The organism is Sphingobacterium sp. WM (assembly GCF_029542465.1).
Classification (GTDB): Bacteria; Bacteroidota; Bacteroidia; order Sphingobacteriales; family Sphingobacteriaceae; genus Sphingobacterium; species Sphingobacterium cellulitidis.
This window is the reverse complement of the sequence record NZ_CP120709.1, coordinates 1-57,671: the sequence shown is the minus strand read 5'-3', so window position 1 is coordinate 57,671 and position 57,671 is coordinate 1. Positions and strand designations below refer to the sequence as shown.

59 protein-coding genes (1 of these 59 running past the window's edge) are annotated in these 57,671 nt (G+C 36.9%); 22 read left to right on the top strand and 37 right to left on the bottom strand.

Annotated features, from left to right (window positions below; translation table 11 throughout):
- The 7 genes from PZ892_RS00295 to PZ892_RS00265 form a co-directional block, all read left to right on the top strand.
- Positions 1-300, top strand: the 3' portion of a protein-coding gene (locus PZ892_RS00295; RefSeq protein ID WP_277711884.1) for a TonB-dependent receptor plug domain-containing protein. It extends 2,373 nt beyond the left edge of the window; the window shows 300 of its 2,673 coding nt (coding positions 2,374-2,673); its start codon lies beyond the left edge, outside the window; its stop codon occupies positions 298-300.
- Between the two features lie 168 nt (positions 301-468).
- Positions 469-1,236 (top strand): enoyl-CoA hydratase/isomerase family protein, encoded by a 768-nt coding sequence (locus PZ892_RS00290; RefSeq protein ID WP_094281239.1) that lies wholly within the window; start codon positions 469-471, stop codon positions 1,234-1,236.
- 2 nt (positions 1,237-1,238) lie between these two features.
- A complete protein-coding gene (locus tag PZ892_RS00285; RefSeq protein WP_277711883.1) occupies positions 1,239-2,111 on the top strand; it encodes an SDR family oxidoreductase in 873 nt (290 codons plus the stop codon).
- 2 nt (positions 2,112-2,113) lie between these two features.
- Positions 2,114-2,764: a hypothetical protein gene (locus tag PZ892_RS00280; protein ID WP_277711881.1), complete on the top strand. Its 651-nt coding sequence runs from the start codon at positions 2,114-2,116 to the stop codon at positions 2,762-2,764.
- Between the two features lie 35 nt (positions 2,765-2,799).
- Positions 2,800-4,539, top strand: a complete 1,740-nt coding sequence (locus PZ892_RS00275) for a phospho-sugar mutase (RefSeq protein WP_277711879.1) — start codon at positions 2,800-2,802, stop codon at positions 4,537-4,539.
- Complete coding sequence (locus PZ892_RS00270) at positions 4,539-5,081, top strand: NUDIX hydrolase (protein WP_277711878.1); 543 nt, start codon at positions 4,539-4,541, stop codon at positions 5,079-5,081. The genes PZ892_RS00275 and PZ892_RS00270 overlap by 1 nt, the downstream gene beginning before the upstream one ends.
- A gap of 71 nt (positions 5,082-5,152) precedes the next feature.
- Complete coding sequence (locus PZ892_RS00265) at positions 5,153-6,466, top strand: nicotinamide mononucleotide adenylyltransferase (protein ID WP_277711877.1); 1,314 nt, start codon at positions 5,153-5,155, stop codon at positions 6,464-6,466.
- Between the two features lie 51 nt (positions 6,467-6,517).
- Here the strand turns inward: PZ892_RS00265 and PZ892_RS00260 are convergent, their stop codons facing one another.
- From PZ892_RS00260 to PZ892_RS00230, 7 genes are read right to left on the bottom strand one after another with little or no spacing between them, the layout of a single operon-like run.
- On the bottom strand, positions 6,518-7,342 hold the full coding sequence (locus PZ892_RS00260; protein ID WP_347176396.1) for an N-acetylmuramoyl-L-alanine amidase: 825 nt from the start codon (positions 7,340-7,342) through the stop codon (positions 6,518-6,520).
- Positions 7,343-7,365: 23 nt separating this feature from the next.
- Positions 7,366-8,118: a DUF1080 domain-containing protein gene (locus PZ892_RS00255; RefSeq protein WP_277711876.1), complete on the bottom strand. Its 753-nt coding sequence runs from the start codon at positions 8,116-8,118 to the stop codon at positions 7,366-7,368.
- A gap of 46 nt (positions 8,119-8,164) precedes the next feature.
- Complete coding sequence (locus tag PZ892_RS00250; RefSeq protein ID WP_277711874.1) at positions 8,165-9,088, bottom strand: endonuclease/exonuclease/phosphatase family protein; 924 nt, start codon at positions 9,086-9,088, stop codon at positions 8,165-8,167.
- Between the two features lie 6 nt (positions 9,089-9,094).
- A complete protein-coding gene (locus PZ892_RS00245) occupies positions 9,095-10,606 on the bottom strand; it encodes an endonuclease/exonuclease/phosphatase family protein (protein WP_277711873.1) in 1,512 nt (503 codons plus the stop codon).
- Between the two features lie 11 nt (positions 10,607-10,617).
- Positions 10,618-11,466 (bottom strand): metallophosphoesterase, encoded by an 849-nt coding sequence (locus PZ892_RS00240; protein WP_277711871.1) that lies wholly within the window; start codon positions 11,464-11,466, stop codon positions 10,618-10,620.
- A gap of 10 nt (positions 11,467-11,476) precedes the next feature.
- Positions 11,477-13,276 carry a RagB/SusD family nutrient uptake outer membrane protein gene (locus tag PZ892_RS00235; protein ID WP_277711870.1) on the bottom strand — a complete coding sequence of 600 codons (1,800 nt, stop codon included), beginning with the start codon at positions 13,274-13,276 and terminating at the stop codon, positions 11,477-11,479.
- Positions 13,277-13,303: 27 nt separating this feature from the next.
- Positions 13,304-16,552 (bottom strand): TonB-dependent receptor, encoded by a 3,249-nt coding sequence (locus PZ892_RS00230; protein ID WP_277711869.1) that lies wholly within the window; start codon positions 16,550-16,552, stop codon positions 13,304-13,306.
- Between the two features lie 142 nt (positions 16,553-16,694).
- On the opposite strand from PZ892_RS00230, the gene PZ892_RS00225 reads away from it, so the two are divergent.
- On the top strand, positions 16,695-17,417 hold the full coding sequence (locus PZ892_RS00225; RefSeq protein ID WP_277711868.1) for a TetR family transcriptional regulator: 723 nt from the start codon (positions 16,695-16,697) through the stop codon (positions 17,415-17,417).
- Here PZ892_RS00225 and PZ892_RS00220 read toward each other — a convergent pair.
- The gene (locus PZ892_RS00220; RefSeq protein ID WP_277711867.1) at positions 17,412-17,684 is read right to left on the bottom strand and encodes a hypothetical protein; all 273 of its coding nucleotides are present in this window, start codon (positions 17,682-17,684) and stop codon (positions 17,412-17,414) included. The genes PZ892_RS00225 and PZ892_RS00220 overlap by 6 nt on opposite strands.
- A 92-nt stretch (positions 17,685-17,776) precedes the next feature.
- Positions 17,777-20,650, bottom strand: a complete 2,874-nt coding sequence (gcvP, locus tag PZ892_RS00215) for an aminomethyl-transferring glycine dehydrogenase (protein ID WP_277711866.1) — start codon at positions 20,648-20,650, stop codon at positions 17,777-17,779.
- 478 nt (positions 20,651-21,128) lie between these two features.
- Between gcvP and PZ892_RS00210 the strand changes: the two genes are divergently transcribed.
- Positions 21,129-22,043: an arginine deiminase family protein gene (locus tag PZ892_RS00210; RefSeq protein WP_277711864.1), complete on the top strand. Its 915-nt coding sequence runs from the start codon at positions 21,129-21,131 to the stop codon at positions 22,041-22,043.
- Between the two features lies 1 nt (position 22,044).
- Positions 22,045-22,956 (top strand): arginine deiminase-related protein, encoded by a 912-nt coding sequence (locus PZ892_RS00205; RefSeq protein WP_277711863.1) that lies wholly within the window; start codon positions 22,045-22,047, stop codon positions 22,954-22,956.
- A gap of 16 nt (positions 22,957-22,972) precedes the next feature.
- On the opposite strand, the gene PZ892_RS00200 is transcribed toward PZ892_RS00205, so the two are convergent.
- The 7 genes from PZ892_RS00200 to rpmB form a co-directional block, all read right to left on the bottom strand.
- Complete coding sequence (locus PZ892_RS00200; RefSeq protein WP_218823976.1) at positions 22,973-23,575, bottom strand: Crp/Fnr family transcriptional regulator; 603 nt, start codon at positions 23,573-23,575, stop codon at positions 22,973-22,975.
- Between the two features lies 1 nt (position 23,576).
- Positions 23,577-25,166, bottom strand: coding sequence for a bacillithiol biosynthesis cysteine-adding enzyme BshC (bshC, locus tag PZ892_RS00195; protein WP_277711862.1), 1,590 nt, complete (start codon positions 25,164-25,166; stop codon positions 23,577-23,579).
- A gap of 94 nt (positions 25,167-25,260) precedes the next feature.
- Positions 25,261-26,595, bottom strand: coding sequence for a 30S ribosomal protein S12 methylthiotransferase RimO (rimO, locus tag PZ892_RS00190; protein WP_277711861.1), 1,335 nt, complete (start codon positions 26,593-26,595; stop codon positions 25,261-25,263).
- A gap of 13 nt (positions 26,596-26,608) precedes the next feature.
- A complete protein-coding gene (gene ftsY, locus PZ892_RS00185; RefSeq protein ID WP_094258635.1) occupies positions 26,609-27,571 on the bottom strand; it encodes a signal recognition particle-docking protein FtsY in 963 nt (320 codons plus the stop codon).
- Between the two features lie 143 nt (positions 27,572-27,714).
- On the bottom strand, positions 27,715-27,876 hold the full coding sequence (locus PZ892_RS00180) for a DUF4295 domain-containing protein (RefSeq protein WP_094258636.1): 162 nt from the start codon (positions 27,874-27,876) through the stop codon (positions 27,715-27,717).
- A gap of 42 nt (positions 27,877-27,918) precedes the next feature.
- Positions 27,919-28,101, bottom strand: a complete 183-nt coding sequence (rpmG, locus tag PZ892_RS00175) for a 50S ribosomal protein L33 (protein WP_002998409.1) — start codon at positions 28,099-28,101, stop codon at positions 27,919-27,921.
- A gap of 72 nt (positions 28,102-28,173) precedes the next feature.
- Positions 28,174-28,407 carry a 50S ribosomal protein L28 gene (gene rpmB / locus PZ892_RS00170; RefSeq protein WP_094258637.1) on the bottom strand — a complete coding sequence of 78 codons (234 nt, stop codon included), beginning with the start codon at positions 28,405-28,407 and terminating at the stop codon, positions 28,174-28,176.
- Positions 28,408-28,847: 440 nt separating this feature from the next.
- Between rpmB and recO the strand changes: the two genes are divergently transcribed.
- Positions 28,848-29,567 (top strand): DNA repair protein RecO, encoded by a 720-nt coding sequence (recO, locus tag PZ892_RS00165; protein WP_182497789.1) that lies wholly within the window; start codon positions 28,848-28,850, stop codon positions 29,565-29,567.
- A 137-nt stretch (positions 29,568-29,704) separates the two neighbouring features.
- On the opposite strand, the gene PZ892_RS00160 is transcribed toward recO, so the two are convergent.
- The gene (locus PZ892_RS00160; RefSeq protein ID WP_093100014.1) at positions 29,705-29,896 is read right to left on the bottom strand and encodes a cold shock domain-containing protein; all 192 of its coding nucleotides are present in this window, start codon (positions 29,894-29,896) and stop codon (positions 29,705-29,707) included.
- Positions 29,897-30,054: 158 nt separating this feature from the next.
- Here PZ892_RS00160 and PZ892_RS00155 point away from each other — a divergent pair, with 158 nt between their 5' ends.
- The 5 genes from PZ892_RS00155 (at position 30,055) to gcvT (ending at position 33,564) form a co-directional block, all read left to right on the top strand.
- The gene (locus PZ892_RS00155) at positions 30,055-30,774 is read left to right on the top strand and encodes an SIMPL domain-containing protein (RefSeq protein WP_182497788.1); all 720 of its coding nucleotides are present in this window, start codon (positions 30,055-30,057) and stop codon (positions 30,772-30,774) included.
- 2 nt (positions 30,775-30,776) lie between these two features.
- On the top strand, positions 30,777-31,256 hold the full coding sequence (locus PZ892_RS00150) for a DUF4112 domain-containing protein (RefSeq protein ID WP_182497787.1): 480 nt from the start codon (positions 30,777-30,779) through the stop codon (positions 31,254-31,256).
- A 34-nt stretch (positions 31,257-31,290) separates the two neighbouring features.
- Positions 31,291-31,656 (top strand): hypothetical protein, encoded by a 366-nt coding sequence (locus PZ892_RS00145; RefSeq protein WP_182497786.1) that lies wholly within the window; start codon positions 31,291-31,293, stop codon positions 31,654-31,656.
- A gap of 3 nt (positions 31,657-31,659) precedes the next feature.
- Complete coding sequence (locus PZ892_RS00140) at positions 31,660-32,346, top strand: pseudouridine synthase (RefSeq protein ID WP_094258643.1); 687 nt, start codon at positions 31,660-31,662, stop codon at positions 32,344-32,346.
- 138 nt (positions 32,347-32,484) lie between these two features.
- Complete coding sequence (gene gcvT, locus PZ892_RS00135; protein ID WP_182497784.1) at positions 32,485-33,564, top strand: glycine cleavage system aminomethyltransferase GcvT; 1,080 nt, start codon at positions 32,485-32,487, stop codon at positions 33,562-33,564.
- Between the two features lie 40 nt (positions 33,565-33,604).
- On the opposite strand, the gene PZ892_RS00130 is transcribed toward gcvT, so the two are convergent.
- The 3 genes from PZ892_RS00130 to PZ892_RS00120 all read right to left on the bottom strand — a co-directional run bounded on the left by PZ892_RS00130 (position 33,605) and on the right by PZ892_RS00120 (position 36,126).
- Positions 33,605-33,853 (bottom strand): DUF6358 family protein, encoded by a 249-nt coding sequence (locus PZ892_RS00130; protein ID WP_094258645.1) that lies wholly within the window; start codon positions 33,851-33,853, stop codon positions 33,605-33,607.
- A gap of 335 nt (positions 33,854-34,188) precedes the next feature.
- On the bottom strand, positions 34,189-35,613 hold the full coding sequence (locus tag PZ892_RS00125) for a Glu/Leu/Phe/Val dehydrogenase (protein WP_182497783.1): 1,425 nt from the start codon (positions 35,611-35,613) through the stop codon (positions 34,189-34,191).
- A 198-nt stretch (positions 35,614-35,811) separates the two neighbouring features.
- Complete coding sequence (locus PZ892_RS00120) at positions 35,812-36,126, bottom strand: rhodanese-like domain-containing protein (RefSeq protein WP_182497782.1); 315 nt, start codon at positions 36,124-36,126, stop codon at positions 35,812-35,814.
- A 92-nt stretch (positions 36,127-36,218) separates the two neighbouring features.
- On the opposite strand from PZ892_RS00120, the gene PZ892_RS00115 reads away from it, so the two are divergent.
- On the top strand, positions 36,219-37,526 hold the full coding sequence (locus PZ892_RS00115; protein ID WP_094258649.1) for a M20/M25/M40 family metallo-hydrolase: 1,308 nt from the start codon (positions 36,219-36,221) through the stop codon (positions 37,524-37,526).
- 27 nt (positions 37,527-37,553) lie between these two features.
- Here the strand turns inward: PZ892_RS00115 and PZ892_RS00110 are convergent, their stop codons facing one another.
- From PZ892_RS00110 to dnaN, 16 genes are all read right to left on the bottom strand, one after another.
- Complete coding sequence (locus tag PZ892_RS00110) at positions 37,554-38,036, bottom strand: GNAT family N-acetyltransferase (protein ID WP_277711859.1); 483 nt, start codon at positions 38,034-38,036, stop codon at positions 37,554-37,556.
- Entirely contained in the window at positions 38,033-38,605 is a 573-nt protein-coding gene (locus PZ892_RS00105; RefSeq protein ID WP_277711858.1) for a hypothetical protein, read from the bottom strand. The genes PZ892_RS00110 and PZ892_RS00105 overlap by 4 nt, the downstream gene beginning before the upstream one ends.
- 2 nt (positions 38,606-38,607) lie before the next feature.
- Positions 38,608-39,798 carry a M20 family metallopeptidase gene (locus PZ892_RS00100; RefSeq protein ID WP_277711857.1) on the bottom strand — a complete coding sequence of 397 codons (1,191 nt, stop codon included), beginning with the start codon at positions 39,796-39,798 and terminating at the stop codon, positions 38,608-38,610.
- A 12-nt stretch (positions 39,799-39,810) separates the two neighbouring features.
- Positions 39,811-40,266, bottom strand: a complete 456-nt coding sequence (locus tag PZ892_RS00095) for an SPOR domain-containing protein (RefSeq protein ID WP_094258653.1) — start codon at positions 40,264-40,266, stop codon at positions 39,811-39,813.
- A 7-nt stretch (positions 40,267-40,273) separates the two neighbouring features.
- Positions 40,274-43,573 (bottom strand): preprotein translocase subunit SecA, encoded by a 3,300-nt coding sequence (secA, locus tag PZ892_RS00090; RefSeq protein ID WP_277711856.1) that lies wholly within the window; start codon positions 43,571-43,573, stop codon positions 40,274-40,276.
- A gap of 129 nt (positions 43,574-43,702) precedes the next feature.
- Positions 43,703-44,572: a 1,4-dihydroxy-6-naphthoate synthase gene (locus tag PZ892_RS00085; RefSeq protein WP_277711855.1), complete on the bottom strand. Its 870-nt coding sequence runs from the start codon at positions 44,570-44,572 to the stop codon at positions 43,703-43,705.
- A gap of 10 nt (positions 44,573-44,582) precedes the next feature.
- Positions 44,583-44,846, bottom strand: a complete 264-nt coding sequence (locus PZ892_RS00080; protein WP_277711854.1) for a hypothetical protein — start codon at positions 44,844-44,846, stop codon at positions 44,583-44,585.
- A 2-nt stretch (positions 44,847-44,848) separates the two neighbouring features.
- The gene (gene surE / locus PZ892_RS00075) at positions 44,849-45,625 is read right to left on the bottom strand and encodes a 5'/3'-nucleotidase SurE (RefSeq protein ID WP_094258657.1); all 777 of its coding nucleotides are present in this window, start codon (positions 45,623-45,625) and stop codon (positions 44,849-44,851) included.
- A 73-nt stretch (positions 45,626-45,698) separates the two neighbouring features.
- Positions 45,699-45,887, bottom strand: coding sequence for a CsbD family protein (locus tag PZ892_RS00070; RefSeq protein WP_094258658.1), 189 nt, complete (start codon positions 45,885-45,887; stop codon positions 45,699-45,701).
- A 108-nt stretch (positions 45,888-45,995) separates the two neighbouring features.
- Positions 45,996-46,583: a nicotinate (nicotinamide) nucleotide adenylyltransferase gene (gene nadD, locus PZ892_RS00065; protein WP_094258659.1), complete on the bottom strand. Its 588-nt coding sequence runs from the start codon at positions 46,581-46,583 to the stop codon at positions 45,996-45,998.
- 2 nt (positions 46,584-46,585) lie between these two features.
- Positions 46,586-47,155 (bottom strand): guanylate kinase, encoded by a 570-nt coding sequence (gene gmk / locus PZ892_RS00060; RefSeq protein WP_094281192.1) that lies wholly within the window; start codon positions 47,153-47,155, stop codon positions 46,586-46,588.
- 1 nt (position 47,156) lies between these two features.
- Entirely contained in the window at positions 47,157-48,029 is an 873-nt protein-coding gene (locus PZ892_RS00055; protein ID WP_094258661.1) for a YicC/YloC family endoribonuclease, read from the bottom strand.
- A gap of 38 nt (positions 48,030-48,067) precedes the next feature.
- On the bottom strand, positions 48,068-48,637 hold the full coding sequence (locus PZ892_RS00050) for a CAP domain-containing protein (protein ID WP_094281190.1): 570 nt from the start codon (positions 48,635-48,637) through the stop codon (positions 48,068-48,070).
- A 58-nt stretch (positions 48,638-48,695) separates the two neighbouring features.
- On the bottom strand, positions 48,696-49,346 hold the full coding sequence (locus PZ892_RS00045) for a DedA family protein (RefSeq protein ID WP_094258663.1): 651 nt from the start codon (positions 49,344-49,346) through the stop codon (positions 48,696-48,698).
- 101 nt (positions 49,347-49,447) lie between these two features.
- Positions 49,448-50,104, bottom strand: a complete 657-nt coding sequence (locus PZ892_RS00040) for a DedA family protein (protein ID WP_094258664.1) — start codon at positions 50,102-50,104, stop codon at positions 49,448-49,450.
- A gap of 12 nt (positions 50,105-50,116) precedes the next feature.
- Positions 50,117-51,238 carry a DNA polymerase III subunit beta gene (gene dnaN, locus PZ892_RS00035; protein ID WP_094258665.1) on the bottom strand — a complete coding sequence of 374 codons (1,122 nt, stop codon included), beginning with the start codon at positions 51,236-51,238 and terminating at the stop codon, positions 50,117-50,119.
- A 130-nt stretch (positions 51,239-51,368) separates the two neighbouring features.
- Between dnaN and PZ892_RS00030 the strand changes: the two genes are divergently transcribed.
- The 5 genes from PZ892_RS00030 (at position 51,369) to PZ892_RS00010 (ending at position 56,081) form a co-directional block, all read left to right on the top strand.
- Positions 51,369-52,511: a hypothetical protein gene (locus PZ892_RS00030; RefSeq protein WP_277711850.1), complete on the top strand. Its 1,143-nt coding sequence runs from the start codon at positions 51,369-51,371 to the stop codon at positions 52,509-52,511.
- 100 nt (positions 52,512-52,611) lie between these two features.
- The gene (gene ricT, locus PZ892_RS00025) at positions 52,612-53,895 is read left to right on the top strand and encodes a regulatory iron-sulfur-containing complex subunit RicT (RefSeq protein ID WP_094281182.1); all 1,284 of its coding nucleotides are present in this window, start codon (positions 52,612-52,614) and stop codon (positions 53,893-53,895) included.
- Positions 53,896-53,906: 11 nt separating this feature from the next.
- On the top strand, positions 53,907-54,365 hold the full coding sequence (locus PZ892_RS00020; RefSeq protein WP_094258668.1) for a gliding motility lipoprotein GldH: 459 nt from the start codon (positions 53,907-53,909) through the stop codon (positions 54,363-54,365).
- Positions 54,365-55,393 (top strand): tetraacyldisaccharide 4'-kinase, encoded by a 1,029-nt coding sequence (lpxK, locus tag PZ892_RS00015; protein WP_277711848.1) that lies wholly within the window; start codon positions 54,365-54,367, stop codon positions 55,391-55,393. The genes PZ892_RS00020 and lpxK overlap by 1 nt, the downstream gene beginning before the upstream one ends.
- Positions 55,394-55,709: 316 nt before the next feature.
- A complete protein-coding gene (locus PZ892_RS00010; protein WP_094258670.1) occupies positions 55,710-56,081 on the top strand; it encodes a hypothetical protein in 372 nt (123 codons plus the stop codon).
- A 162-nt stretch (positions 56,082-56,243) separates the two neighbouring features.
- On the opposite strand, the gene dnaA is transcribed toward PZ892_RS00010, so the two are convergent.
- Entirely contained in the window at positions 56,244-57,671 is a 1,428-nt protein-coding gene (gene dnaA / locus PZ892_RS00005) for a chromosomal replication initiator protein DnaA (protein WP_094258671.1), read from the bottom strand.

The window sequence follows — 57,671 nt, the reverse complement described above, 5'->3', positions numbered from 1 at the left end:
AGGAATGCACGATCTTCGGCATATCAACCAACGGGGATTTTATCCATAACTCCAAAAGGCATTTCGTTGACGAAGGAGTTTTATAAGCCGATTTATGAAGTTAATTCAGAGACGCAATTTCAATCGGATTTAAGGACAACCATACATTGGGAACCGGGCATAGTTACTAATGAAAACGGACATGCAAAGTTTGATTTTTACACTTCAGATGAAGGAGGTACCTATAGAATGATCATTGAAGGTTTAGATTTCAACGGTCGAATCCTTCGGAAAATCTTACAATTTGAGGTCAAGGAATAAACATAGATAAAACAGCAGTATGCCAGTCGAACCTAATCGTCTGGCATACTTATTATATGAGCATTTTGCCAATCAGCTAGTTCACAAATTCCACGATTTAATAGCTAAAAATTTATCGTTAAGCGTATTTTTTTATGTAAATTTCGATACTTAACAAATGGAAATCATATGGGTTCATTTATAAATACTCAAGTAACAGAAAACATCTGCTACATTCAATTAGATCGGGGAAAATCAAATGCGATGCATTTGGAAATGATAGAAGAAATCACTGACACCTTTAGAACCCTAAAGGAAGACCCTTCTGTATTTGCCGTTATTCTTCAAGGTAAGGAAGGATTTTTCACATCGGGTTTAGATTTGATTACCTTATTTCAATATGATGAGGAGCAGATGAAAACCTTTTGGACGAAGTTCATTGACTTGATTGAGGAATTAGCTTCCTTTCCGAAGCCATTTATTACGGCTATAACAGGTCATAGTCCGGCTGGTGGTTGTGTTTTAGCCTTATGTTCAGATTATCGGGTAATGGCTGCTGGAGAGTATATTATTGGTCTAAATGAGGTGCCTGTTGGTATTGTGGTACCTACGAGTATTTTTGAGTTATACAGTTTTTGGATTGGCTCGGGCAATGCAGCACGATTTTTAATGGAGGGGAAATTATTAACTCCGCAGGAAGCATTGAATATAGGCCTTGTAGATGAAGTTGTTAATTTTGACCGGATCCAAACCACGGCGGCACGTAAGGCGAAACATTATTTACAATTTGAGCCAAATGCGTGGAGAGCCACGAAATTAAATATTCGTCAGAACTTATTAAAAGAGGTTCAAGCGACCAAAGGAGTGGCTATAGAACAGGTATTAGAGCGTTGGTGGGCACCGTCGACGCGAGCAATCCTACAAGCAATCATTGATAATCTTACTAAAAAATCATAATTATGGCAGTACAAGGTGCTCTACAAGAAAATGCATTGAAAGGCAAGACCATTGTTGTTACGGGAGGTGGTACAGGTCTTGGCAAAGCTATGTCGACCTATTTCTCAGAGTTAGGGGCGAATGTGGTTATTAGTAGCCGTAAGTTGGATGTATTGGAGGAATCAGCGAAGGAGATTCAAGCAAAAACAGGTAATCCAGTTTTACCAGTGGCCTGCGATATCCGTCATCCTGAAGAGATTGCCCTATTAAAGGATAAAGCTATTGAGATTTTTGGACAGGTAGATGTATTGGTAAATAATGCTGCGGGGAATTTTATTTCGCCAACAGAACGCTTATCAGCAAATGCATTTTCAACAATTATAGATATAGTATTAAAGGGAACAGTAAATTGTACCTTGGAATTTGGGAAACATTGGATTGAAAAGAAACAAGCCGGAAATGTTTTAAATATTGTAACAACCTATGCCTTCACGGGTTCAGGTTATGTTGTTCCATCAGCGGTGGCAAAAGGCGGGGTTGTGACTTTGACGAAATCACTTGCTGTAGAATGGGGGAAATATGGCATTCGACATAATGCGATTGCTCCGGGGCCATTTCCTACGAAAGGCGCTTGGGATCGGTTACTTCCGGGGGAATTAGCCCAGAAGTTTGATTTTAAAAACCGCGTTCCTTTAAAACGCGTTGGAGAACATCAAGAATTAGCAAATTTGGCAGCGTTCTTGGTGTCAGATTTTGCAGGTTATATCAATGGGGAAATAATTAGCATTGATGGCGGAGAATGGTTGCAAGGTGCGGGGCAAATGAATGGGATGGAAGCCATTCCTGCAGAAATGTGGGATACTATAGAACAGACTATCCGGAAAAACAATAAATAATCATGATTAAAAATTACAGTTTAGGTCTACTGGCGTTTATTCTGCTTTTAGGATCTTGTAATAACTCTTCAAAAACCGCATCGGCGGAACAGGACACAGTAACGCGAGCAAGTTTGAATAAACCCGAAGAGATCCAACAGATTTCTGAGGTGATTACTCGATTTGCAAGAGCATATTTAAGTCAAGACAATGAAAAGGTCAATGCGTTGATTCATCCAGAACACGGCTTAGCGGTGATCTATCGTCCTGGAGTAATGGACGACTTCAAATTGGTTGATAGTTTTGACATTCGGAATCCTGTTCCGGCGCATTATCCGTATACCACTTTTGAAAATGATAAGACCCTAACCTTTGAGTCCTTACCAGAGTTCCAATGTGATACGGACAAATGGACAAAATATGGCTTCATGAGTGATACAACCAAAACAAGTGTAACTCACTTATTGGATACGATCATGAAATATCAGGGAGAATATAATGAGGTAAAATACGATGAAGCTACATTAAAGAAAGTCTCTATATTAGAAGATGGAAGCTATAGGGTAATTTTAAACCCTACGGATGAACACTTCTTGATTTTTCATGTTAAACAATTTGAGGGGTCATGGTTTGTCACCCTACTTGACAGATCCTATGGCAACTGTGATGCCTAGCATTTTATTATTTTAATTTCAAAAAATCCAACCATATGGGTACTCTAGATAAAGAAACACAAGCAAGAATTAGTCAGTGGCAGTCTGAGGAATATGATCAAGATACTGTTGCGAAAGTAAAAGGATTAGTTGACAATAATGAAGAAACTGAGTTATTGGATTCTTTCTACAAGGAATTAGAATTCGGTACGGGAGGCCTTCGCGGAATCATGGGAGTTGGTTCCAATCGAATGAATAAATATACGATTGGAAAAGCTACACAAGGTTTGGCAAATTATTTAATCAAGCAATTCCCCAATCAAGAAATTAAAGTAGCGGTTTCATATGATAGCAGAAATAACTCACAAGCCTTTGGTAATCTAGTGGCGGATGTTTTCTCAGCGAATGGCATCAAAGTTTATTTGTTTGAGGAACTAAGGCCAACGCCAGTACTTTCCTTTGCTGTACGACATTTTAAATGTCAGGGTGGGGTAATGCTTACGGCATCCCATAATCCTAAGGAATATAACGGATACAAGGCTTATTGGAATGATGGTGGGCAGCTTGTTGCACCTCATGATAAAAATGTCATTACAGAGGTGAATGCCATTAAATCTGTAAAAGATATTAAGTTTGAAAGAGTAGATAAGAATATAGAGTTGGTGAAGGCAGATTTTGATCAAATCTATATTGATGCGAATTTAAAACTGAGTATTCATCCTGAGGCTGTAAAAGCGCAAAAGGATTTAAAAATAGTTTATTCACCAATCCATGGAACTGGGATTACTATAGTTCCAAAAATGTTGGAGGCATGGGGTTTCCAGAATGTTCAGGTCGTGGAAGATCAAGCGAAACCTGATGGTAATTTCCCAACGGTAGTTTATCCAAATCCGGAGGAGGAAGAAGCGATGGCCAAGGCGATGGCTAAAGGCCAGGAAATAGATGCTGATGTGGTAATGGCGACTGATCCAGATGCCGACCGCGTAGGTGTTGCAGTAAAACTTCCTTCAGGAGAGTTCCAGTTAATCAATGGAAATCAAATTGGTAGTTTGCTGACCTATTATGTATTATCCAGCAAAAAGGACCTAGGTCAGTTGAAAGCTAATCAATACATCGTCAAAACGATAGTTACCTCAAATTTATTCTCTGATATTGCGAAATCATTTGATGTAAAAAGTTATGAGACCTTAACGGGTTTTAAATTTATTGGTGAGGTGATGACAGAACTTGAGGGCAAGGAAACTTACCTAGTTGGAGGAGAAGAAAGTTATGGTTTCCTAGTTGGTGACTTGGTACGCGATAAAGATGCAGTTAATTCCTGTGCATTTATAGCGGAGATGACGGCATATTTCAAGGATCAAGGCAAGTCACTTTATGATGTCCTATTGAGCTTATACCTAGATTATGGTTATTATAAGGAGAAATTAATTTCATTAACCAAAAAAGGAAAAGCTGGTGCAGATGAGATTAAGCAGATGATGACTGATCTTCGTGCTAATCTTCCAAAAACTTTAGGTTCTATTGAAGTTGTTGAGGTTAGGGATTATGAAACTAGCGAGGCGACAGATATGGCCACAGGAAAGAAGACAAAAATTGATCTTCCGAAATCAGATGTCTTACAATTTATTACCAAGGATGGGGATGTGATTTCTGCTCGCCCGTCAGGTACTGAACCGAAGATAAAATTCTATTGTTCCGTTCGCGAAAACTTGGAATTTACTTCAGAATATGGTCAAGTATCGAATCGATTGGATGATAAAGTAAGGTTAATGATGGCTGATATTGTAAAGGATTAATGGAAAAGTGGAAAACAATTAACTCAAATTATATTATTCAACGTCCTTGGGCGACTCTGCGTGTTGATAAGCTAGAGATGCCCAATGGGAATATCAAAGAAGAATATTACGTTTTAGAGTACCCGACCTGGGTAAATATGGTGGCCTTGACGGAGGATAATGAGATAATTTTTGTCAAACAGTATCGTCATGGAGCTGGGCAAATTATGGTTGAGCTTCCTGCAGGAGTTGTCGAAGAGAATGAGGATCCTGAGATTGCTGCGAGAAGGGAGTTATTAGAAGAAACAGGTTATGCCTTTGATCAAATCACTTACGTTTGTGAGTTGTTTGCAAATCCTGCGACCTCAGGGAATATTACTTACACCTATCTGTTAACTGGTGGAAGAAAGGTACAGGAGCAAGACCTGGATCCTTCTGAAGATATTGAAGTAGTTTTAATGGAGCTGGAAGAAGCGAAACAGTTTCTTTTTGAAAATAAAATAGGTCAGGCATTACATAGCTCAGCGTTATTCTACACCTTAAAAAAGTTAGGCAAGTTATAAGCTTGCCTAACTTTATTCTTTCTACCCAGAGATCTACACAATTATTGACGCTGTTTTCGTACCTTTGCCGCATGGCAAGAGAAATTTACGAAACCAAGCGCAAAGCGCTAAAAATTAATCTTAACGCTGATATTTATGGCACATTTGCTGAGATTGGAGCCGGACAGGAAGTAGCTCGTAATTTTTTTGAAGCAGGCGCCGCATCAGGAACGATTGCAAAAACCATTTCTGCATACGACATGGCTTTCTCGGATGCTATTTATGGTATTGAAGAGTCAGGGAGATATGTTAGCCGTACGAGGTTAACCAAAATGTTAGACCATGAGTACAGCTTATTAACCGAACGTCTTCACGGAGAGAAATACAGTAAGAAAAAGTTCTTCGCCTTTGCCGATACAGTAACTACCTTAAATTTTACTAAAACGAATGAACCGCATGGCTGGATTGGAATCAGATTCCAACATGAAGTCGATGGTCCAACCAACGATATCATTATCCACGTTCGTTTATTAGATAGTGATAATAGATTACAAACAAAGGTCTTGGGAATCTTAGGGGTGAACTTGGTGTTTGCAGCTTATTATTACTCTGAGAATCCGCAAACCATGATTGAATCCCTAGTAGACAACCTTTCTATAGGTTCAGTTGAGATTGATTTGGTGAAGGTTTCAGGCCCATTATTTGCGAAGGCAAATGAGCGTCTATTGAATTTATATTTGATTGCGAAAGGCTTCTCAAAAGCTGCGATCTTTAAGCCAGATGGCAAGGCTGCTCAAATCAAGGACTATCTTTATAAAAAGAATATTATTATTCTTCGCACAAAATACCGTCAAAAGTCCAACCCGAACTTTGATCTCTTTAACCTTGCGGTAGAGGAGTTTCTAAAGAATACCAAGGCAGTTCCTGAAAACACAGTGGTGTTGATTGAGGTCTTGATGGGGAATGTTTTGGATGAAAATAGTGTCATCTCCGATGAGGATTTAATTTACTTTGCAGAACGTGCAGAATACCTATGTTCCACGGGAAATAATATCCTAGTTTCGAACTTTAGAAGAAATAATCATCTAGCGGAGTTCGTTCAGACCTTCAAACCAAAACATGTAGGCATCGCGACGAATACAGCAAACTTGAAAAACATCTTTAATTCAGATAACTATAACAAGGAAAACTATACGAACGAATTGTTGAGTTATATTTCAGGGATGTTTAGCAAGAACGTAAAATTATATGCTTATCCATATTTGGATAAGAAGAATGAGAAAATCATTACAACAAAGAATCTTCCAGTTTCCGAAGAAGCGAAACCATTATTTGATTTCTTAATCAATAACCGGTATATCATCGATATCGAAAACTACGATGAAAAGTTTGTAAAAACAGTATAAAAAACGAAAGGGGCAAAATATTTTGCCCCTTTCGTTTTTGATAAGTTTTTCTTACAAGTATTTCTTAAAGATGGAATACAAAATCTTCATATCCTGCTCAGTGAGTACTGCATTATTAGCATCCACTTGGATATAATGTTGTTTAAATCCTTTGATTGCTGCATCTAAGTTTTTCACATCATAGCCAATAATTTTCAATGCTAGTTTAGGGTCAAATCCTACTGGAGGAGTCTCTAAGAACTCATCGTACCAAAATCCGAATCCTTTATCAGCGAGAACTTTCCAAGGGAACCTTGAAGGGTCATTCTTCCGTGTTGGAGCATAATCCATGTGGCCAATAAAGTTTGCTTGTGGGATTTTATAGGTTTCTTTTAGATAAGCAAGTAATTGGACCAAGGCATTGATCTGTACATCTGGCCAAGGGTCGCTGATTCCATTATTATCCAATTCAATTCCAATTGAGGAAGAGTTCAAATCGGTATCATTTCCCCACTTTCCTAATCCAGCATGGTGTGCTCTATAAAGGTCATTTACCATTTGGACAATTTTTCCATCACGACCAATCACGTAATGTGAGCTTACGCCTACTTTTTGGTTGTGGAAGGTCCGTACAGTTTGATCCAAGTCCTTTTGTGCAGTATGGTGGATCATAACATAATTAGGTTTGCGAATACCGAAGTTGGTGGATGCAATCCATTCCTTATCGTTGGATACAATTTTTTCTAATTGCCCTTTAACTGGGGCTTCCTTATATATTGCAGAAAACTCTTTTGCTTTCTTTTTATAGACCTTTTCTGTACTGGCATACTTACCTCCGGCACATGAGCTGGCCAAGGCAGCAATTGAAAAATAAATAATATACTTCTTAATCATCATAATCTTTTATCCTCATTAGTAGATTACAGGGGGTCTACAACAAATTCTGGTCGATCCATTCCAGGTTCTAATTCAACAATCTGAAGATTTCTGAATTCCATTTTTGCACCCTCTGCCTCTAGACAAAGATAACCTTTTCGCTTGGACGCAAGACGAATGCTATTAACGAATTTTCCATTAACGGCCAATTTCACCGTTCCATCCACACAAACGACGGTATACTTATTCCATTGCCCTACACCGAGGCACCTATTTTCCAAGGATTTGCTTCGTTCTCCTCTAGGATTATCGGGAGATGCTGTCATGCCACCTGCTCCGAATAATTCGCCATGTACGTAAGCAATGGGCTGTTGTTTTCCATCGACAGCATTGATGTTTATCCAATCCAGCTCCAACATCTGCACTTCCATACCCATAGGAAGTCTAGAATTAGGATCAGCTTTGGCATCACACCAAACAAAAATTCCTGAGTTTCCACCTTTTTCCAAGTGACGCCATTCGACATGCATGATAAAGTTCTCATACATTTTTTCTGACCGAACCACTCCTATTGGGTTTCCACTATTTTGTAGGAGTTTACCTTTGGCTTTCCAAGTGGTATCCGATGTATTGACATCAATCCACTGAATTGGTTTTCCCTTTCCTTTGGAATTCAAGATAGACTCATCAAAGCTTTTCTCTACTCCAAACTGAAACAACTTCTTTTGAGCTTCAGCCAATGGGGTCCCTAAAAAGAATAGTATTAAAAGAATGAATGCTGATAGGTTGGTTTTCATAATCGATATAAGATGTATTTGAAAACCTAAAATAATAAAATCTTGCTTAAAATGTCATATTCATCAACACGGCACGATGGTCAGTAGGCCATTCAGCGATTACCAGATCTGCGGCATCAGCTTTCTCACCCACTATTTTAGCGGATTTCGCCTTCACTTTCTTATTGGCAAATATTAAATCAATACGGTCATAAACTTCGTTTTCGATAGACCCACCGGGAATGGATGTCCAGGTATAGGAAGGTCTTTTTTGGACATTCTTGTAGAGCTTACGGTAAGCATCATAGAATCCATTCTCTAAGAGTAAAGATGTGCTTGGCCATTTTACAGAAAATGTTAATCTAGGATCGTTTCTTTTTTGAATGGCTGATTTGGTCCAGTCATAATAGCTTGGCTCATTAAAATCGCCTAAAATGATAGTAGGGAAATTCTCGAAACCTTTTAAATCTCCAACAACAGATTGGATTTGTTTTCCCCTGGAATTGATTGCCGATTGAATAGCCGATTGTTCATCCTTCAGCTTAGAATCAGCGATTTCATAAGGTTCATAGGGATAGGCTGGCAAATGTACATCCGCAACCAAGAGGGTATTTCCATTGATATCAACTTTTAAAACCTGGGATTTATCGTCCTTCAATCTACTTAAAGGATACTTACTGATTACTGCCCTACTCTTGTCAATAACTATGCAATTCCAGCCAAGACTATCTGCAAGCAATTGTGCTCGCGAGTGTTCGCCGAATTTATAGCTGGTTTGTTCCTGGAAAGCGACAATATCTGCCTTAGTGGTTCGAATAACCTGCAATTGATTTGCAATGCTTTTTTCTTTAGTAAATCCTGAGCCATCACCTCCAACCCATATATTAAAGGTCAATACTTTAAAATTGGTTTTGGAGTAGGCTAAGCTGGCATTAAATATTAGGGAGATTAACAGCAGGAGGAAGCTGTATTGAAGAATCGTTCTATTCATAACAATTTAATTTAATAGTTTAAAGGTTGTAACAACCGCAGCATGGTCAGATGGATATCGAACTTTATGGGATTCAATTACCTTGGAATCCAGGGTCCGGAGCTTATTGCCTTTTACAAAAATATAATCAATACGGTCTTGATGAGTATTCGGGTTGATTGGGGTCCATGTTATTCCACGGTCCTTTTTCGGGTTTTTATAAACCTGTCGATAAGTATCTTTAAAACCCAGGTTATCTAAAAATAAACTTGTAGGGAAGGGCATAACATATCCTGCATTTAAATCCCTAACACTATTCACCCAATCCAAATGCGATCCTGAATTAAAATCACCGCCCATGATGATCGGATAATTAGCATTTTCAATAAATGGTTTCAAGCTGGAAGTAATTCCTTCCATAATTTTCTTGTTTCCTTCTTGTAGTGTCTTCCAATTTTCTAGATCGATCTTATTTCCTTTATCAATCTCTGCCCAGTAATCTAGAGGATAGTTTAACCAGACGGAAGAGATTACGATCTTTTGGTCTCCCACTTGTATCAAGGCATTCCCATTGTTAAAAGCTTTATAGCTAGGCAAGGTTTCTTCGATTGGGTATCGGCTCATTATGGAAATATTGCTACTTCTCAAGTAAAAATAATATCCTAATTCATCTGCTATTCTGGGCCCTGACCCATAAGTTTCTTGCATGGTGACCACATCGGCCTTACTCTCCTTAATGATCTCTACAATCCTTTTATAACCTATGCTTTTTCCGGTTTCATTGCCTCCATGCCAAATATTATAAGTCATAACCCGAAGGCTATCCACTTGATGAGTTGGGGTTTGATTTCTTTTATTCCGGAATTTAGAATAATAATTCTGGATATCATTCTTAGACAAAGCGTAATCAAAGATTATCAGGTCATCAATTGTACCATTAAAGGTTTCCCATTCGCCTAAATCGCCTTTCTCCTCACCGCCGACCTGCAAAATGACTGACTCTGCTCCCAATTTAGGAACTAAGCCTTCCAGGGAATAAATAGCGACTTGTAGATCATTATAATAGAGTGCTATCTCCTGTTTATCGGCATTGTAGCTGCTTGTTAATAAGTTCCAATCCTGGACAATCTGCTGTCTATTTGGTCCGGGTTTATAATCTAAAGCATAATCAGCTTTTACGACTTCCCAAGCCCAGGTATGATTTGCTTGTTTATTAATTTTCCAGTTAATGGAAGTGGAGTCTGAATATCTTACAGTTAGATTTAGGATATTGTAATTTTCAAAATCAGCATCTGCTTTTACCCAAGTGCTGATAGTAAAGGAATCTTTCCATTTTGTTTTGTCCAACTGATACTGAATAGGCTGACGATTTTTTGCATTTATGGTTAAGTCCAATGCTTTACCAGTCAAGCCATTGATCAGTCTATCTGAGGATATTTGATCAAAATCCTCCTTAAAGATAGGCTTGGTCTGTCCAACGGCCATATTGTATTGTAAAGTAAGTACAAGAACAAAACAATAAATAAAAAGATTCCTCATGTTTTTTGATCTTATTTTTTTACTACGTCCCAGCCATAATCAACATAATCCCAGCTGAAATCATTTCCATTGATATTTACTTGCAGATAACCTTCCTCCGTACCATGGAAATTTCCTCCCCACCAATTTGCACTGATTGCACCTGCAGTGATATATTGCACACCTCTAACTTTGATTTCCTCATACAGATGTTGGTGTCCCTGTAAAACCAATTTTAAATTATGCTTGTCAAATAAACCACGGATTTCTTTTTGATTAACAAAAGTATCAGCGTCAGTATAATAACCTTCTAAGACTGGGTAATACAAGGATAAAAATGGAACGTGGCTAGAAACAATAATCGGTTGATCGGAAGGGGTTTTTGTCAACTCGGATACAAGCCAGTTTTTCTGGGTATCCGAAATGCAGTATTTATTATTACAAACCTCAGTGCTGTTCAAGATGATGAATTTCCAGCCTTTGTGTTCGAAGCTATAGTAAGGCTTTCCAAAATAACTGCTAAAAAGTCCCGATCCATGTTCACCATCAGAATGCCAATAACGATCATGATTACCAATGCTGTAGAACCACTTCAAGCCCGAATTGCTTACAATATCTTTGTAGCGTTGGAATAAGCTTTTGGCAGCTTCTAGGTTTTCAGCCTTCATGGCATCCACATCAGCATTATCACCACCCGTAAGGACAAAGTCCACTTTATTCTTTTTTGCAACTGAAATGGCTTGTTCTAATCCCTTGAAAGAGTTTGAGGCTTCATCTTTATTTAAGTGTAAATCTGTAAAATATCCGAATGAGAATTTCTTTTGAGCTTGAACAAAGGTTGCGCAGATGATTAATACGGATAATAAGAATAGTTTTTTCATGAACATTGAATTATTTCCAACCAAATGGTTGTTTAAGATTAGGGTTTAATAACATTTGAACTTCCGGAATAGGTCTATAGTAATACATTGGTTCAATAAAATTACGTTTTTTGATATCAGTAACCATTGTACCACCTGCGGTTCCATTTGATAAATACACGCCCGCGGTACCATCAAATTTACCAATAGTATAATAAACCAAAGCTACTCCGAGAGAATTCTTTTCACGATCTGTAGGGATGGTTTGTCCTTCTGGGATCAACTTGATATCAGGAACACCATCACCCGTTAAATCATAGTTTCCTACAGAAGGGAAATACATGCCTTCTGGAATTTTTTCCAATAATTTACCGGCATTCCAACGCATTATATCATTGTAACGGCTGTTCTCAAAAGCGAATTCCACCCGTCTTTCTCTTCTGATTTCTAATATGACGCCAGTATTGGTTCCAGTTACCTTAGGGAAATCTGCTTTTAATTTTGGGTCCACATTTCCATTGGCTGTTGATAAGATTAAATCGGGCATTCCAACGCGCTTGCGCACTAGATTAACAGAATTATCCAGATCAGCTTGAGTCAAAGTTCCCAGTTCAGCTTTTGCCTCTGCAAACATCAATAGAACATCGGCATAACGATGAACAGGGAAATCAATGCTGTTGTATACATTTTGGTCGCCACTATTGACATAACCTTTTCTTTGATGGTATCCAGTGAAGTTTTTATTCAACCGTTGCACGTAAATGGTATTTCCCGGTTGACGAGTCCATTCAGGATAAATAAAGGTTTGGCTAAGCCTAGGGTCGCGATCCTTGAACTCTTGAACAAATTCTAATTTTGCGTAGTTTGGAATATCTGTAAACCTTTTACCATCCTTCATTAAATAGGTTTGAAGAAGGTCTCTAGAAGGCGATTGTTCGTAATCGCCAAATACTACACCATTCACATTTTGGGTAAGGTTTTTCCCTTGGTCAAAAGCTACAAAAAGAATAACCTCTTTATTGTTGGTTAAATCTAATGATTCGAACAATGCTGCATAGTCATCATTTGGCTTTCCAGTAGAATGTATACTATATTTTGCAGATTTCATTATTTCTTGAGTTGCTGTTTCAGCAATCTTTAGAAAATTATCAGCTGTATTTTTTAGGTTCAATTCATCATGATACTTACGATAAGTCCCTTCATGGAGAGCGATTTTTGCTTGCATCAGATACACTGCCCATTTGCCAGGAGTTCCTGTAGGCACATTTTCGCGGACATTCTTTACGGCAAAATCCAAATCTTCCATCACTTTGGTCATCACTTCGGTTCTAGAATTTTGGGGATTCTTTAATGCTTCGTCAGTTGGGTTTAAGGTTACATCATACCAAGGTACATCAGAATATCGATTGACCATGTTCGAGTAGAAGATTGCACGATAGTACCTTGCCAATCCAGCGTAATGATTTTTCACATCATCCGCAACCTTTGCACGGTTATAATTCTCCAAGAAATAATTTATATCTCTAAGTCTACCCCAAGACCAACCTCCAGTAATTGTCTGTGAAGAAGGATTACCAGTCATCATGTTCTTTATTTCTACGGCTGCGGTTGTTGCGGCATTATCCGTAGACTGGTCATTCAAATAAGAATTTCTATTGGGTAAACTAAGCAGCCCGTTCATATAAAGGGCCAAATCTTCTTCGGTATTGAAGAACACCTCAGGGGTAACAGAGGTCTGAGGAAACCTGTCCAAAAAGTCCTTTTTACATGCACTGGTTAGGCAGAGTAAAGTGGCTAATGGTATATAATATAGTGTTGATAAACGTTTCATAGTATCTAAAATTTAATGGTCGGTCTACTAAAAATCTAAGTTGATACCTGCGGCGATTTTTCTTTGGAAAGGATAAGCCCAAGCACTGTTATCTGTATTATTGTTGATAGCCTCAGGGTCAACATATTTCTTGACTTTAGAGAATTCAAAAATATTTTCACCAGTGACAAAGAATCTTACTCTACCGAGTTTCCATCTTTCAATAATATGATTTGGCAAGGAATATCCTAAGCTGATATTCTTTATCCTAACATAGGCTCCATTCAATAAATATTGGGTATTAGGAATTGCTAACCCTTTTCCATCATTTGCATCTGCCAACCAAGATTGCAATACTGGATAAGAAGAATCATGATTTTCATCTGCTAAACCGGCGGCAATATAAGAATCGGAGTGTTTTGCTCGCTGTTCTGGAGAATCAGAAGTTTCGCGATAGAAGTCTAAATGCCAAGGGTAAATATTGGCATACGGTTGTTGATAAGGGCCCCAGAACAAATAATGGCCAGGATAAAAATCTCTCTTCAACACTCCTTGTAAAAATACAGAGCCATCAAATCCATTCCAGTCCATACTTAGGTTGAAACCAATTCGAAGGCGATCTGAAGTATTTCCGATAACCTTACGGTCTTTCATATCCTTTTCAGTCAGGCCTAATTCAATCTTGCCGTTACCATCCAAATCTTCAAATTTAGGCCAGCCATTTACAATACTCAAGGCTCCCCAAGGAACAATTGCAGATTGATCTAGAGCATCTATTTCGGCTTGGCTCTTAAAAAACCCATTTCCAACAAGCCCATACAATGCTCCGAACTCATATCCTTCGAAATAATCGGATAAAAGCCTTTGGTCATTTTGGAATTTTGTGATATGTGCTCTAGAATCAGATAACACGACTTTTGCATCAAATCGGAAAGGTTTTGCGGCGATATTAAACTGATCTTTATAATTGACGGTTAGCTCCCAGCCTTTTGTTTTCAGATCTGCGGAATTTTGTCTAGGAACATTGGTTCCTAAAACTCCTGGCAATTCTTGTCCTCTGGTTAACATCCCGGAAGTTTCACGGATGTAATAATCAAAACTTGTAAAGAATTTATCGTTGAAAAGACCGATATCAGTACCGAAGTTCAAGGTTGAAACATTTTCCCAAGTGTAAGTATTCGGGTCAATCGTCAGCGGTGGAGCACCGTTTATTACCTGTTGTTGAGTTCCATTGATAAGATATCCGGATAAACCAGTACCCATGGTTTGGATGTAAGAGAAATCTCCAACACTTTGATTTCCTAGGCTTCCATATGATGCTCTAAACTTCAAGTTTGAAAAAGTAGGTTTGAATTCTTCGAAAAAGGCTTCATTACTTACAATCCATGCTCCTGAAATTGATGGGAAGAATCCCCAGCGACTTCCTTTAGGGAACCTTGAAGAGCCATCATAACGGCCAGTTGCCTCTAGGATGTATTTATCATCAAAAGTATAGTTTATCCGACCAAATGCACTTTGGGTCGCATAAGAACTATACGCTGCATTAATTCTTTGTTCACCATAGGTCAAGGCTAAATAAGGCAAGGTTGATGAAATTAACTTGTCTCTATAGGCAGTTGTGGTAGAATAGATATATTCTTCCTGATTTACCCCTAGAGTTCCACTTAGTGCGTGTTTTCCAATTTTCTTATTGTAATTCGCGTATAAGTTAAATACATCATTAACAACTTCCCCTCTTCTATCCTGCACATATCCGTTACCACCTTCTTCCCTGACATCATTGGGTCCATATCCAATTTTATATTTATTTGAATGTTCTGGATAACGCCAATATTCGCGTTTGAAACTTGCGTCAGCAGTAACTGTTAAATCTCCATTTAAAAATGTTCCTACCGCATTGAAGATATTCTGAAAACCAAACATGTTTTCATTTCTCTTACCCCCATCAACCATTCTCGCTGCTAATCTACCCGCAGCATTATTTCCCCAAGTTCCATCAGGATTCTTGATTACATCGGTTGGTGTCAGGTAATAGATATCTGTTAGGCTGGCGTTAGGCATATCACGGTTGGTTTGATAGATATTCATGTTATTATCTACTCTTAACCAGTTTAGAGGTACAAATGAGAATCTACTGCGGATTCCTTTTCTTTGCCAATAATCGGATGCTAATTTGTTCAATCCATTTTCTTTAGTATAATCAGCCGATAAATAATAGTTTAAGGGTTTATTATTCACTTGGGCACCACCAGAAAATGTCAATGAATGTACATGGGAGAAAGAAGAGTTATGAAGGAAAAAATCATTCCAGTTATTACCTCCCATATAGGCCCATACATTAGGGTCATCTGGGTTTACTCTTACATCTGGCAATGAAGGGTCATTAGATCGATCTTTAGCCCATTTATAATGTTCTTCACTATAATTCACATAATCCCAAGGCGTGTTGTCGGTTGAAATTTCCAACAATCTTGAGAAGATGTAAGGGTCGGTAATTGCGTCGGGCATTTCAGTAGGTCGGCCCCAAGCGGTTGTAACATTGTAGCCTACAACTTGCTTGCCTTGCTGACCGGACTTTGTGGTAATTAAAATGACTCCGTAGGTCGCTCTTGCTCCATATATTGCAGCAGAAGCAGCATCTCTCAACACTGTATAAGTTGCGATATCATTAGGGCTTAACCTGATCATATCCCAGGTGTCGGAAACGGGAATACCGTCAATAACGATTAATGGGCTACCACCGTTAATTGATGTTGTTCCCCGGATGTTAATATTAGGGATTCCGCCTGGGCTACCATTGCCGTAAGTAATATTTAGACCGGGACTTGCACCTTGCAGTCCCTGCATAATATTCGTTACCGGTCTTGATTCAAGCTGTTTACCAGATATTTGATCGACAGCCCCTGTCAAATTAATTTTCTTCCGGGTTCCGAAACCAACGACAACGACTTCATCCAGGTTACTGGCATCAGTTTCCAACTTGATATTCAGAACATCACCGGGGTTACTTACAATTTCTTGAGTTTTATAGCCCAATGATCTGAAAATAATGGTTGAATTTCTGGAGATCCCGTCAATTTTAAATTTACCATCATCTGAAGTAGATGTGGCTTTGTTTGTTCCTTTTACAATTACACTCACCCCTGATAGATTATTACCATCAATATCCGAGACATGACCAGTCAAGGAATTCTCTTGGGCCATGAGGACAAATGGAATAAACCAAACAAAAAATAAGAGCAGAATTTTGCTCAACATGCTACATGCTGATTCTTTTCGAAAATGGTTAGGTTTCATATTTAAATTAATTGAATATTCATTCAAAATACAAAGGTAATTCGGCAATGTTAATACAATGTTATTTTAAAATAAAAAGACTTTTAAGTTTATATGGGTTGCCATTTATATGGATGGCATATTGGTTAACTGATTTTCAGTAATGCTCTCTAAATTAGATGAAAAATATATTTTATCAAATATTTTTTATCAAAATTCGAAAATATCTACTGATATTAGGTCTATAACAAATAAATTGAACAGTCATTCAAAATATAATCGTAACATGGGCAGAAATAGTATTAAAGATGAGCGTCGAAAAGAGATAATTCAAAAGTATTACTTTGTTGCAAAAAAGGAAGGATTAGAGAATACCTCGATTGCAAAAATTGCTTCAGAAATGGAGATTAATCCGAGTCTTATCATTCATTATTTCAAGAATAAAGAAGAGCTCAATTATGCTTTAATCGATTATATTCTAGAAAAGTATCTGGTTATATACAAAAGACAAAAATTGTCAGGCCAAGACCTAAGAGGCTATTTAATTGACCTTATCGATAAATTATTTTCAAAAAAATGGAATGCTCTTTTTAATGATAGCATATTCTATAGCTGCTATGCCATGGGCTTTCGGGACAAAAAAATTAAGGGGAAATTCAAAAGGCTACATGATTCTTTGCGAGTGCACCTTGCTGAGGTATTAAGTAAATGTAAGGAGGCAGGTATAGTAGATATAGAATCTCCGGATGCTACAGCAGATTTAATTTATGTTTTGGTGGATGGAGCCTACTATTATTTAAGCTTAGTATCAGAGAAAGAGGAATACGAAACCAAGTTAAATATACATCGGAATTACGCTTTTAGAGCCTTAAAACTAAAATTATGATGCAATTTCACTTTTATCACCACGCTTCCAATAGGGTTTTATAAGGCCATATAAAGCAATGATGATCCACATAGAGTTTGAGGTAATATTCGGCATGTCATGAAAGTAAAGTGCGCTAATAACTAAACCTGTTCCACCCATAACATTGATTCCCTGGTAAATCCAGGAATCAAACTTGACAGTTTTTGTGTTTAATAGCAAAAAGCCTACTGTACAACAAGCGACGCCTATCCAACCTATAACGGCTACAACATTTTCCATTCCCATAATCAATTGGTAATTAGTATAAACGAATATAGCCTTTACTCAGCAAAATAGAGTAAAGGCTATATAAACTTATTTTAATTTTACTATTGTTGTTAAATTTCTGCGTAAGCTTCCATTGGTGGGCAAGAACAGATTAATGTTCTATCACCTTGAGAATCATTAACACGACCAACTGAAGGCCAGAATTTATTAACTCTTAAGTATTCAATTGGATAAGCAGCTGTTTGACGTGAATAAGGTCTATCCCACTCATCACCTGTAACAACTCTTGCGGTATGTGGCGCATTTTTTAAGACATTATCTTTTTGGTCAGCTTCAGCATTTTCAACTGCAGCGATTTCAGCACGGATGCTGATTAATGCATCACAGAATCTGTCTAATTCTGCTTTTGATTCAGACTCAGTTGGTTCAACCATTAAGGTTCCAGCAACAGGGAAAGAAACTGTTGGAGCATGGAAACCATAGTCCATTAAACGTTTTGCGATATCCGCAACTTCGATTCCTACATTCTTAAATCCACGACAATCCAAGATCATTTCGTGAGCACAACGACCATTAGCACCGGCATATAACACAGGGTAGTGTTGCTCTAAACGCGCTTTGATATAATTAGCATTTAAGATTGCTTTTTTAGTAGCATTTGTAAGTCCATCAGGTCCCATCATGGCAATATAAGCATGCGAGATCACCAATATGGACGCTGAGCCAAATGGAGCGGCAGAAACGGCAGAAATTCCTTCTTCACCAGAGATTTCTACGATTTCATGGTTAGGTAAAAATGGAACCAAGTGTTTTGCAACACCGATAGGACCCATACCAGGACCACCACCACCATGAGGAATACAGAAGGTTTTGTGTAAGTTCAAGTGACAAACATCAGCTCCAATATAACCAGGGCTAGTCAACCCTACTTGAGCATTCATATTCGCACCATCCATATACACTTGACCACCATTTTCATGGATAATATTACAGATCTCAATGATTGGTTCTTCAAATACTCCGTGAGTAGAAGGATAAGTAACCATTAAAGAGTTTAAGTTAGCTGCGTGTTCAGTAGCTTTAGCTTTCAGGTCTTCAACATCGATATTTCCACGTTCATCACATTTCACGACAACCACTTTTAATCCAGCCATTGATGCCGAAGCAGGGTTAGTACCATGTGCAGATGCAGGAATCAAACAGATATTTCTATCGAAATCACCACGGCTATGATGGTAAGCACGAATAACCATTAGACCAGCATATTCACCTTGTGCACCGGAGTTAGGTTGGAAGGACATCTTCGCAAATCCAGTGATTTCACACAACCAATCATTCAATTCATTGATCAATTGCATATAACCTGAGGTTTGATCAGCAGGAGCAAATGGATGTAAACCACCAAATCTAGCCCAAGTAACAGGCACCATTTCAGTCGTTGCATTCAATTTCATTGTACATGATCCCAAAGGAATCATAGAATGACACAATGAAAGATCTTTTGCTTCTAAAGACTTGATATATCTCAACATTTCACTCTCAGAGTGATAGCTGTTAAATACAGGATGTGTTAAAAATTCTGAAGCTCTTTCTAAATGCTCAGGAATGGAAGTTCCTAATTCATTTACCAAGGCATCCATATCCACATCACTAATTGTTTTGCCTTTAACTTTAGCAAATACCTTAACGATCGTTTGGATATCTTCGAAAGTTGTTGTCTCATCGATGGAAATACCTACAGTTCCGTCTTCGTAGTAGAAGTTTAATTCATGATTTAATGCTTCGCTTTTCAAACCACCAACTTCATTTCCTAAATCGAAACGTAGCGTATCAAAATACGATGCATTTACTTGCTTGTAACCTAGAGATTGGATTGCTTTATCCGCTAATTTTGTTAAATCATTGATGCGTTGAGCAATGTTCTTAATTCCCTTAGGTCCATGGTATACGGCATAAAAAGATGCCATAATAGCTAATAAAGCTTGGGCAGTACAAATGTTTGAGGAAGCTTTATCTCTACGGATATGTTGTTCACGCGTTTGTAGAGCCATTCGCAATGCATATTCACCGTTAGAATCAGAAGTAACTCCAATAATTCTTCCCGGGATATTACGTTTGTAAGCTTCTTTCGTAGCGAAGAATGCTGCATGCGGGCCTCCAAAACCCATTGGTACACCAAAGCGTTGCGAGTTACCTACGACTACATCAGCGCCCCATTCTCCTGGAGGAGTTAATAGAGCTAATGACATCAAGTCAGTAGCTACACAAACTGTAATTTCTTTATCATGAGCATACGCTGCAAATTCTTTATAATCATTTACAGTACCATCAGCTGCAGGATATTGAACGAAAGCAGCAAAAACATCGTCTGTTAAGTTTTCAACAGTCAGATCTGCTACACGGATTTCAACACCAAAAGGCACAGCTCTAGTTTGTAATACATCTAGTGTTTGAGGATATACATTTGGAGTAACCAAAAACACATTTGCGTCTTTGTTTTTACGCGTACTGTACAACATAAACATTCCTTCAGCTGCTGCAGTAGCCTCATCCAATAGGGAAGCATTTGCAATTTCAAGGCCTGTTAAATCTGAAACCATTGTTTGGAAATTCAACAATGCTTGCAAACGACCTTGAGCAATTTCAGCTTGGTAAGGAGTATATTGAGTATACCATCCTGGATTTTCAAATACATTACGTTGGATAACACCTGGAAGGATAACATCATTATATCCTTGACCGATATATGATTTGAAAACCTTGTTTTTTTCTGCGATTTGAGCAATTTTCTCCAAATATGCAACTTCACTTAGAGCTGCAGGAAGTTTTAAACCTTCTTTTTTACGAATTTGTGCTGGAACGGTTTGTTCGATTAATTCATCCAATGAACCAACTGAAAGTACGTTCAACATTTCCTCTACCTGCGCAGAACTTGGACCATTATGGCGATCCTCAAATTTTTCTTGGTAAAATACGTTACTCATTTTAAGAATTGATTGTAACTTTTGAGACTGATTAACTATCTGTTATCCAAAATATTTCAATAGATTTTCTATTAGAAATTTTAGATGTGCAAAGATACGCTTTTTATAGGTAATTTTTTAAGCCAGCACCTATGGGAAAACTTTTATTATCACATCAATCGATTGCATATTTTTTTGAATATCGATTAACAATACTAGAATAAATTTAGAATTGTTATAGCTTTTCAGCCCATTCATTTTAAATGAAACAATTTAAGGTTGAAGAAGCTTCTGAAAAGAATATGGTCCATATGACTTAACTATTAAAAAAACTTCAAATAAACATTGAAATCATTCCATTTTCTGCATTGAACCCCCTCTTTTTAATGTTTTTATCCCACAATTACCGTCTTAAATATTAAATATTTACAATAATTTTTTCACTTATATTTAAAATCAGAATCTTTGCTAATTTAGGCTGAATCAATTAATAAATTATATGCTTAAATTAAACGTGAGGAATGAAACCAATCGTTTGTCTGCTGTCATTCTTGGCATTGCAAATAACAATGGTCCAACTCCAACGGCCCAAGATGCTTATGACCCCAAATCTTTAGAACATATTCTTGCTGGAACCTATCCAACGGAAAGCGATATGTTGCATGAATTAGAGTCCTTTAAACAGGTTTTGTTGAAATATGGCGTGGAAATTTATCGCCCAGAAACAATCGCCGATCTAAATCAAATATTTACTCGTGACATTGGCTTTGTCATTGATGATTATTTTGTAAAATCCAATATCCTCCCCGATCGTGCACAAGAATGGGAAGCCATATTGTATATTATCGATCAAATTGATCCGGATAAGCTAATTACTGCACCAGAACACATCCATATTGAAGGTGGCGATGTAATATTATGGAAGGACTATATCTTTATTGGAACTTACACCGCAGACGATTATTCTCAAATCAATACTGCTAGGACTAATATTCAAGGAGTAGAATTTATTAAAGAGAAATTTCCGGAAAAGACGGTGATGGGCTTTGACCTAATTAAATCCATGACCGACCCCAGATCCAATGCTTTACATCTGGATTGCTGTTTTCAACCTATTGCAGAGAATAAGGCAATTATATACCCAGGTGGATTTAGAAACCCTGAGGATTTTCAACTTTTACTTGAGCTATTTGGCGAAGAAAATGTCTTTCAGATTACAGCTGATGAAATGTATCAAATGTTCTCTAATGTTTTTTCAATTTCACCGAATGTTATAGTGAGTGAAGAGCGGTTTACCAGACTAAATAATTGGCTGCGATCTCAAAATATTATAGTTGAAGAAATCCCTTATCACGAAATAGGAAAACAAGAAGGCTTATTACGCTGTTCTACATTACCATTAATAAGAAAATAAAATGCAAACTACCAATACAATCCTGATGGTCAGGCCTTTCTATTTCCGTAGAAATGAGGAAACTGCTGTAAACAATTTTTTTCAAGCTGAAAATGAAAAAACAGACCGACTATCGGATCTGGCCATTACTGAATTTGACAACTTTGTAAAATCACTTAAAAATGCTGGGATCAAAGTCTTGGTTGTTCAAGATTCAGGCAAATTAGATACTCCAGATAGCATTTTCCCAAATAATGTCATTTCATTTCATGTAAATAAATGTATTCTGTATCCCATGTTTGCTGAGAACAGAAGGAATGAACGAAAACTAAATTATATAGGAAAGTTGGATCAACTTGGGAGGCATTATGAAACCATTCAAGACTATACGCCCAACGAAGAACAAAAGAAATTCTTAGAAGGTACAGGATCAATGATCTTGGATCGGGTAAATAAAATCGCTTATTGCTCCTTGTCAGAACGAGCAAATGAGGAGTTGTTTCATATCTTCTGTAAAGACCAGGGCTATAAACCAGTGGTTTTCCATTCAACCCAAATAGTTGGGGATCTGCTATTACCAATTTATCATACAAACGTTATGATGTCCGTAGGGACTAACTTTTGTGTTATTTGTTTAGAGACAATTAGAACTGTTGAAGAAAGGGAACTTGTGATTTCTCAATTGAAAGCCACTGGAAAGGAGATCATTGAAATTACAGAAGATCAGATGAATCATTTTGCTGGAAATATTTTAGAGGTAAAGAATATTGATGGGGAACCAATCATCTGCATGAGTTCTCAGGCATTTGAGGCTTTTGAGGATGAGGAGATAGAATTACTGGAACAACATGGATCAATCGTCCATGCTCCACTGTTCAGTATAGAAAAATATGGTGGTGGTAGCGCCAGATGTATGATGGCTGAGGTTTTCTAGTTAGAAAACCTCAGTTTTAAAAACTATCTTTTGCGATTTCTCTACGAACTCGGCTGAGGCTTTCTGGTGTAATTCCCAAATAAGAAGCAATCATCCATTGCGGCACCCTAAGCAATAAATTAGGGTATAATTCCATAAATTCTAAGTAACGCTCTTTTGCCGTCATGGCTAGCAAGGAATTTATCCTTCTTTGCAGATAATAGATACTTCTCTGCAAGGAACGTTCTGTGAACATCGCAAAATCAATACGCAATTTGGCGGCTTCAGTAAAGAATTTAGGATGCAAAAACACCACTTTGCTAGGTTCAATAGCTTTGATGTAATACAATGAAGGTTCATCAAAATAGACGCTTGAGCGATCTCCCATTAACCAGTTTTCAGGAGCAAATTGAAGAATATGTTCAACTCCTTTTTCATCCAGGGACAAGAACTGCAATAATCCTTCTTCAACAAACAAAAAATGCTTACAAACCTCCCCTGCCCTTAGAATATATTGGTTATGAGATAATTCTCGGAATTCAAAAAAAGGGAGTAACTGCTCAAAATCACTCTCGGTTAAAAAAGCCTTTTCCGTATAGTATTTATAGAAATTGCTTTTCAATAACACTTCCATTTTCATATTAATATAGTATAGTGAATTTGAAATCTAATGGATTGAAATTCTTGACTAAATCAGGAATTAAATCATCTCCGTGTTTTAAATATAATTCAGCAAAATTCTCAGTCCGCTCTTGCAACCCACCTCCGGGAAACAGCTTTTCCTTAATTCTATCTATCTGAATTAAAGCATCTTGATGATTCCTTTTTTCTGCTTTTAATAATTTCTTTTCTAAGTTGTTGATGGCTTTTTTAAGCCTTGCCTTTACCGCATCTGTGCTTGGTCCTAAGCTAGGATCAATCTTATGGGTCCTTAATTTTATCTTTCCAAAGATAGCATTGAATTCCATCCATTCATCCTGGAGGTTCAACCTATGCTTGGTAATACGCTTTACGTAATCCTTTTTAAGAGTTTCTGATGGCTTGAATATGCTTTTAAAGGTAAAGTCTAACCTAAAGATCTTACCAGCTAATTGGTCATCCGTAATCAATGCGGAATTCCTTGGAATCAAGATAGGGAACTCTACTTTGTATTGATCAAAATTCGCCTTCAATTGCAACCAATAAACGATTTCTGCACCTCCTCCTATATATGCTAGATTAGGTAAAATCAACTCTTGATACATTGGTCGCATCACGACATTAGGACTGAATCTTTCTGGATGATCATGAATCTCCTTTTTTAATTCATCCTCACTGAAATAAAGATTCTGATGTAAAACCTCATATTTCCCGTCTGGACCACGAACAATCCTTTCCCGAAAATCATCTGTCAAATAGAAAAAATTGATTTCACGAGCATGAACTTGGGTTGCAAACCCCAGTTCTAATAGCTGCTCTGAGCTCTTTTCAATCGCTTTGAAGCTCTTTTCTTTCAAAATATCTTCCTCCATAATCGGAGCAAATAATTTTTTAAGACCTTTTCTATCAGCATCAATTATTACGAGGCCGTATTGCTTGAACAAGGAGTTCACAAAAACTCTTGTGGCATCAGCAAGACTCAATTCCTGTAAATAGGCATCACTTACAAGATCTGTAAGTACGGTGGCATTTTCAGAAAGACCGAAAGTATTACAATACTGTTTTACAGTATCGACAATACTTGCGGTGTCCATTCTACCTGTTGCTGAATGAGATTCCACATCCCAAGAGATCTTTTTACCAAACGCTTTCGTGTGATTGATTTCTTCAAAGTCATGATCTTCGGTTGCCATCCAGTAAACAGGAACGAACTCATTTTCTGGAAAAGCCTTTTTAAGATCTTCAGCCAGCTTAATTGCAGTGACTATTTTGAAGATAAAGTATAATGGACCTGTAAATATATTTAATTGGTGACCAGTTGTAACCGTGAAGGTATTTTTATCCTTAAGTCGGATAATATTTTGAGCAACCTCTGGAGAAGAGGCTAATAATTCAGCATATTGATCACTCAAATTTTGAGTCAAAATTTCTCTATGAGCGAAATTTTTCTTTTGGCTAATTTGATCCTTAAAACCATTTAAATCGGGCTTATTCCCATAAAATGCAGCCAGCTGCGGATTATGGCTTAAATAGGCTATTAAGGTTTTGGAAAAACTATTAGTGTCGCTGTAATCAATATATGTGGCTTTCATCTACCTCTTTTAAACTTTTACAAATGTATAGGCATTCAGTATACAAAATACAAAAATTTAAAAAAAGCACGACTACTTGCCACAAAAGTTATAGTTATTTGACAATGTTGCCATACAGATCAAAATCTTCAGCCCGGTCTACTTGTACTTGTACAAAGTCCCCTATTCTAGCATAATTTGATTTTGCCTCTAAAACGACCTCATTATCAACCTCTGGAGAATCAAACTCAGTTCTTCCAATAAAATAATCACCATCTACTCTGTCGATCAATACTTTATACGTATTTCCAACTTTTTCCTGGTTTATTTCATATGAAATTCCTTGTTGAACTTCCATAATTTGGTCAACCCGATCTTGCTTAACTTCTTCCGGAACATCGTCTTCCAAGTTATGAGCATGAGTTTTTTCCTCATGTGAATATGTAAAACAGCCCAAGCGATCAAATCTTGTCTCTTCTACCCATTCCAACATCTCTTGAAAATCTTGTTCTGTTTCACCAGGGTAACCACAAATTAGTGTTGTTCTCAAGGCGATATCAGGAACTTTATCGCGGATTTGATTAACTAGGTCGATTTGCTTTTGCTTGCTTGTCCCGCGACGCATAGAAGTCAACATGCGATCAGAAATATGTTGCAACGGCATATCTAAATAGTTGCAAATATTAGATCTTTCGTTCATTGCATCCAGGATATCCATTGGGAAACCCGATGGATAAGCATATTGCAAACGGATCCAGTCAATTCCTTCAACGTCTGATAGATGACGTAATAAATCAGATAAATTACGTTTTCCGTAAATATCAAGACCATAATAAGTAAGATCTTGAGCAATCAAAATAAGCTCTTTAGTGCCATTTGATGCCAAAAACTTCGCTTCCTTAACTAAATCATCAATAGATTTAGAAACATGCTTTCCGCGCATTAAAGGTATTGCACAAAAAGAACATGGACGGTTACATCCTTCTGCAATTTTAAAATAAGAAAAATGGGAAGGGGTAGTTAATAGTCTTTCGCCAAGTAATTCATGACGATAATCTGCCCCTATGCTGGAAAGTAATTCTGGAAGATCATTGGTGCCAAAAAAAGCATCAACACTAGGAATCTCTGATTCTAGTTCAGGCTTATATCGTTCCGACAAACAGCCTGTGACAATAACTTTATTAACCTTGCCTTGATCTTTTAATTCTGAGAATTGAAGAATGGTATCAATAGACTCTTGTTTCGCATTATCAATAAACCCACAGGTATTAATAACAACGATATCGTTAGCTTGGATATTGGAAGCTTCGTGGACCACCTCCATCTGATTGCCTTTTAATTGGCCCATCAGAACCTCACTATCGTGAATATTTTTTGAACAACCTAAGGTCACCACGTTTACACGAGGTTTCACAAAGCTTGTTACTCTTTTTGTTTGTTTTGTTTTCATATTATGATGTAGACTATTTAAACAGGGAGTCTACAAACTCTTTTTTGTTAAACAACTGTAAATCACCGATCTTCTCTCCTACTCCAATATATTTTACAGGAATTTTAAATTGATCCGAAATCCCAATAACTACTCCGCCTTTTGCTGTACCATCTAATTTGGTCAGTGCTAAAGCATTTACATCTGTCGCCTGGGTAAATTGGGTTGCTTGCTCGATGGCGTTTTGTCCTGTAGAGGCATCCAAAACCAATAATATCTCATGTGGGGCATCAGGAATAACCTTTTGCATTACATTTTTTATCTTGGTTAATTCATTCATCAAGCCCACCTTATTATGAAGCCTTCCAGCAGTATCAATAATGGCTACATCATCTCCATTGGAAACTGCAGACTTTACGGTATCGAAAGCTACAGATGCAGGGTCTGAACCCATAGGTTGTGCAACAACACGAACCCCTACTCGTTCTCCCCATAATTGGATTTGATCAACCGCTGCTGCTCTAAATGTATCGGCAGCCCCCAAAACAACTTTATTGCCAGCTTCTTTTAGTTGATGAGCTAGTTTTCCAATCGTTGTGGTTTTTCCAACGCCATTAACACCTACAACCATAATTACATATGGTTTCTGATTCCCATACTCAAAGGATTCGAAATCGTTGCTGTTATTTTCAGCCAACAAACCTTGAATTTCATCCTTTAATAAGCGATTTAAATCATCTGTAGTTACATATTTATCCTGCGCAGCACGTTTCTGAATACGGTCAACAATCTTCAAGGTCGTCGTGACACCAACATCAGAGGTTACCAAAACCTCTTCAAGATTATCCAAAACTTCGTCATCAATGGTAGACTTCCCTACTACTGCTTTGGTAATTTTGGAGAAAAAACCTTCTTTGGTTTTCTCTAAACCTTTGTCTAGTGCTTCTTGAGCCTCAGGCGTTTCTTGCTTCTTTTTAAAAAAATCAAATAATCCCATGATGGATATGTTATAGATGATGGATCAGAACTGTATCAAAGATACTTAAATACAGAATACTAAAAAAGCCCTTTTGGTGCTCCCAAAACGGCTAATTATAAGATTTTTAAAGAAAAACTTTAAAAAAAGGAATATCTAACTGCTTATTTTGAAGCCGCAGCAACAACCTCTTTTACTTTGTCATTGTGTACCATACTTTCTTTGAAAGTATAAGCGCCAGTTTTTGCAGATTTAGCTGTGATAATTACCTTAGTAAACTCTTTACCACCACCTTTTTGTAATGATGCAACTGCTTTCTTTGCCATGGTATAATATTTTTTAGATGAACCTAAAGGTTCATGTGTTTATTACTTAATTTCTTTGTGAACTGTTACTTTTCTCAATACTGGGTTGAATTTTTTCAATTCTAAACGCTCAGTTGTGTTCTTTTTGTTCTTTGTGGTAATGTAACGAGACATTCCTGGAAGACCACTTTCTTTGTGCTCAGTACATTCTAAGATTACTTGTACTCTATTTCCTTTTTTTGCCATTGCCTTACTTTATTTATACCCTCACGGGTGAATTTCATGATTCTATTTTCTGTTGATATAACAGGCTATCTATTAAATGTGACCTTTTTTAATAAATTTCTCGATAGATGCTGTAATACCGTTTTTATTAATCGTCTTAATAGCCGATGTAGATACTTTTAGAGTAATCCAACGATCCTCTTCAGGAATATAAAAACGTTTAGTCTGTAAATTAGGATAGAATTTACGTTTTGTTTTAACGTTCGAGTGAGATACGTTATTTCCTTTTAATGCCGTCTTGCCTGTTAAATCACAAATTCTTGACATGATATTCGATTTTTTATTGTTGTTCTAATTCAATTATCGTTCCTCAGAAACGAGTGTGCAAATATCTATATTTCTTTTGGGAAATACAATAATAAATATCGAAATATTTTAAAATGATGTAGAAAAGGGTCAGAAGTCAACAAAATTACTGTATTTTGCATTATTATTTATATCGAGGCTTACAATAGTTTTCAACAATTCACAATGAACAAGTTTTTAATACGAGGATTAGCTTTTACTTTGATCGGAATAGGCTGTATCTATTATGGGATCATCCTCATGCAAGCCGAAAACAATTGGTACAAACTTTTGCTTACAGTCGGAGTCATTGCATTTGGTGTCGGTTTTATTACGTTAATTTATCGCTTATTTAGAAAAATTGATCGAAACACACTTCTGGACGAACGCAAAAACACAAATAAAAAATAGAGTAGAACCTGATGCTCCAACAAACCAAAGGGATAACTTTAAAAGTCACTAACTACTCCGAAAGTAGTGTTGTCGCTCAAATTTATACTGAAGCTTTAGGTTTACAGTCCTATTTAATCAATGGCGCTCGAAAACCTAAAGCCAAAATTCCATTTAATATCCTACAACCATTTCATCTTTTGGAAATGGTGGTTTACAATAAGGAAAACAACAACCTCCAAAGGATCAAAGAGGCTCAACAGGTCCCGGTCCTCAAATCCATTCCATTAGATATAGTAAAAAGTTCAATAGCGATGTTCTTAAATGAAGTCCTATATAAGGTATTAAGACATCAGCATCCAGAACCGCAACTTTTCCATTTTCTAGAGAATGCAATAATATGGCTCGATGAAAGTCAAAGTGGTCTTGCAAATTATCATTTGGTATTCCTTGCAAAACTAAGTCACTATTTAGGATTCAAACCAATAGTTAGCAACTTACCGTATTTTGATTTATTGGAAGGACAATTCGTAACAACCCCTCCGGCTCACTTCCATATTATCCAGGAACCATACAGCTCTACATTCAGAGAAATTTTACAAAGTAGCTTTTCAAATTGTAACAAAATAAAACTAAACAAGGCAGATCGCACTTATCTTTTGCAAAAACTTATTGATTACTACAGGCTTCATACTGAAAACTTTGGTGAAATAAATTCTCTATATATTCTTGAGGAAATTTTTGGAAACTAGGTCTTTTTTACTGCTTAAAATACATCCAGTTTTATTTTATGCTTAGTAAACTATTGGCTCTAAAAACTTATCAAATAAAAAACCCGTTGAGATTATTCTCAACGGGTTTTCCACAATAAATATATTGAATCTAATTCTTAGATAAGTTTTACATTTACCGCGTTCAAGCCCTTACGACCTTGTTGTACTTCGTAAGAAACATGGTCGTTTTCACGAACTTTGTCTACTAATCCAGAAACGTGAACGAAAATTTCACTCTCTCCAGAATTTGGAATGATGAAGCCGAAACCTTTGGCTTCATTAAAGAATTTTACTACTCCTTCTTGCATAATAATTACTATTGTTTTTTTAAAGGTATCATTATTTTTTGAATACCAATTAAATTTAATCGTTAAATGTAGTAAACATTTCTGAATATTTTACTGCTTATTTTTTCTATCGATAATTTGGAAAGGTTTTTGCCATAAACAATTTATTTAAAAAGATTATGAAAAAATTAATTGCACTAATAGCGGTAGTAGGTCTTGTGACCTCTCTAAACGCTCAAACTATGAATATGGAAAACAGTAGAAGAGTAGCAACTCGTGGATACGCAGAAAAAGAAGTAACTCCGGATATTATTTATCTATCAATTTCTTTGAAAGAGTATTATCAGGATGGTAATACCAAGAAAAAGGTGGGTATTGATCAATTGGAAAAACAACTTTTCGATGCAGCTATGAAAAATGGCGTTAAAAAAGAAGACTTTACCGTTCAAAACATCTACAGCTATAATGCCGAAACAAAAAAGAAAAATAACGAACTACTTCAGGCTCGACAATATCGCATTAAGGTAACTGACCTTAAAAATTTAAACCCAATGTTAGAAGAAGTGGACGCAAAGGGTCTACAAAGCACTAATATTTCTGGATATGATCATACTCAGAAAAAAGAAATCGAGAAAGAATTAAAAACAATCGCTGTTCGCGATGCTAGAACAAATGCTGAAATTTTAGCGGCTGCTGATGCAGAAAATGTTGGGAAAGTGATTGTAATCAATGATAATAGCAGCTTTAACTGGAACGATATCCTTCCTCAACCTCGTATGTATGCCATGTCCGCAAAAACAGCTAACGCTGAAATGGCCAGTGACGAACAAGGTTTGGATATTGAAGTTAAACCTATAAAACTTACTTGTAATATAGAAGCTGTATTCGAGTTAAAATAAAAATGACAAAAGAACATTCTTATAAGCTAGAAAAAATTGATAAGGATTTCCAATGGGTAAAACGACTATCTGTACTTATGGATAGTCGTTTCCGCATTGGAAACTTCCGATTTGGATTAGACCCCATCTTAAACTTTATCCCTTTTGGTGGCCAAATCGCAACATTTATTATTTCATTGGTCCTTGTTTCAGTGATGTATCGCAACGGAGCTAGCAGCAAAGTCGCTGTAAAAATGTTGATGAATGTGACTTGGGATGCTTTATTGGGATCAATTCCTTTATTTGGAAATATCTTCGACTTCTTCAATAAGGCTAATGAAAAGAACATAAAACTATTAAGAGAGCATTATTACGATGATAAGCATCAAGGAAGCGCAAAAAACATTCTTATCGCACTTGGGGTCGGTCTTTTCATAACGATCGTTCTATTTATTTATGCGATGTATGCCTTAACCATTTGGCTATTTGGATTGATATTTTAGCTCTTTCTACCTAAAATAAACTATTTTTGCAGCTATGAGTAAAACAAGAATATTTGCCTTATTGGGAGTAGTAATACTCTTAGCAGCTGTATTTACTAATCCTTCCAAGGAAAAGATAAATGACAAACTAACTCTGAAGGCAAAGGAAATCCTGAAAAAGCAAATGGACTATAAGCATCAAGATGCTGTTGATTTTGGAATGATGCTGATAGGAGACCAGGTAGTCAATGAATTTGTCAATAATTACACTTACACCGAAAATTACTATATCTTCTCTTTGACCAGAATTAACTGGAACAGTGAGAAAGTAATCATTGGTGGGGGAGCTTTTGGTCAGGTTTGGATCAGTTCTAAAATTGATGAAAAGGCTGGAATGTTGATTGATGCATTAAAAAAATAGCAAATGCTCGAAATTCTTTTTGAAGATGAGGATTTAATAGCCATTAATAAACCTCATGGCTTATTGGTTCATAAGTCATCTATCGCTGCCGACACATCTGAATTTGCCCTTCAATTATTAAGAGATCAAATTGGTAAAAAGGTTTATCCAGCACATCGCCTAGACCGTAAAACAGCAGGAGTACTTTTATTTTCTCTAAATAAGGAAATGGATAGTGCTATCCAAACGGCATTTTCACAAAATCTCATTAAAAAAGAATATTTGGCGGTACTAAGGGGCCATACTGAACCTGAAGGAACGATTGATTATCCGCTGAAAAAAGAGAATGGAACAATTCAAGAAGCTTTAACCCACTATAAAACCTTGGCGCAAACTGAAATTGACCTTCCCTTTGGAAAATTTCAGACTTCAAGATATTCATTAGTGCTTGCAGAACCACAAACTGGAAGAATGCATCAATTGCGAAGACATTTCGCACACATCTTTCACCCAATAATAGGGGATAGGCCGCATGGTTGTAATAAACAAAACAAGCTTTGGAAAGACACTTTCGAGCATGACACCATGTTGCTCCATGCCAAAAAAATACAATTCAAACACCCAATAAATCAACAAGATATCATTATTGAAGCCAATATTCAACCCGAATTCCAAAGAGCATTGGATTTACTGAATATCAATTCATTTTAACTTCAATCTCCTATTGAGATTCGGTCATTTCTAATCCTATTTTACCCTTCTATACTTAACAAGTAAATACTTTATACTAAATACTATTTCCACGTTAATTTTCCTATTTTTGTATCAATTAAAAATCATTAATTAAATATGAAAAAAACTGCGTTAACAGACGTTCATATCGCTTTAGGTGCGAAAATGGTTCCTTTCGCCGGATTTAATATGCCAGTACAATATTCTGGTATCAACGACGAACACGAAACGGTGCGTACCGCTGTAGGGATGTTCGACGTAAGTCATATGGGTGAATTCATCTTAAAAGGTGAAAAAGCTTTAGATCTAATCCAAAAAGTATCTTCTAATGATGCCTCTAAATTATATGATGGCAAAGTGCAATATGGATACCTTCCTAATGAAAATGGTGGTATCGTAGATGACTTTTTGACCTATAAAATTGATGACAAAACCTATTTATTGGTTGTAAATGCGTCCAATATTGATAAAGATTGGGACTGGATCAGCAAATTCAACAGCGAAGGCGTTGAAATGAAAAACATTTCTGATGAAACTTCTTTGTTTGCTGTTCAAGGACCAAAAGCTGCTGATGCACTTCAAAAACTTACTGATATCGATTTGGCACCAATGGAATACTATTCTTTCCAAAAAGGAACATTTGCGGGTGTAGATAATGTTTTGGTATCTGCAACTGGATATACTGGAGCTGGTGGATTCGAAATCTATGTAGCAAATGAAGATGCTGAAAAAGTATGGAACGCTATCATGGATGCTGGAAAAGAATACGGAATTAAACCAATAGGTCTTGGTGCAAGGGATACTCTACGCCTTGAAATGGGTTTCTGTCTTTACGGAAATGATATTGATGATAATACGTCTCCTTTAGCAGCTGGACTTGGATGGGTAACTAAATTCACTAAGGATTTTGTTAACTCTGATAACTTGAAAGCTGAAAAAGAAAAAGGTGTTTCTCAAAAATTAGTTGGTTTTGAAATGATTGACAGAGGTATTCCTCGTCATGATTATGAAATTGTAGATGCAGAGGGAAACAAAATTGGCCGTGTAACTTCTGGTACACAGTCGCCTTCATTGAAAAAATCAATCGGTTTAGGATATGTAGATACAGCATTTGCGAAAGAAGGAACGGAGATTTTTATCTCTATCCGTAACCAACCTATCAAAGCTATCGTTAAAAAACCTCCTTTTGTAAAATAAGGACTCGGTTTCAAATTATAAGACAAAAGAAAAAGGGCTATTATTTAGCCCTTTTCTTTTGTTTCTTCATTTCTTGTTGTGCTAATCTAGCTTTCTCTTCCTGCTTGGCTCTTACATCTCGATTAACTTGCTTCAATAAAACAACCTTCAGATAAATCAAGACCACTAATAAAGCGACCGATATCCCTAAATATAATAACTGTCCACTGTTATAACCTGCCCAAGCACTTAATACCAAAAATACAATTCCTAGATTAAGCAGTAAATTCAATATAAATTTCTTCGTCATTTCTTCTTTATTTCTTTATATCCTGTCACTTTTTCCCGAAGGAAATAAAAATACACTATTCCCGCTAAAATATTGCCTAAAATAATGAATAACACAATCATTAATCTTTCGCCATTGGAAATCCTAACTGATTTCATAACCTCTAATAACACTAAAACAACCCAAATCAAGGATAATAGCGCCGATATACTTAATAGGATAGGAGCGAAGCCTATTTTTAACAAAAAAAGACAGATAGAAAGTATATAAAAAGTCAGACTAAATAGGAATGCCTGTTTAGTCTGATGGAATAATTTATTCATAAAACAAAGTTAAGGATAAAATCCCTACCAGCTTTATGGGAAGATACCTAATTCTTTGTAAGATTCTCCAACCTTGTTAATCGCACAAATAAAGGCTGCTGTTCTTAAATCTTCAACCCCTTCCATGCTTTTCCAAATCTGATGAATCTCGTGGTATGAACCTATCATCGTATCTTCTAATCCAGAATATACTAAATCAACCTCATCTGGACCACGTAATATAATCTTGCGTTCTAATTTGGATACTTTCTGGTTCGTCATCGATTCGATGATATTCAAAATCTCAGCATACATGTTCTCGCTGAATCTCTTTTCTAAACGACCATAACGAACATGGCTTAAATTCTTTAACCATTCAAAATATGAAACGGTCACCCCTCCAGCATTCAAATAAATATCAGGAATTACCAATTTACCTTTGCGGTTGAAAACTTCATCTGCTTCTGGGGTCAGTGGCCCATTTGCAGCCTCTCCGATGATTTGGGCTTGAATTCTTTCTGCATTATCACCGTTGATTACAGATTCTAAAGCCGCAGGAATCAAAATATCACATGGATATTCCAATCCTTTCGATGAATCTTCAATATTTGTTGCTCCTGGAAAATTTAAAATGGAACCTGTCGTTTTTCTATGGGCAACAACTTCCTCTAAATCTAATCCGCCTTCATTATAAATAGCGCCTTCATATTCAATTAAACCCACCAAGATGCAACCCGCTTCTTGAAAATATTTTGCCGCGTGATAACCTACGTTTCCTAATCCTTGAACAATAACCCTTTTCCCTTCTACTCCGACTGTAAGGCCTAGTTTAGCCATGTCTTCTTCGATTTTACAAGCCTCCTTCACACCAAAAAACACTCCTAAACCAGTCGCTTCCGTTCTTCCCCGAACCCCACCTTGTGAGACGGGCTTTCCTGTAACACATGCTTGAGCGTTAATTTCATTCGGATTCAAAGTGGTATAGGTATCAACGATCCAGCTCATTTCACGAGCGCCAGTTCCATAATCTGGTGCTGGTACATCTGTCCCTGGACCAATGAAATTCTTTTTGACTAATTCTGTAGTGTATCTCCGCGTTATTTTCTCTAATTCATACTCACTATACTTCTTCGCATCGATCTTTACACCACCTTTTGCTCCACCAAATGGAACATTCACAATAGCACACTTGAAAGTCATTAATGACGCCAATGCCATAACCTCATCCTGATCAACCTCCATACTAAAGCGAATACCACCTTTACAGGGTAGTTTATGATGTGAATGTTGAACACGGTAAGCCTCTATTACCTCAACATTATCACCTATCTTAACTGGAAACCTAACACGTAAAATAGAATTACATGCCTTTATTTGTTCGAGGATACCAGAAGAAAATTTTGTGAACTTGGCCGCTTTGTCAAAGTTACGACCCACTCCTTGAAAGAAGCTGTAAGTTGTGTTGGATTGATTTGACATAAATTATGTTTTTGTTTATTCTTGGAATAATACTATAAAGTTACTGCTTTTATAATTTTAATAATACTCAATAGATTAAAAACATAATTTTTAAATAAATAATAAGGATAACGACTTAAAATTATTATTTAAGCAACAAATTGCCCTAAAAATAAAAAGCTCAAGGTAACCTTGAGCTTTTTATTGATTTGCTGTTTCTTAATATACATCCATCTCCGGATCAAATGCCTCTTTCCAGGCTAAAATTCCGCCTTGCAGGTTGGATAAATTCGAAAATCCTTCCTGTTCTAATAGCATAACCGCCTGTGCGCTACGCTTTCCTGAACGACAATGGATAACAACTGGAATATCTCTTGAAATCTTATCTGATTCGATAACAACTCCTGACAATGGAATGTTTACACCATTTAGATTAGATACTTCATATTCGAAAGGTTCACGAACGTCGATTAATTGAAACTCAACATTGTGATCCATCATGTCCTTTAATTCTTGAACGCTAATTTCTTTCATAGTAAGCTTTTTATCAAATATAAAAAAATTAGCATCAAACGCCCTGCCAATACTATAGAATTTTTATTAATTTCATTGCAAACATTTTTTTCATGAGAAAACAACTCTTAGCTCTCTTATCTTTAACCATTTTCCTTAATATTTGCCTTGCGCAGGAAAAGCAGATAACAAGCACTGAAAACATTTCTAGAATCTTGAATACCCTCGCATCGGATGATATGAGAGGCCGTTCGGCATTAAACTTAAATGACATCGCTAATGCAGCTGATTTTATCGCCGCAGAATTTAAAGAAATAGGACTTAAACCATATATCGGAAATAATTTTCGCCAATCCTTTCTGGTCAATCGCTCTAACGTTTCGCAACAGAGCGTAATACTAGGTGATAAAAAATTGAATGATGATGAGTTTTTAATTGTAGGCAAGTTAAACGAACCTATTACTCAAAAATCATCTGGCTATGAAAACATTAAAATTAGTGCTGAAGATGATTTCTCACAAAAATTCCGTGAAATAGTTCAGCAGAATCCTAACAAAGCAATCATTCAGGTTGATAAAAAACATGCTCCCTTTTTGGCAAGATTCAAAAAAATTTACAACCGAGAGAGTGTTGTAATCAAAGGACAGGAAAAAAAGGAGTCTGCACCTAAAATCTTTATAGTAGCAGATGAAATACCAAAAAACCAAGAAATCAAACAGACCATTAAATCAGAAGAGTTTGAAATGTTTAATGTCGCGGCTGTTCTTCCAGGAAAGTCTAAGCCGGATGAATATGTAGTAATTTCTTGTCATTACGACCATATCGGCATCTTGCCAGCAGTAGAAGGTGATTCAATTGCGAATGGAGCTGATGACGATGCCTCCGGTACAACGGCAATGATCGAATTAGCAAGATACTACAAGAAATTAAACAATAATGAACGGACCATCATCTTTGTCGCTTTCACAGCGGAAGAAATTGGAATGTTTGGTTCGAAATACTTTTCCAACAATATCGATCCTGAAAAAGTTGTGGCAATGATAAATATTGAAATGATTGGAAAGGACTCTAAATTTGGTCCCAATAGCCTTTACATTACAGGCTATAAGGCTTCCAACCTTGGACAATTAATGCAGGAAAACCTGAAAGGCTCTGAATTCACTTTCCATCCAGATCCATATACTACGCAAAATCTATTCTACCGCAGCGATAATGCTGTGTTAGCAGCACTAGGAGTTCCTGCTCATACATTCTCAACATCGCAAATTGATAAAGATCAATATTATCACACGGTGAAGGATGAAGTAAGCACACTTGATATAAACAATATCAAATCCAGTATAGAAGCAATTGCAACTGGTGCTATTGGAATCATCAATGGAACACAAACCCCAAGCAGGGTCGAAAAATTAAGAGATTAAAAAATAAGGGCGTATTAAAATACGTCCTTAAATTTTTTTTCGCATGATATAATCATCCAGAATAAATTCATAATAAGGAATATCGACCTCCTCAACAACTCTAAAACCCTGTTTTAAGTAAAAATGATAGGCATTATTACTTCTGTTGACATTTAATTCCAATTCGGATAATCCCTGTTTTCTCGCTTCTTCTGCTGCAAAGTCAATTAAAAGTTTTCCAAAACCTTTTCCTTGTGTGCTTGGCAATAAATATATCTTCTCAATCCTCAATAAGTCTTCCTTTGGTTCGATTCCAATAAAACCTACAGCCTCATCATCATCGATCAATAGGTAAAAGGTTGATTTCAGTACTATAGAAGCTTGAATCGCTTCCACAGAATACATCCTTTCCAACATAAAATCTATTTGCTTCTTAGACAAGATCTCTTGATATGTAGGATACCAGATTGAATGCGCAAGCTGTTGAATCAATTCTGCGTCTTCCTTATTGGCCTTAACAATCTTGATCATAGCTCCTCAGTGATAATAAAAAAATCTTCTTGATTAGGTATAGTAACGAATCCATCTTGTAAAACAACATAACAATTGTCGTTCTTCAAAGTTAGATTATGTTGTTCTGATAATGTCTCATTAAGTTGTTCAAATTTCAAATTAAACTCCTTCGGTAACCATTTTTCATAATTCTTTAAAAACATGGTTTTCCCATGATTGTTCAACAAATTGATATTGAAATCTGCTAAGTTGGAACTATAAGGATCAAATTGAATATCAGCGGTCAGGATATTGACAGCAAAGTTTTTCTTTTCTTTTAGGTAGGAAAATAAAGGTTCAATAAAATTATCTGAATAGGGGATAAGCAATATGTTTTCCTCTAGAATGCCTTCCTCTAATCCTTGATTATCTAAAATCACATCAATTTTTATCTCGCGTGATTTAAGACCCTCATAATGTTCCGCCAGGGTAATAATGGTAGGACTCCATTCCAATAACTGATTAAGATACTCCTCATCCAAACAGTTTGGATGAGCAATAAACAGAGCCGGTTCTTGGTTTTCTCGAACGATATGATGAGAAGACATAATTATTCTCCTAAATAACGAACTGCAATATAGGACATCAAACCGATACTTGTTTGAAGTGCGGTTTCATCAATATCAAAAGTGTTGGTATGAACTGCTGAACTGATACCTTTCGCTTGATTCCCTGTTCCCAATCGGTAGAAACAAGCATTTGTTTCTTGGGAATAGTAGGCGAAATCTTCCGCTGCAGGCCATAAATCAAGTTCTAATACGTTATCTCCACCAAGGTACTCTACCGCATACGATCTGGCAGCTTCTGTTATCTTGGCTTCATTGATTAAGAATGGATAACCCTTTCTGATTTCAAAGTCACAGGTAGCCCCCATGCTTTCAGCAATCCCAACTGCCATTTTATGCATTTTAGCGTGCGCATCTTCCCTCCAGTTCTCGTCAAAGGTCCTAAAGGTTCCTTCCAGATTAACCTCTTCAGGAATCACATTGGTAGCTCCATTTCCAATAATTTTACCCCAAGATAAAACTGTTGGAGTTCTTGGATCCGCATTTCTACTTACAACTTGTTGTAATGCTGATATTATTTGTGCTGTAATAGCAATAGGATCTATATTTTGATGTGGCATTGCTCCATGTCCACCTTTCCCACGAATCGTCATAAACAATTCATCACAGGAAGCCATGTATTTACCTGAACGAAAGCCAACCTTACCTGATTCAATAAATGGCATTACGTGCTGTCCTACGATGCCCTGCGGCTCTGGATTCTGTAAAACCCCTTCTTTTATCATTAAAGATGCTCCCCCAGGAAGCCTCTCTTCACCAGGCTGAAAAATAAGCTTTAAAGTACCGCCAAACTCCGACTTCAATTCATTCAAGATCTTGGCCACCCCTAATAAGGACGAAGTGTGAACATCATGCCCACAAGCATGCATTACACCTATATTCTTAGAGCCATAAGTTCTTCCTTCTACTTCAGTAATAGGAAGTGCGTCCATATCGGCTCTTAATGCTAAGACCTTATCAGATGGCAACTCTCCCTTAATTAATGCAACAACACCCGTATTGGCCATGGACCCAAATGGAATACCCAAATCGGTCAATACCTGTTTGATAAAGGCTGAAGTATTATATTCTTCAAAGGAAAGTTCAGGGTTCTGATGTAGAAACCTTCTGTTGTTTACCGTATCTTGAAAATAAGATTGGGCTAATTCTTGAATTTTTTGTTTTGAAATTGGCATGTCGATCCCCTGCTATTGCCAGGTCCAGACGTCTTCAACAAAGACAAATACGTTCTTATATCGACCGCGAAGTTGTCTCATATATTCCGTTGCTGCGGACCGGCTGGTAAAATCACCCACTTTGACCCTGTAGTTTGGTTCTACATAATCTAAATAAGCGTTAATTTCTGAATTTTGGCTCTGAAAGCTGCGCTGTACATTCTCAGCATCGCGACGGCTAGAACCAGAAAATATTTGAACCCTAAAACCACGAACCTTCACACGTGTGGCGCGTGACTTGTCAATGGTTTTAGGCTCCAAACTTACTACCTTACTGGTAGTTGGATTTAAAGCATAAAAAGAACGATATTCTTGCAAAAGACCAATTAATGAATCTTTCTCAACAATAACTTTGTTTTCTTGCGCATTTGAAACCTTTACCAAAGCAAAGAGAATCAAACAGCTTACTATAAATCCCTTGTATTTCATGTTTTTATTAACCTTGTTTTCCGTGACAGTTTTTATACTTCAACCCAGAACCACAAGGACATTCATCGTTTCTACCAATAACCTGATCATTACGGATAGGTTGGGTAATTTGAGGCTCTTGCGTATTCAAGTCTTCCTCTGATACTCCTGTTGGTGAACTTAACTCTTCTTTTGTCTCTTTAACTTTTACCTTTGGCGCTTCTGGGCGTGCTGCTTGAATGTTTTGAGGCTCTTGCTGCTGTCCTGGAATCTCGCCTTTGAACAAGAAACTTACAATATCCTTATTCATGCCAGCTAACATTGTCTTAAACAAATTGTAAGCCTCCATCTTATAGATAATGATCGGATCTTTCTGCTCGTAACGCGCGTTCTGTACAGATTGTTTTAAATCATCCATTTCGCGTAAATGCTCTTTCCATGCCTCATCAATCAAAGCTAGAACAATACCTTTCTCAAATGATTTGAAAACTTCCTTACCCTTACTTTCTACAGCTTTTTGCAAATTTGTAGCAACTTGGATGCCACGAATTCCATCTGTAAAAGGAACTATGATATTTTCTATCATCGCACCACGCTCTGCAAGTACATTTGTCAAAACTGGTAATGTCTGCTCAGCAATGTTCACAGCCTTACGGTGATAGTAATTAATAACCTGATCAAATAGCTTGTCAACTAATACTGGAGCAGGTTGATTCTTAAATTCTTCTTGCGAAATCTCTGGATTGATCGCAAATACGCGAATCACTTCGATTTGAAACTCATCAAATGAATTGTCTTCTTTTACCTCTAATACAACATCCTCAACAACATCATAAATTGTATTGTTCAAGTCTACGTCAAGACGCTCTCCAAATAATGCATTTTTACGTTTCGTATAGATTACTGTACGCTGAGAGTTCATCACATCATCGTACTCCAATAAATGCTTACGAGTACCAAAGTTGTTTTCCTCCACTTTACGTTGCGCACGTTCAATAGATTTAGTCAACATACCATGCTGCATTACCTCTCCGTCTTCAACACCCATTTTTACCATAAGGTTCGAAATACGCTCAGAAGCAAATAAACGCATCAATGGATCTTCTAAAGAAACAAAGAATTGAGATGATCCAGGATCCCCTTGACGTCCCGCACGACCTCTTAACTGACGGTCGACACGACGAGACTCGTGACGCTCTGTACCAATGATCGCTAATCCTCCCGCATTGATAACTTCGGATGTAAGCTTAATATCCGTACCACGACCCGCCATGTTGGTAGCAATAGTTACCTGACCTGGACGACCCGCTTCTGCAACGATATCAGCCTCCTTTTGGTGAAGCTTCGCGTTCAACACGTTGTGTTTTACACCACGTAACTTCAACATACGGCTTAACAATTCCGAGATCTCAACTGATGTGGTACCAACCAATACTGGTCGCCCTTGCTCAGTCAATGTTTGAATCTCTTGTGCTACTGCATTATATTTCTCACGTGCCGTACGATAGATTAAATCCTGACGGTCATCACGTTGAATAGTCTTGTTTGTTGGAATTTCAACAACATCCAATTTGTAGATTTCCCAAAGCTCTCCGGCCTCTGTAGATGCTGTACCGGTCATCCCCGATAGCTTATGGTACATACGGAAGTAGTTCTGTAAAGTAATGGTAGCATAAGTTTGCGTAGCATCCTCTACTTTTACATTTTCTTTCGCCTCGATCGCTTGGTGTAACCCGTCGGAATAACGACGACCATCCATAATACGACCTGTTTGCTCATCAACAATCTTAACTTTGCCCTCATCAACGATATATTGATCATCAATTTCAAATAGGGTATAAGCTTTCAATAATTGGTTGATAGAGTGAATACGCTCAGCCTTAACTGAATAATCACGCATTAACTCTTCTTTTTGTTGTGCCTTCTCTTCAACAGGCAAATCTGATTTTTCAATCTCAGCAATCTCAGTTCCTACATCTGGAAGGATAAAGAAGTTTGGATCCTCACCAGTAGCAGTGATTAACTCAATCCCTTTTTCCGTAAGTTCTACCTGATTGTTTTTCTCATCAATTACAAAGAACAACTCTGCATCTGCCTTAGGCATATGACGGTTTTGCTCTTGCATATAGTAGTTTTCTACTTTTTGTAATATCTGACGGTGATTGCTTTCTGATAGATATTTAATTAATGCTTTGTTCTTAGGTAAACCACGGTAGGCACGGAACAATGCTAATCCTCCTTTTTCAGGATCTGTATCATTGTCAGCAATAGCTTTCTTTGCTTGGTTTAATACGGTATTGATATATGCTTTTTGAGCATTTACTAAGCGCTCAATCCTTGGTTTTAGTTGATAAAACTCATGTTGATCCCCCATAGGGATTGGACCAGAGATAATTAATGGCGTACGGGCATCATCAATTAATACCGAATCCACCTCATCGATCATTGCAAAGTGCAATTTACGTTGAACCATGGATTCTTTTGTATTGGTCATGTTATCACGTAAATAATCGAAACCAAACTCATTGTTCGTTCCATAAACGATATCGCACATATAAGCTTGACGACGTTGTGGTGAGTTCGGTTGGTATTTATCAATACAATCAACACTTAATCCGTGGAATTCAAAAATTGGCCCGTTCCACTCCGAGTCACGACGTGCTAAGTAATCATTCACCGTTACGATGTGAATTCCTTGACCCGCCAATGCGTTTAAGTATGTAGGCAATGTTCCAACTAAGGTTTTACCCTCACCTGTAGACATCTCAGCAATCTTTCCTTGGTGTAATACAATACCACCGATCAACTGAACATCATAGTGGACCATGTTCCAGGTTACTTCGGTGCCTGCTGCAGTCCAAGTGTTTTTCCAAACTGCTTTGTCGCCTTGGATGCTAACATTTGGCTTGCGAGCCGCAATTTCTCTGTCAAATTCTGAAGCGCTAACTTCAATTTCTTTATTTTCAGTAAATCGACGTGCCGTGTCTTTTACAACAGCAAAAGCTTCAGGCAATATTTCTAATAATACTTCCTCAAGCTTCTTGTCGCGATCTTTTGTCAATTTGTCAATCTTGTCATAGGTCGAAGTTTTTAACTCCATATCCTCAGTAGCTTCTGCTTCCTCCTTCAGACCATTGATCTCATTGTCGATGTCTTGTAAATAGGTGCTAATCCTCTGTTTAAAATCTAAGGTCTTCGCACGCAATTCGTCATGCGTCAATCCAGATAATTTCTCGTATTCTTCCTTGATTTTATTAACTAATGGCTGTACACCCTTAACGTCTCTCTCGGATTTACTACCAAATAACTTGCTTAAAAACTTTAACATAATTTTCTATTTCTCAATTCGCATGTACAATAATGACTCCAATTACAATAAGCAGACATTTTGACATTAACCGGGCAAATTTAGTTATTAAGGTTGATAACTAATGCTTTCCCCATTCTTTTTTATCAATTATTTTTCTAAAAATATATTTTTATTCGTACTAGGCACTAGGTTTAATTCTTTTGCCTTTTCAAACATCTCCAAAACGGCCTTTTTCCCCTCTTCGCCAAGGTCTTCCGAATACTTGTTTACATATAATTCAATATGCTTATACATCACTGATTCCTCCATTTCCTGCGCATGTGAACGGATATATTCAATTCCTGACTTCGGATGTGAAAAACCAAACCGAACACTCTCAGCTATCAGTCTGTTTACCTTCTGCTTTACTTCCTGCGGTAATGACCTTTTTATCACTATTCCACCCAATGGAATCGCCGAACCGGTAGTTCTCTCCCAAAAATCCCCTAAATCTACAACCTTATGTAGACCTTTTTCCATATAGGTAAACCTATTCTCATGAATGATTAACCCAACATCTATGTCTCCGTCCAATAAGGATTGTTCAATCTCTGAAAAAACCAGGATCTCTTTGTTCTGCAAACTAGGAAAAGCTAAGCTTAATAAAAAATTTGCCGTGGTATATTTCCCGGGAATTCCAATTCTTAAATCCTTAAACTTATCTGGCATTTCTTTCCCTACATACCCAGCCAATTCCTCGGCCAATGCTTTATCTCTGCATATCAGTAAAGGACCAACCCCAAACCCAAGCGCAGAACCCGCATCCAATAACTCATAATCCTCTAAGGCATAAGCAAATGCATGATAACTTAACTTCGTTATATCTAACTCTCCCCGAAAAGCCTTCGCATTCAAGGTCTCCACGTCATGGTATTCCACGTGAAACTGTATGCCTTCACAATCTATTTTATTATGAATTAACGCGTCAAAAATAAACGTGTCATTCGGACAAGGAGAAAACCCTAATGTCAATTCCATCTTCCTACTATTAAAAAATATTGATGTTCTTCGTTAATACCAAAGCCATCATCCCTAAAAATGTCGCCAATACCAAGCCGTTCCCAATCTGCTCCTTCTCTTTCTTGTAACTAATCCAACAACCCACAAGGTTGATGGCTGCCGCAATAACATATAAACCTGTTGGCTTATCCGGAAATAATTGTGCTTGCACTTGGGTATATCGCATCAACAAAAATGCTATTAGTGGACATATCAGCCCCAGAACTACCCCAAAAAGAAAATTGTTCTTCATCCTTACTTATCAAATGACCATGAATTTAATTCTGGAATTACATGGTGTGCTGTCATGTCAAATTGAGTCGGAACGATAGAAACAAACCCATTTAATATCGCATAAGCATCTGTATCCTCACCTCGATCTTGTAAATCAAATTTTCCAGTCATCCAAAAATATTCTCTATTATAAGGGTCTAATCGCTCATCAAACTCCTCAAACCACTTCGCATTTGCCTGACGACAAATTTTAATTCCCTTGATCTCTACACTCTTGTTTGGAAAATTAACATTCAATAAAGAGTTTTTAGGAAGGCCATTAATCAAAACCTGCTCTGCAATTGTTTTAACCCAAGATCTCGTATGAGAAAAATCCGCATTATGAGAAAAATCATCCAAAGAATAACCAATGGAAGGAATCCCTTCAATTGCCCCCTCTACCGCTGCAGACATCGTCCCTGAATACAAAACATTAATGGAATAGTTCAACCCATGATTGATTCCTGAAACACATAAATCGGGCTTCTTTCCTTTAAAAATTTTGTTTACTGCCAATTTTACACAGTCTACCGGCGTACCTGAACATTTATACATCTCAACCCCTGGATACAAATCTATCTTATCCAAACGAAGAGGTTTCCCAATCGTAATTGCATGACCCATTCCGGATTGAGGACTGTCTGGCGCCACGACAACGACATCTCCAATTTCTTGCATTACTTCTAATAGAACTTTTATTCCTGGCGCTGTAATACCATCGTCGTTTACAACCAAAATTGTGGGTTTCTTCTTTGTCATATTGCTAAGTTAGTAATAATCAAAAAAAGAAAGTCGACCTCTCGATCGACTTTCTCCTTAATTCTTATAATTATTAGCCTAGTTTATTCAACCAGTCAATTACTTCTTCTCTTGTCTTTCCAAGCTTTTGCTGTAATTTACCTAACAACTCATCATCTTTTCCCTCTTCATAAGCTAAATCATCATCCGTCCATTCAGCGTATTGTTGCTTGATTTTACCCTTTAACTCGTTCCATTTTCCTTTTAAATCTAATTTATCCATTTCTTTTTTCCTCCTATTATTAATTTGATATATACCATAAACAGGAGCTGTCTAAAATGGTTTGTTAAAAATATTTAAAATTTTAATTAAGTAAATGTGAATGGTCTTTTATGCAGAATAAAGGCCTTTTTTATCAATAAAATCAACTACTGCATCCGGTGTATAAAACTTTATCGAACGACCTTCTTTGATGGCATTCCTTAAAAAAGTAGAAGACAACTCCATAACAGGGGTATCAGTCATGCTAATGGATGGATGGTTCTTTAAATCCTCAGGGGCTTCGTATCCTGGTCTTGGATAAACTACTATCTTATAATCTCGAAGTAGGATCTCCGCATTCTTCCATTTAGAAAGTCCTTGAAGGTTATCTTCGCCCATGATCAGGATAAATTCCTTACTAGGATATTTCTCTGCTAAATGGACAAGGGTATCGATGGTGTAGGAGGGTTGTGGCAAGTTGAACTCAATATCGCTAGCCCTTAATTTTTCTGCGCCGTCAATGGCTAAATTGACCATTTCCAGACGATCATACATGTTCCCAAGGCTTTTTTTCTCCTTAAACGGATTCTGTGGGGACACGACAAACCAAACCTCGTCCAATGAAGTATAGTTGGCCATATAATTGGCAATAATCAAGTGGCCGATATGCACAGGATTAAAGGAACCAAAGAATAATCCAACTTTACTTTTTGACATATTTAGGAATTAATAAAATCTAAAACTAATTTCTCTGCTTCGGCACATGCGGTTTCCAAATCGTTGTTTTGAAGGATAACATCAAACTTATCAGCAAAACTCAATTCGTGCTCTGCTTTCGCAAAACGCTCTTTTAGCTTCTCTTCCGAGTCAGTACCTCTCCCGGTTAACCTTTCTTTTAATACATCCAATGACGGTGGGTTTACAAATATCGCTAAGGCTTGCTCTGGAAATTTTGATTTCAAACGCAATCCACCAACCACATCAATATCAAAAATCACATGCTTACCTTCGCTCCAGATGCGCTCAACTTCAGATCTTAAAGTCCCATAAAAAGTCCCTGAATAAACCTCTTCAAATTCAATGAATTCATGTTTAGCAACCTTGTGTAAGAAGTTTTCCTTGCTAATAAAGTAATAGTCAACTCCATCAACTTCGGCTCCTCGCGGCTGACGCGTACTCGCTGAAATGGAAAAAGCAATCTTATCCCCATGCTTTTCTAATAGCCTCCTAACGATAGTCGTTTTTCCCGCCCCGGATGGAGCAGAAAAGATAATTAGTTTCCCACTCATCCTATAATACGTTTAATAGTTGTTCTTTGACTTTCTCCAATTCATCCTTCATCTTCACAACGATTTGTTGAATTTGAGCGTTGTTGGCTTTAGAACCCAATGTGTTGATCTCGCGACCCATTTCTTGAGAAATAAAACCTAATTTCTTCCCGTTGGAATCCTGGCTGTTCAAGGCCTCTACAAAATAATTGCAATGCGAACGTAGGCGAACCTTCTCCTCGGTAATATCAAGTTTCTCAATATAAAAAACCAATTCCTGCTCGAAACGATTCATATCCACATTTTCCTTCCCTACAGCCTCTTCCATATATTGATTGATCCTTTCGCGAATCAATGGAATACGACTACCTTCTACTGCTTCAACCTCAGTTAAATAGGATAAAATCAAAGCTACACGATGTTCTAGGTCTTGTTTCAATACCTTCCCTTCATCAACCCTGAAATTATTGAATTGTTTAACTGCAGCAAAGAAAGAATTCATTAAGACTTTTCCCTCTTCCTCATCAATCTCGTCATCATGGCTGATAACTTCAGGCATATTTAAGGCTTGTTCAAATAGATTTGCCTTTGTATCCCCTAATTGAAAGGCGATGTCTTGTAATTGCTTATAATATTCTTTTAATAAATCGGCGTTGATATTTGCAGCTTTTGCCGTTTGATCAACATACTCAGTTGTGATATTTATATTAACCTTACCGCGTTCGATTAGCTTACTACATTCTCCACGTAATGCTAATTCCTTATCTGAAACCGCTTTTGGCAAACGAAGATTCAATTCTAAAAACTTAGAATTTAAGGACTTGATTTCTACGGTATACTTAACTTTGCCGTTCTCGGCAGTACCCATACCATAACCTGTCATCGATTTTATCATATGCAAAGGTATAAAACTTCAAGAAAAGAAAAACTGATTTACCAATCATGTTTGGCAATAATCACGCATAAATAGGTTTTATAACGACTTCCTCTTTTAACTCGCGCAAACCCAATGCCTATATCTTCCAAGGAACCATTCCACTCATCTAGCCCCAATACATGTTTCCGGTGCATAAATCCAGGTGAACCGCGACCGATAATAAAGGCCTTTATCCCGTCAACCGCTGTTTCATGGTTCGCACCAATAGACTCAAAATTATTCGTATTTCGCTTTTTAAGCCAATCCGCATTTAAATAATATCCAGCACGATTAATATGGTAATTCGGCCCATATCCATCAGGATCTGTGTGATCAAAATAATTCCGCTTTGCCATATCCTTCACCCTCTCTTCTGCAACCTTGGCAAGTTGTTCATTCCAAACTAATTTCTGCTGTTTGACATTTCTCAAATTCTTAACTCGGATTTCTCGACCATATTTTTTTGGATTCATCCGAAAATCATTCAGATAGTTGAAGGCCTTTTTAGCTTCGCGTCGGTCGATTTTGATGTTCTGGGCAAGAATAGGTTGTGCCCAAATGATAAAAGCAAATAATAAATATCTCATAGCTCCTTTAAGGTAAATGACTTCAGATTATGAGCATCGTTTAAAAGTAAAACTTAATTTAAGCAACTTTTTTTCTCGTCTTTTCCTTAATAACCTCAATAATAGGGGGTAACAATGAAATCCCAATTATAGCCAAAACAACTATGGAAAAGTTGTTTTTGACAAATGGAATCTGTCCAAAGAAATATCCGCCCAATAAAAATAGACTTACCCAAAGAACTCCTCCTACAATATTGTATAAGCCAAATTTGGAATAAGGCATCTTTACGACTCCGGCAACAAATGGAGCAAATGTTCTTACTATGGGAACAAAACGAGCATATATAATCGTTTTTAACCCGTATTTATTATAAAAACCCTGCGTCTTCTCTAAATACGACAGCTTGAAAATCTTTGATTCCTTCGTGAACACTCTTTGCCCAAAATGTTTGCCGATTTCATAATTCACAAAATCTCCAATAATTGCTGCCGCTATCAGCAAACCAAGCATAATAATTAAGCTTAAATTTGTTTCCGGTTTAGCAATCAATGCCCCCATCGCAAAGAGAACCGAATCTCCTGGGAGAAAAGGCGTAACAACAAGCCCTGTTTCGGCAAAGATGATCAGAAATAAAATGAGATAGGTCCAGGTCTGATAGTCTTGAGTGATATCGATTAAATGCTTATCGATATGTAAGATAAAGTCAATTAAGGTTGATATTAATTCCATGTTTTCAAATTCAACTCTCAACTACAAGAATTACACCAAGCTAATTCTTGATCAGGAATATGTTTTTATTTCAACAAATTTAGCCCACAAAAAAAGGAAGCTTATTCAGCTTCCTTCTTTTTACCGTATTTTTCTTTGATTACCTCAATAATTGGAGGCAGTATTGACAAAATAATTATGGCGAATACCACTAGGGTAAAATTATCCTTGATAATTGGTAATCCTCCAAAGAAATAACCAATAAATAAAAAGGATGTAACCCATAGAATAGCGCCGATGACATTATAAGAAGCAAATTTCCCATATGACATCGAGCCAACGCCCGCTACAAATGGAGCAAATGTTCTTACTATGGGAACAAAACGCGCATAGATAATGGTTTTACCACCATATTTCTCGTAAAATTTCTCCGTTTTGTCCAAATATTCTTTCTTTAGAAATTTATATTTCCCTGAAAAAGCTTTAGGCCCCAGATATTTTCCAACGTGATAATTAACCATATCACCTAGGATACCTGCTACCATTAATAATCCCCACATCACAAAGACATTTAAGTCCGTTTCAGGTTTAGCAATAATTGCTCCTGTAGCAAACAGTAAAGAGTCTCCTGGAAGGAAAGGGGTAACGACAAGTCCAGTCTCAGCAAAAATGATCAGAAATAGAATCAAATAAGTCCATGTCTGATAATTATTGACTATCTCAACCAAATGATCATCAATATGGAGGATAAAGTCAATTAGGGAATAAATTAAATCCAAAGTTTTGAGCTATTAAATATTGTTTAACATCACTGGCATTACCAACATTAAGATATCTTCATGATCCTCTTTAATCGCTGGAACTAATAATCCAGCACGATTAGGAGTACTCATTTCCAAGACAACTTCTTCGCAACTTAGATTATTAAGCATTTCCACTAAAAACTTCGCATTGAAACCGATTTCCATGTCCTCACCTTCAAATTGACAACTCAATCGCTCGTGAGCTTCATTAGAAAAATCTAAGTCTTCAGCAGAAATATGTAATTCACTTCCCGAAATCTTTAACCTTACTTGATGCGTTGTCTTGTTTGCAAAAATCACTACGCGACGTAATGTATTTAAAAACAATGAACGATCAACAGTTAATTTATTTGGGTTTAAACGAGGAATTACAGCTTCATAATCCGGATAACGTTCATCAATTAATCGACAAATCAAGTTAATCGTTCCGAATTGGAAGAATGCATTCGTATTATTATACTCAATCGAAACATTCACATCATCTGATGGTAGTGATGATTTCAATAAAGTTAGTGCTTTCTTAGGTAGAATGATGGATGTCGGCTTATCGGCAGTAACATCCGTACGACGATAGCGAACCAATTTATGTGCATCTGTAGCAACAAATGTGGTAGATTGCTCGGCCAACTGAACATAAACGCCAGACATCGCCGGGCGTAATTCATCATTACTCACTGCAAAAATGGTCTTATTGATGGCTTCCAATAAAATTGCTGCCGAGATATTTACCGTGGAGGTATTTTCTACAACGGGGATTTTAGGAAAATCATCCGCGTTTTCTCCGCTCAATTTATATTTTCCGTCTCCCGCAGAGATCTCAATCGCTAAGGTCTTCGTATCTACAGAAAATGCTACCGGCTGATCTGGAAGAGTTTTTAAAGTCTCAATCAAGATTTTTGACGGCATTGCCACGCGGCCTTCCTCCTTCGCTTCAATCTGTAAAGTCGTAACCATACTGGTCTGCAAATCCGTAGCGGAAATCGTCAGAAGGTTGTCCTTAATTTCAAATAGAAAGTTTTCTAGGATTGGTAGCACCGTGCTGGAGCTAGAGGCGCCACTAATAGCTTGTAATTGTTTAAGTAATATAGATGTAGATACAATAAATCTCATTTCTTTTAGCTAATAGATTTTATTGCAATAATACAGAAAAGAATCTAATTTTTTGCAATTCAAATTCTAGTTCGCACACATAAACATTAAAAAGCACTGCATTAAAATTTGTACATTTGTAAGATTAGGTATGCAATTTAAAAAAATCGTAGGCCATCAGGCCATCAAGAAGCATCTTGTTTCAACGGTAAAGGAAAACCGTGTCAGTCACGCTCAACTATTCTTAGGACCAGAAGGTTCCGGAAGTTTAGCTTTGGCTGTTGCTTACGCCCAATTTATCAATTGCGAGAACAAACTTGAAAACGATAGCTGTGGACTCTGTCCTTCATGCCTAAAATATGAAAAACTAATACACCCCGACCTCCATTTTTCCTACCCTTTCTTCGCAAAAAAAGCCGATGAAACCGCAAGCAGCTATATGGAAGATTGGCGAAAGGCCTTTCTCGAAAACCCATACCTCAGCTTGAGCCATTGGAGAAATCAATTGGATGCGGAAAATAAACAAGCGAATATCAATATCGCAGAAGCGCATGATATAATTAAAAAACTAAGCTTAAAAGCATTTGAAGCTGAATATAAAGTGTTAATCATGTGGCTTCCAGAGTACTTGGACACCCAAGGAAATGCCCTTTTGAAGCTGATTGAAGAACCTTCAGAAAAAACTTTGTTCCTTTTAGTGGCAGAAAATCAAGACAAGATTTTAAATACCATTATCTCTAGAACTCAATTACTGAAAGTAAACAAGCTTTCCCATGAGGAAATATCTCAATTCCTTGTCAATGATAAAAATATTGATCCTAATCGTGCGAATGAAATTGCATTTATTGCCGATGGTAATATGCAATCTGCATTGGATCAAATGGACGAATCCTCAAATCAAAACTTTGACCTCCTTATTCGGTGGTTAAGGTGTGTCGTAACGGATGCTGGATTGAATATTATTCAAATCTGTGAGGAGGAAATCAGCAAATTGGGAAGGGAAAACCAAAAGTTATTCCTCCTTTATAGTATAAATGTATTAAGGCAAATTGTCCTATTAAACCAAGGTCTGGATCAATTAGTCTTTTTAAAAGATGCAGAATTAGATTTTGTGAAAAAATTCAGCGAATTTACCACGCTCGAAAAATTGCAAGCAGCAATTGAAATGCTTGAAAAAACACATTATTCTGTCGAAAGAAATGCAAATCCTAAAATATTATTTTTAGATTTATCTTTGCAGTTAGTTTTATTATTTAAATACAATACGTTCCAACAAGGAACTCAATATATATAATTTTAGAAATATGGGATGTGGCAGTTGCTCATCCGGGGGTGGTTGCGGAAGTAACACACTTGGCACTGTACCAGCAGGATGTAATAACAATGGTACGTGCATGACCAGCGGATGTAATAAATTAGATGTTTACGATTGGTTAGTCGATATGGACTTGCCATCTAACTATAAACCTTTTGATATTGTGGAAGTTCGTTTTAAAGGCTCAAGAAAAGAGTTCTTTATTAATTCGGACAACATTTACCTGGAAATGGGAGAAATGGTCGTGGTAGAACCTAATACTGGGGGATACGATATTGGACACGTCTCTTTAACTGGTGAATTGGTTAGACTACAATTGAAAAAGAATAACGTTAAGCCTGAAGACGTTATTAAAAAAGTATACCGGAAGGCAACAGAAAATGATGTTGCTAAATATAATCTGGCGAAAGACTTGGAATGGGAAACCATGCACCGTGCTCGTAATTTAGCGTTGGAGCTTGGCTTATCCATGAAAATTTCTGATGTCGATTACCAAGGTGATAAAACCAAAGCCACTTTCTACTACACAGCAGAAGGTAGGGTAGATTTCCGGGAATTGATTAAAAGAATGGCAGAAGCTTTCCGAATCCGAATCGAAATGAGACAGATTGGAATGCGTCAAGAAGCAAGCCGCCTCGGTGGTATTGGGTCTTGTGGTCGTGAATTGTGCTGTTCAACCTGGTTAACCGACTTTAAAACGGTTTCTACCTCGGCAGCTCGATATCAAAACCTTTCTCTGAATACCCTCAAATTAGCAGGTCAATGCGGAAAATTAAAATGTTGTCTAAACTATGAATTAGACAGTTATATGGATGCCCTAAAGGATATTCCAAATAATATCGACCGTATTGAAACGCATTCTGGGGTTGCTTATCTTCAAAAAACGGATATCTTCAAAAAAACCATGTGGTTCTCTTATCCGCATGCCGAGTCTTGGATTCCTTTGTCTGTAGAACAAGTAAAAGAATTTGCTGAATTGAATTCTCAAGGTAAAAAACCACAGGAATTAATTGTTCCTGAAAAAGAAGAAGTAATCAATGTGGCAATTCCGGACTATGAAAACGTGGTTGGACAAGACAGTCTGACCCGATTGGATGAACGCAATAAAAAGAAGAAAAAGCGTAAACCTAAAAAGAGTCCTGGAAAACCTGAAAACGGTCAAAAACCAACTCCTGAACAAGGTAGTCAAAAGCCAAAAGCTGAAAATAAACCGCAAAACAACGGTAATAACCAGCCTAGGCAAAAAGAAAATAATCCTAATTCGGAAACTGCAGAAGGTCAAAGAAATAAAAATAGAAGACCGCAGAATAAGAATAGAAGATTTAATAATAATAAAAATAAAGACAATAACTCTGAGGGTTAATTATTAATCCAATGCATAAATTACTATTTATAGCTATTGTTGTTTTTTTACTGACCTCCTGTCAGGAAGGGGCTTTCTATGAAAGAAATTCTGTTATCCCAGGTCAACTCTGGGATAACGGAAATAAACCCGAATTCCAAATTGATGTCCTAAATAAACAGGATAAATACAAGCTTTTCCTTAACCTCAGACATACTGCATATTATCCATATGCTAATTTTTCTTTCCTGATCAAGTATTCTGGAAAATCAGCTCAAGATACCAGTGTCAGATATGAAATGAAACTTGCTGAAACGGATGGCCGTTGGCTTGGAAATACTGCCGGAAATCTATATGAGCAATCCAAATTGCTCATTGATGACTTTACCTTTCCGGATACTGGAAAATATGTGTTTTCAATTCAACAAAATATGCGTGAAAATCCTTTAAGAGGAATAAATGATGTCGGTATTAAGCTAATTAAAAAGTAATGATACAGCTGTTAAGATGGTTATTACTTCCTTTTACCATCCTATATACCCTCATTATATGGATTAGGAACCTGCTGTATGATCTTAAAATATTCCCCAGCAAATCTTTTGATATCAAGACAATCGTTATTGGAAACCTCGCTGTAGGTGGTGCTGGTAAAAGCCCTTTAACACAAAAACTAATCGAGCATTTCAAAAAGCAATACCAGGTCGCCACGCTAAGCCGTGGATATGGTAGAAAAACGAAAGGCTTTCGATTGGTTCAAATTGATGATAAAGTCGAAAATGTAGGTGATGAACCCCTCCAATTCAAAAAAAACTTCCCTGAAATTAATGTTGCCGTCGATGAAAATAGGGCAGAAGGCATTCAGATTTTAAGTAAGGAAAACAATCTTATCTTATTGGATGATGCATTCCAACACCGTAAAATCACAGCAACCTGTGCAATTCTGGTCTTTGAATACCAATCTATTTTAGAGCCCATTATATTATTGCCCACTGGCCAATATCGGGACACCTTCAATCAAACCAAAAGGGCAGATATTATCTTAATCAGTAAATGTCCTGAACATATTCCCGATGAGAGTAAAGTAATCATTGAACAAAAAGTTCGACGCTATAATAAATCCGCAAAGATATATTATAGCCATATTATCTATAAGAACCTCGTTCCGCTGCTTGATAGGATAGAGGATCTTAATATTAGCCAAACAAAAATCCTTCTTATTACAGGGATTGCTAACCCTAAACCGCTAGTACAATATTTACAAGGTGCTCAAGCATCCTTTGAGCATTTGAAATTTCCTGATCATCATCAATTCGATGAATTTGACTATAAGGTTATCAAAGCTCGGTATGAGAAACTAAATTCTGAAACGAATACCATTTTATTGACTACTGAAAAGGATGCGCAACGCATAGATCTACAGTCTTTATTAAATATTCCTATCTATTATATTCCTATTGATATCAAAATAGATCAGGATGGAGACTTTTTCCATAATATTCAATCAATTATTACTCCATAACACTTATTTTTTTATTGAATTACAATAATAAGTTTTCGACTGTAGACAACAGCCTTAGATCTTTATTTTGTCACAAGCTTATTTTTTTTCAATTCAACTCAAATAATCAGAATTTAACTAAAATCCTGCTTAAAAACTATTTAAAGGCACTGTTTTGTAAATAATAACACCTTCAGTTGAATTTATTATCTTGTTAAGAAATGTTAAAAAGTAACAAACCTGATACAATCACACAATAAAAGATACAATTCCGCTGTTATTTATTGTACAGAAACGGAGTAAATAATTAAATATTAAAAACAAAAAAATTAAAATCATGAAAAAGTTATTTTTAGCAGTATCCGCAGTATTATTTTCGTTAACTCTAACATTTGCTCAGGAAGTAAACCCTGAAGAAAAAGCAAAAGCAACTGTAACCGAATGGACTCAACAGTTAAACTTGACAGATGATCAACAAGCACAGATTTATACTGTTGTATTAGAGCATAAAAAAGCAAAATTAGCCTTAAAGGCAGATACTACTGCTGCTGCAGATGCAAAAGCTACGCAATTTGAGGCATTGAACGCTGACTTAGATAAAAAAGTAAGCGATCTATTAACAGATGAACAAAAACCATTGTACGCGAAAATCGTTGAGGCTCGTGCAGCTAAAAAAGCTCAAATGCCTGAACCTAAAGAAGTACAATAATCTAACTAATATTCATGTTTCATAATAGAAAAGGGTTTGCAAATGCAAACCCTTTTCTCATTTTATCCCCACCAAACAATACAATTTCCCATATAAACACAAAAAAAGCTTGAGATCTTCTCTCAAGCTTTTGAATTTCTTTTCTTTACAATGTTTTTTTCTTTAAGATGCCTTCAATTTCTTTTGGATATCTTGCACATAAGTCTTGAATTTCTTATCCGTTTCGATAAGGTCTTCAACTGTTTGGCAAGCATAAATAACGGTTGAGTGGTCACGTCCTCCAAAGAAATTTCCGATCGATTTCAACGATGATTTGGTATGATTCTTAGCCAAATACATTGAAATCTGTCTTGCTTGTACGATTTCACGTTTACGAACTTTCGATTTAACCATTTCAACTGGTACCTCAAAGTATTCACATACGAGTTTTTGGATGTACTCCATTGATATTTCCTTATGCGTATTCTTAACAAAGTTCTTTAACATCGACTTCGCCAAGTTTAAATCAATCTCCCTCTTATTAAGAGTCGATTGCGCCAATAAGGAAACCATTGCTCCTTCTAATTCCCGGACACTGTTATCAATCTGATTTGCCACATATTCAACCACACTCTCAGGTAACTCAATACCATCTGAATACATCTTCTTCTTGAGGATCGCCATTCTGGTCTCTAAATCTGGAACCTGAATATCAGCTGATAATCCCCATTTAAAGCGACTCAATAACCTTTCCTCTAAACCTGAAAGATCCTTCGGCGCCTTATCCGATGTTAAGATAATTTGCTTACCTGTTTGGTGCAAGTGATTAAAAATGTGGAAGAAAATGTCCTGCGTCTTCTCTTTACCTGAGAAATTATGAACGTCATCCATAATAATAACATCCATCGCCTGGTAAAAATTGACGAAATCATTAATTGTGTTGTTCTTTAATGAATCAACAAATTGCTGACAGAACTTCTCACATGAAACATAAATTACCAACTTGTCTGGTAAATTACGCTTGATCTCATTTCCTATTGCTTGAGCTAAGTGGGTTTTACCTAAACCTACATCTCCATAAATCATCAATGGGTTGAAAGATGTTCCTCCTGGTTTATTCGCGACAGCATATCCAGCCGAACGTGCCAATCGGTTACATTCGCCTTCAATAAAATTGTCAAACGTATAGTTTTGATTTAATTGAGGATCAACTTGTAATTTCTTTAACCCAGGAATTACAAATGGATTCTTGATGTTCTTATTTAATGCAACAGGAACAGGAATTGATTGCTTCTTGCCCTCAGCACCATTCCCATTCGACGGAATGTTCGTAGTGTAAGGTGGGTTCGCAGAAGACTTCTCCACAACAATGTTGTACTCAAGTCTACCTTGTTCCCCCAAGAATTTTTTAACTGTTTTTCTGAGAATACCTACATAATGCTCTTCCAACCACTCATAGAAGAACAAGCTTGGTACTTGAATAGTTAAAACGTTTCCTTCTAGACGTACAGCTTTAACGGGCTCGAACCATGTCTTGAAACTTTGCGTGGGAATATTATCTTTTATTACTGCAAGACAACTTTCCCAAACACTTGTACACGTTTTTTCCAT

Coding starts and splice junctions, on each gene's coding strand:
- PZ892_RS00290 (WP_094281239.1), top strand. CDS start 469: ATGGGTTCATTTATAAATACTCAAGTAACAGAAAACATCTGCTACATT.
- PZ892_RS00285 (WP_277711883.1), top strand. CDS start 1,239: ATGGCAGTACAAGGTGCTCTACAAGAAAATGCATTGAAAGGCAAGACC.
- PZ892_RS00280 (WP_277711881.1), top strand. CDS start 2,114: ATGATTAAAAATTACAGTTTAGGTCTACTGGCGTTTATTCTGCTTTTA.
- PZ892_RS00275 (WP_277711879.1), top strand. CDS start 2,800: ATGGGTACTCTAGATAAAGAAACACAAGCAAGAATTAGTCAGTGGCAG.
- PZ892_RS00270 (WP_277711878.1), top strand. CDS start 4,539: ATGGAAAAGTGGAAAACAATTAACTCAAATTATATTATTCAACGTCCT.
- PZ892_RS00265 (WP_277711877.1), top strand. CDS start 5,153: ATGGCAAGAGAAATTTACGAAACCAAGCGCAAAGCGCTAAAAATTAAT.
- PZ892_RS00260 (WP_347176396.1), bottom strand. CDS start 7,342: ATGATGATTAAGAAGTATATTATTTATTTTTCAATTGCTGCCTTGGCC.
- PZ892_RS00255 (WP_277711876.1), bottom strand. CDS start 8,118: ATGAAAACCAACCTATCAGCATTCATTCTTTTAATACTATTCTTTTTA.
- PZ892_RS00250 (WP_277711874.1), bottom strand. CDS start 9,088: ATGAATAGAACGATTCTTCAATACAGCTTCCTCCTGCTGTTAATCTCC.
- PZ892_RS00245 (WP_277711873.1), bottom strand. CDS start 10,606: ATGAGGAATCTTTTTATTTATTGTTTTGTTCTTGTACTTACTTTACAA.
- PZ892_RS00240 (WP_277711871.1), bottom strand. CDS start 11,466: ATGAAAAAACTATTCTTATTATCCGTATTAATCATCTGCGCAACCTTT.
- PZ892_RS00235 (WP_277711870.1), bottom strand. CDS start 13,276: ATGAAACGTTTATCAACACTATATTATATACCATTAGCCACTTTACTC.
- PZ892_RS00230 (WP_277711869.1), bottom strand. CDS start 16,552: ATGAAACCTAACCATTTTCGAAAAGAATCAGCATGTAGCATGTTGAGC.
- PZ892_RS00225 (WP_277711868.1), top strand. CDS start 16,695: ATGCTCTCTAAATTAGATGAAAAATATATTTTATCAAATATTTTTTAT.
- PZ892_RS00220 (WP_277711867.1), bottom strand. CDS start 17,684: ATGGGAATGGAAAATGTTGTAGCCGTTATAGGTTGGATAGGCGTCGCT.
- gcvP (WP_277711866.1), bottom strand. CDS start 20,650: ATGAGTAACGTATTTTACCAAGAAAAATTTGAGGATCGCCATAATGGT.
- PZ892_RS00210 (WP_277711864.1), top strand. CDS start 21,129: ATGCTTAAATTAAACGTGAGGAATGAAACCAATCGTTTGTCTGCTGTC.
- PZ892_RS00205 (WP_277711863.1), top strand. CDS start 22,045: ATGCAAACTACCAATACAATCCTGATGGTCAGGCCTTTCTATTTCCGT.
- PZ892_RS00200 (WP_218823976.1), bottom strand. CDS start 23,575: ATGAAAATGGAAGTGTTATTGAAAAGCAATTTCTATAAATACTATACG.
- bshC (WP_277711862.1), bottom strand. CDS start 25,166: ATGAAAGCCACATATATTGATTACAGCGACACTAATAGTTTTTCCAAA.
- rimO (WP_277711861.1), bottom strand. CDS start 26,595: ATGAAAACAAAACAAACAAAAAGAGTAACAAGCTTTGTGAAACCTCGT.
- ftsY (WP_094258635.1), bottom strand. CDS start 27,571: ATGGGATTATTTGATTTTTTTAAAAAGAAGCAAGAAACGCCTGAGGCT.
- PZ892_RS00180 (WP_094258636.1), bottom strand. CDS start 27,876: ATGGCAAAGAAAGCAGTTGCATCATTACAAAAAGGTGGTGGTAAAGAG.
- rpmG (WP_002998409.1), bottom strand. CDS start 28,101: ATGGCAAAAAAAGGAAATAGAGTACAAGTAATCTTAGAATGTACTGAG.
- rpmB (WP_094258637.1), bottom strand. CDS start 28,407: ATGTCAAGAATTTGTGATTTAACAGGCAAGACGGCATTAAAAGGAAAT.
- recO (WP_182497789.1), top strand. CDS start 28,848: ATGCTCCAACAAACCAAAGGGATAACTTTAAAAGTCACTAACTACTCC.
- PZ892_RS00160 (WP_093100014.1), bottom strand. CDS start 29,896: ATGCAAGAAGGAGTAGTAAAATTCTTTAATGAAGCCAAAGGTTTCGGC.
- PZ892_RS00155 (WP_182497788.1), top strand. CDS start 30,055: ATGAAAAAATTAATTGCACTAATAGCGGTAGTAGGTCTTGTGACCTCT.
- PZ892_RS00150 (WP_182497787.1), top strand. CDS start 30,777: ATGACAAAAGAACATTCTTATAAGCTAGAAAAAATTGATAAGGATTTC.
- PZ892_RS00145 (WP_182497786.1), top strand. CDS start 31,291: ATGAGTAAAACAAGAATATTTGCCTTATTGGGAGTAGTAATACTCTTA.
- PZ892_RS00140 (WP_094258643.1), top strand. CDS start 31,660: ATGCTCGAAATTCTTTTTGAAGATGAGGATTTAATAGCCATTAATAAA.
- gcvT (WP_182497784.1), top strand. CDS start 32,485: ATGAAAAAAACTGCGTTAACAGACGTTCATATCGCTTTAGGTGCGAAA.
- PZ892_RS00130 (WP_094258645.1), bottom strand. CDS start 33,853: ATGACGAAGAAATTTATATTGAATTTACTGCTTAATCTAGGAATTGTA.
- PZ892_RS00125 (WP_182497783.1), bottom strand. CDS start 35,613: ATGTCAAATCAATCCAACACAACTTACAGCTTCTTTCAAGGAGTGGGT.
- PZ892_RS00120 (WP_182497782.1), bottom strand. CDS start 36,126: ATGAAAGAAATTAGCGTTCAAGAATTAAAGGACATGATGGATCACAAT.
- PZ892_RS00115 (WP_094258649.1), top strand. CDS start 36,219: ATGAGAAAACAACTCTTAGCTCTCTTATCTTTAACCATTTTCCTTAAT.
- PZ892_RS00110 (WP_277711859.1), bottom strand. CDS start 38,036: ATGATCAAGATTGTTAAGGCCAATAAGGAAGACGCAGAATTGATTCAA.
- PZ892_RS00105 (WP_277711858.1), bottom strand. CDS start 38,605: ATGTCTTCTCATCATATCGTTCGAGAAAACCAAGAACCGGCTCTGTTT.
- PZ892_RS00100 (WP_277711857.1), bottom strand. CDS start 39,798: ATGCCAATTTCAAAACAAAAAATTCAAGAATTAGCCCAATCTTATTTT.
- PZ892_RS00095 (WP_094258653.1), bottom strand. CDS start 40,266: ATGAAATACAAGGGATTTATAGTAAGCTGTTTGATTCTCTTTGCTTTG.
- secA (WP_277711856.1), bottom strand. CDS start 43,573: ATGTTAAAGTTTTTAAGCAAGTTATTTGGTAGTAAATCCGAGAGAGAC.
- PZ892_RS00085 (WP_277711855.1), bottom strand. CDS start 44,572: ATGGAATTGACATTAGGGTTTTCTCCTTGTCCGAATGACACGTTTATT.
- PZ892_RS00080 (WP_277711854.1), bottom strand. CDS start 44,846: ATGAAGAACAATTTTCTTTTTGGGGTAGTTCTGGGGCTGATATGTCCA.
- surE (WP_094258657.1), bottom strand. CDS start 45,625: ATGACAAAGAAGAAACCCACAATTTTGGTTGTAAACGACGATGGTATT.
- PZ892_RS00070 (WP_094258658.1), bottom strand. CDS start 45,887: ATGGATAAATTAGATTTAAAAGGAAAATGGAACGAGTTAAAGGGTAAA.
- nadD (WP_094258659.1), bottom strand. CDS start 46,583: ATGTCAAAAAGTAAAGTTGGATTATTCTTTGGTTCCTTTAATCCTGTG.
- gmk (WP_094281192.1), bottom strand. CDS start 47,155: ATGAGTGGGAAACTAATTATCTTTTCTGCTCCATCCGGGGCGGGAAAA.
- PZ892_RS00055 (WP_094258661.1), bottom strand. CDS start 48,029: ATGATAAAATCGATGACAGGTTATGGTATGGGTACTGCCGAGAACGGC.
- PZ892_RS00050 (WP_094281190.1), bottom strand. CDS start 48,637: ATGAGATATTTATTATTTGCTTTTATCATTTGGGCACAACCTATTCTT.
- PZ892_RS00045 (WP_094258663.1), bottom strand. CDS start 49,346: ATGGAATTAATATCAACCTTAATTGACTTTATCTTACATATCGATAAG.
- dnaN (WP_094258665.1), bottom strand. CDS start 51,238: ATGAGATTTATTGTATCTACATCTATATTACTTAAACAATTACAAGCT.
- PZ892_RS00030 (WP_277711850.1), top strand. CDS start 51,369: ATGCAATTTAAAAAAATCGTAGGCCATCAGGCCATCAAGAAGCATCTT.
- ricT (WP_094281182.1), top strand. CDS start 52,612: ATGACCAGCGGATGTAATAAATTAGATGTTTACGATTGGTTAGTCGAT.
- PZ892_RS00020 (WP_094258668.1), top strand. CDS start 53,907: ATGCATAAATTACTATTTATAGCTATTGTTGTTTTTTTACTGACCTCC.
- lpxK (WP_277711848.1), top strand. CDS start 54,365: ATGATACAGCTGTTAAGATGGTTATTACTTCCTTTTACCATCCTATAT.
- PZ892_RS00010 (WP_094258670.1), top strand. CDS start 55,710: ATGAAAAAGTTATTTTTAGCAGTATCCGCAGTATTATTTTCGTTAACT.
- dnaA (WP_094258671.1), bottom strand. CDS start 57,671: ATGGAAAAAACGTGTACAAGTGTTTGGGAAAGTTGTCTTGCAGTAATA.